Annotated in this window: 45 protein-coding genes and 1 riboswitch (1 of these 46 running past the window's edge); of the genes, 39 read left to right on the top strand and 6 right to left on the bottom strand. The window is 59.7% G+C overall.

Annotated features, from left to right (window positions below; all coding sequences use genetic code 11):
- Positions 1 to 1222: the 3' portion of a cellulase family glycosylhydrolase gene (locus tag GE107_RS21275; protein WP_219642643.1), read on the top strand. It extends 905 nt beyond the left edge of the window; only the last 1222 of its 2127 coding nucleotides appear in the window; its start codon lies beyond the left edge, outside the window; the stop codon is at positions 1220 to 1222.
- A gap of 42 nt (positions 1223 to 1264) precedes the next feature.
- Here the strand turns inward: GE107_RS21275 and GE107_RS21270 are convergent, their stop codons facing one another.
- A complete protein-coding gene (locus GE107_RS21270) occupies positions 1265 to 1600 on the bottom strand; it encodes a LamG domain-containing protein (RefSeq protein WP_219642642.1) in 336 nt (111 codons plus the stop codon).
- Between the two features lie 466 nt (positions 1601 to 2066).
- Positions 2067 to 2209: riboswitch (cyclic di-AMP (ydaO/yuaA leader) on the top strand.
- 106 nt (positions 2210 to 2315) lie between these two features.
- Here GE107_RS21270 and GE107_RS21265 point away from each other — a divergent pair.
- On the top strand, positions 2316 to 3509 hold the full coding sequence (locus GE107_RS21265) for a KamA family radical SAM protein (RefSeq protein ID WP_219642633.1): 1194 nt from the start codon (positions 2316 to 2318) through the stop codon (positions 3507 to 3509).
- An 84-nt stretch (positions 3510 to 3593) separates the two neighbouring features.
- Here the strand turns inward: GE107_RS21265 and GE107_RS21260 are convergent, their stop codons facing one another.
- The gene (locus GE107_RS21260; protein ID WP_219642630.1) at positions 3594 to 4034 is read right to left on the bottom strand and encodes a hypothetical protein; all 441 of its coding nucleotides are present in this window, start codon (positions 4032 to 4034) and stop codon (positions 3594 to 3596) included.
- A 249-nt stretch (positions 4035 to 4283) separates the two neighbouring features.
- Between GE107_RS21260 and GE107_RS21255 the strand changes: the two genes are divergently transcribed.
- The 22 genes from GE107_RS21255 to GE107_RS21150 all read left to right on the top strand — a co-directional run bounded on the left by GE107_RS21255 (position 4284) and on the right by GE107_RS21150 (position 28876).
- Positions 4284 to 5012 carry a class I SAM-dependent methyltransferase gene (locus GE107_RS21255; protein WP_219642628.1) on the top strand — a complete coding sequence of 243 codons (729 nt, stop codon included), beginning with the start codon at positions 4284 to 4286 and terminating at the stop codon, positions 5010 to 5012.
- A 112-nt stretch (positions 5013 to 5124) separates the two neighbouring features.
- Positions 5125 to 5226 carry a sporulation protein YjcZ gene (locus GE107_RS21250; RefSeq protein ID WP_219642625.1) on the top strand — a complete coding sequence of 34 codons (102 nt, stop codon included), beginning with the start codon at positions 5125 to 5127 and terminating at the stop codon, positions 5224 to 5226.
- A 210-nt stretch (positions 5227 to 5436) separates the two neighbouring features.
- On the top strand, positions 5437 to 6825 hold the full coding sequence (gene gabT / locus GE107_RS21245; RefSeq protein ID WP_219642621.1) for a 4-aminobutyrate--2-oxoglutarate transaminase: 1389 nt from the start codon (positions 5437 to 5439) through the stop codon (positions 6823 to 6825).
- Positions 6822 to 8243: an aldehyde dehydrogenase family protein gene (locus GE107_RS21240; RefSeq protein WP_219642618.1), complete on the top strand. Its 1422-nt coding sequence runs from the start codon at positions 6822 to 6824 to the stop codon at positions 8241 to 8243. The genes gabT and GE107_RS21240 overlap by 4 nt, the downstream gene beginning before the upstream one ends.
- 70 nt (positions 8244 to 8313) lie before the next feature.
- On the top strand, positions 8314 to 9111 hold the full coding sequence (locus GE107_RS21235; protein WP_219642615.1) for a hypothetical protein: 798 nt from the start codon (positions 8314 to 8316) through the stop codon (positions 9109 to 9111).
- Between the two features lie 377 nt (positions 9112 to 9488).
- Complete coding sequence (locus GE107_RS21230; RefSeq protein ID WP_219642612.1) at positions 9489 to 11084, top strand: PucR family transcriptional regulator; 1596 nt, start codon at positions 9489 to 9491, stop codon at positions 11082 to 11084.
- Between the two features lie 129 nt (positions 11085 to 11213).
- Entirely contained in the window at positions 11214 to 12380 is a 1167-nt protein-coding gene (locus tag GE107_RS21225) for an XdhC family protein (RefSeq protein WP_255570724.1), read from the top strand.
- Positions 12355 to 12969 carry a nucleotidyltransferase family protein gene (locus GE107_RS21220; RefSeq protein ID WP_219642609.1) on the top strand — a complete coding sequence of 205 codons (615 nt, stop codon included), beginning with the start codon at positions 12355 to 12357 and terminating at the stop codon, positions 12967 to 12969. Before GE107_RS21225 ends, GE107_RS21220 begins: the two co-directional genes overlap by 26 nt.
- A 352-nt stretch (positions 12970 to 13321) precedes the next feature.
- Entirely contained in the window at positions 13322 to 14494 is a 1173-nt protein-coding gene (locus GE107_RS21215; protein WP_255570723.1) for a BMP family ABC transporter substrate-binding protein, read from the top strand.
- A 116-nt stretch (positions 14495 to 14610) separates the two neighbouring features.
- Positions 14611 to 16146, top strand: a complete 1536-nt coding sequence (locus GE107_RS21210; protein ID WP_219642606.1) for an ABC transporter ATP-binding protein — start codon at positions 14611 to 14613, stop codon at positions 16144 to 16146.
- Complete coding sequence (locus GE107_RS21205) at positions 16143 to 17294, top strand: ABC transporter permease (protein ID WP_219642603.1); 1152 nt, start codon at positions 16143 to 16145, stop codon at positions 17292 to 17294. Before GE107_RS21210 ends, GE107_RS21205 begins: the two co-directional genes overlap by 4 nt.
- Positions 17294 to 18223 carry an ABC transporter permease gene (locus GE107_RS21200; RefSeq protein WP_219642601.1) on the top strand — a complete coding sequence of 310 codons (930 nt, stop codon included), beginning with the start codon at positions 17294 to 17296 and terminating at the stop codon, positions 18221 to 18223. Before GE107_RS21205 ends, GE107_RS21200 begins: the two co-directional genes overlap by 1 nt.
- Before the next feature lie 32 nt (positions 18224 to 18255).
- On the top strand, positions 18256 to 19179 hold the full coding sequence (locus GE107_RS21195; protein WP_219642599.1) for an FAD binding domain-containing protein: 924 nt from the start codon (positions 18256 to 18258) through the stop codon (positions 19177 to 19179).
- A 5-nt stretch (positions 19180 to 19184) separates the two neighbouring features.
- The gene (gene pucD, locus GE107_RS21190; protein ID WP_219642595.1) at positions 19185 to 21506 is read left to right on the top strand and encodes a xanthine dehydrogenase subunit D; all 2322 of its coding nucleotides are present in this window, start codon (positions 19185 to 19187) and stop codon (positions 21504 to 21506) included.
- Positions 21496 to 21993, top strand: coding sequence for a (2Fe-2S)-binding protein (locus GE107_RS21185; RefSeq protein ID WP_219642592.1), 498 nt, complete (start codon positions 21496 to 21498; stop codon positions 21991 to 21993). The genes pucD and GE107_RS21185 overlap by 11 nt, the downstream gene beginning before the upstream one ends.
- 4 nt (positions 21994 to 21997) lie before the next feature.
- Positions 21998 to 22489, top strand: a complete 492-nt coding sequence (locus tag GE107_RS21180) for a nucleoside deaminase (protein ID WP_219642589.1) — start codon at positions 21998 to 22000, stop codon at positions 22487 to 22489.
- Positions 22486 to 22995, top strand: coding sequence for a 2-oxo-4-hydroxy-4-carboxy-5-ureidoimidazoline decarboxylase (uraD, locus tag GE107_RS21175; RefSeq protein ID WP_219642586.1), 510 nt, complete (start codon positions 22486 to 22488; stop codon positions 22993 to 22995). The genes GE107_RS21180 and uraD overlap by 4 nt, the downstream gene beginning before the upstream one ends.
- A gap of 58 nt (positions 22996 to 23053) precedes the next feature.
- A complete protein-coding gene (pucL, locus tag GE107_RS21170; protein WP_219642582.1) occupies positions 23054 to 24022 on the top strand; it encodes a factor-independent urate hydroxylase in 969 nt (322 codons plus the stop codon).
- Positions 24019 to 24387 (top strand): hydroxyisourate hydrolase, encoded by a 369-nt coding sequence (gene uraH / locus GE107_RS21165; RefSeq protein WP_219642580.1) that lies wholly within the window; start codon positions 24019 to 24021, stop codon positions 24385 to 24387. The genes pucL and uraH overlap by 4 nt, the downstream gene beginning before the upstream one ends.
- A gap of 96 nt (positions 24388 to 24483) precedes the next feature.
- Positions 24484 to 25887: an allantoinase gene (locus GE107_RS21160; protein ID WP_255570721.1), complete on the top strand. Its 1404-nt coding sequence runs from the start codon at positions 24484 to 24486 to the stop codon at positions 25885 to 25887.
- A 23-nt stretch (positions 25888 to 25910) separates the two neighbouring features.
- Complete coding sequence (gene allC / locus GE107_RS21155) at positions 25911 to 27158, top strand: allantoate deiminase (RefSeq protein WP_219642575.1); 1248 nt, start codon at positions 25911 to 25913, stop codon at positions 27156 to 27158.
- 467 nt (positions 27159 to 27625) lie between these two features.
- Positions 27626 to 28876, top strand: coding sequence for an MDR family MFS transporter (locus tag GE107_RS21150; protein WP_219642826.1), 1251 nt, complete (start codon positions 27626 to 27628; stop codon positions 28874 to 28876).
- Here GE107_RS21150 and GE107_RS21145 read toward each other — a convergent pair.
- From GE107_RS21145 to GE107_RS21130, 4 genes are read right to left on the bottom strand one after another with little or no spacing between them, the layout of a single operon-like run.
- Entirely contained in the window at positions 28868 to 29872 is a 1005-nt protein-coding gene (locus GE107_RS21145; protein WP_219642572.1) for an ROK family protein, read from the bottom strand. The two genes, GE107_RS21150 and GE107_RS21145, sit on opposite strands and share 9 nt — an antisense overlap.
- Positions 29873 to 29904: 32 nt before the next feature.
- On the bottom strand, positions 29905 to 30588 hold the full coding sequence (locus GE107_RS21140) for a copper homeostasis protein CutC (RefSeq protein ID WP_219642570.1): 684 nt from the start codon (positions 30586 to 30588) through the stop codon (positions 29905 to 29907).
- Between the two features lie 35 nt (positions 30589 to 30623).
- Complete coding sequence (locus tag GE107_RS21135) at positions 30624 to 31631, bottom strand: asparaginase (protein WP_219642567.1); 1008 nt, start codon at positions 31629 to 31631, stop codon at positions 30624 to 30626.
- Between the two features lie 19 nt (positions 31632 to 31650).
- Positions 31651 to 32838, bottom strand: coding sequence for an ROK family transcriptional regulator (locus GE107_RS21130; protein WP_219642564.1), 1188 nt, complete (start codon positions 32836 to 32838; stop codon positions 31651 to 31653).
- Positions 32839 to 33022: 184 nt separating this feature from the next.
- Between GE107_RS21130 and GE107_RS21125 the strand changes: the two genes are divergently transcribed.
- The 15 genes from GE107_RS21125 (at position 33023) to GE107_RS21055 (ending at position 57023) form a co-directional block, all read left to right on the top strand.
- Positions 33023 to 34795: a glycoside hydrolase family 35 protein gene (locus GE107_RS21125; protein ID WP_219642562.1), complete on the top strand. Its 1773-nt coding sequence runs from the start codon at positions 33023 to 33025 to the stop codon at positions 34793 to 34795.
- Positions 34792 to 35655 carry a sugar phosphate isomerase/epimerase family protein gene (locus tag GE107_RS21120; RefSeq protein ID WP_219642559.1) on the top strand — a complete coding sequence of 288 codons (864 nt, stop codon included), beginning with the start codon at positions 34792 to 34794 and terminating at the stop codon, positions 35653 to 35655. Before GE107_RS21125 ends, GE107_RS21120 begins: the two co-directional genes overlap by 4 nt.
- A gap of 44 nt (positions 35656 to 35699) precedes the next feature.
- Positions 35700 to 36761: a Gfo/Idh/MocA family protein gene (locus tag GE107_RS21115; protein WP_219642558.1), complete on the top strand. Its 1062-nt coding sequence runs from the start codon at positions 35700 to 35702 to the stop codon at positions 36759 to 36761.
- The gene (locus GE107_RS21110) at positions 36758 to 37996 is read left to right on the top strand and encodes an alpha-L-fucosidase (protein ID WP_219642555.1); all 1239 of its coding nucleotides are present in this window, start codon (positions 36758 to 36760) and stop codon (positions 37994 to 37996) included. The genes GE107_RS21115 and GE107_RS21110 overlap by 4 nt, the downstream gene beginning before the upstream one ends.
- Positions 37993 to 39321, top strand: coding sequence for a glycoside hydrolase family 125 protein (locus GE107_RS21105; protein WP_219642553.1), 1329 nt, complete (start codon positions 37993 to 37995; stop codon positions 39319 to 39321). Before GE107_RS21110 ends, GE107_RS21105 begins: the two co-directional genes overlap by 4 nt.
- A complete protein-coding gene (locus tag GE107_RS21100) occupies positions 39318 to 40334 on the top strand; it encodes a sialidase family protein (protein ID WP_219642550.1) in 1017 nt (338 codons plus the stop codon). Before GE107_RS21105 ends, GE107_RS21100 begins: the two co-directional genes overlap by 4 nt.
- A 28-nt stretch (positions 40335 to 40362) precedes the next feature.
- The gene (locus tag GE107_RS21095) at positions 40363 to 42975 is read left to right on the top strand and encodes a transglutaminase-like domain-containing protein (RefSeq protein WP_219642547.1); all 2613 of its coding nucleotides are present in this window, start codon (positions 40363 to 40365) and stop codon (positions 42973 to 42975) included.
- A 61-nt stretch (positions 42976 to 43036) separates the two neighbouring features.
- Complete coding sequence (locus GE107_RS21090; RefSeq protein ID WP_219642544.1) at positions 43037 to 44428, top strand: alpha-L-fucosidase; 1392 nt, start codon at positions 43037 to 43039, stop codon at positions 44426 to 44428.
- A gap of 20 nt (positions 44429 to 44448) precedes the next feature.
- Entirely contained in the window at positions 44449 to 45327 is an 879-nt protein-coding gene (locus GE107_RS21085; RefSeq protein WP_219642541.1) for a sugar phosphate isomerase/epimerase family protein, read from the top strand.
- 91 nt (positions 45328 to 45418) lie between these two features.
- Positions 45419 to 47629, top strand: a complete 2211-nt coding sequence (locus tag GE107_RS21080) for a helix-turn-helix domain-containing protein (RefSeq protein ID WP_219642531.1) — start codon at positions 45419 to 45421, stop codon at positions 47627 to 47629.
- 262 nt (positions 47630 to 47891) lie between these two features.
- Positions 47892 to 48800 carry an ABC transporter permease gene (locus GE107_RS21075; protein ID WP_255570720.1) on the top strand — a complete coding sequence of 303 codons (909 nt, stop codon included), beginning with the start codon at positions 47892 to 47894 and terminating at the stop codon, positions 48798 to 48800.
- Positions 48801 to 48814: 14 nt separating this feature from the next.
- Positions 48815 to 49726, top strand: coding sequence for a carbohydrate ABC transporter permease (locus GE107_RS21070; protein ID WP_219642524.1), 912 nt, complete (start codon positions 48815 to 48817; stop codon positions 49724 to 49726).
- Positions 49727 to 49836: 110 nt separating this feature from the next.
- On the top strand, positions 49837 to 51498 hold the full coding sequence (locus GE107_RS21065; protein ID WP_219642521.1) for a type 2 periplasmic-binding domain-containing protein: 1662 nt from the start codon (positions 49837 to 49839) through the stop codon (positions 51496 to 51498).
- Positions 51499 to 51578: 80 nt separating this feature from the next.
- Complete coding sequence (locus GE107_RS21060; protein WP_219642519.1) at positions 51579 to 53885, top strand: glycoside hydrolase family 3 N-terminal domain-containing protein; 2307 nt, start codon at positions 51579 to 51581, stop codon at positions 53883 to 53885.
- Between the two features lie 3 nt (positions 53886 to 53888).
- Positions 53889 to 57023, top strand: coding sequence for an alpha-mannosidase (locus GE107_RS21055; RefSeq protein WP_219642516.1), 3135 nt, complete (start codon positions 53889 to 53891; stop codon positions 57021 to 57023).
- Positions 57024 to 57671 lie beyond the last annotated feature (648 nt).

The raw sequence follows: 57671 nt of genomic DNA, 5'->3' as shown, positions 1-57671 counted from the left end.
GAACAAATACCATGTCCCGATTTACGTCGGCGAATTCAGCGCGATCCGTTGGGCACCCGGCGCGGCGCAGTACACGCGGGATCTGATCGATATTTTCGAGGAGCACGGCTGGAGCTGGACGTACCACGCGTATAAGGAATGGCACGGCTGGGATCCGGAATACAACGAAACGATGACAAGCGATCTCAATCGGGAGTCGGCGAAAGCGTCGGAACCGACGGACCGCGAGCTGATCTTGAAAGCCTATATGGGGCGAAATACGTTCCTCCCTTCCGACGGCTCCCCCGAACTGCCGGTCAACTTGATCAAAAACGGCACGTTCGAGACGGACACGAATGGCGACGGGCTCGCCGACCGGTGGGGCAAAGGGCCGCAGGCGACGGCCTCGCTCGTCGATTTCGACGGTTCGAAGGCGCAGAAGGTTACGGTTTCCGCGAATAACGTCAGGGGAATCGACCAGGGATATTTCGCGGTGTCCGACAAAAACCGGTACAAGCTGAAGCTTCGCATCCGGGTAGACAGCGGCAAAGTGCAGATCATTCACCACGACAGGAACAGCTTGAGCCAGGCGCTGGGGGCGGTTGCCGTCGATTCGGTCGGGAGTACTGAAGGGCGGTTCGTGACCAAGGAGTACGAGTTCGTCCCGGGTCCCAATGTCGCCCAGATGGCTCTCTGGTTCTGGGGACTTCAGCCGGGCGAGTGGTACGTGGACGACGTGGAGATCCTCGATCTCGGCGAGGTCGCGCCCCAGTATCCGCCCGTTACGGCAGCCCGCGCGATCGCCCCGGATCAAGTCCGGTTCGAAGCCGCGGCCCATGAAGGACGTACGGTTGTAGAGACGGTGTATCGGCTCGTCGGGGAGAACGGCGGATGGACCGCCGTCCCGGCGGACGGCGTCCTGAACATCGAGCCCGGTTCGCATGTGATCGCTTTCCGGTCAACGGATTCGGCGGGTATCGTGGAACGCGCGAGAGCGATCGAATGGACGCGGGAGACGCCGAGCGCCGCGCTTCTGCTCCAATGGGTGGACCGATACGAAGAATGGGGCTGGATCGAAGGCGAAGGAATCGCCAGCAGTCTTCGCGCCAAGCTGGAGCAGGGCAACCTCCGGCCTTTCGTTAACGAGGTGGAAGCGCAACGCGGCAAGTCGATCCGAGAGGAGGCCGCGGCTTATTTCCTTCGGGAAGCGGCTGGGCTCTCCGCATCCGAGCAACAGCGATGAAAAAAAGAACCGTCAGGGAGCAGACCCCCCTGACGGTTTTCCTTATGGACGGTTCGCGGCCAAGCCCGCAGCGGCGTCAGGCGAAAGCGCGCCATCATAAACCCGCACGTCATCCATCATGCCCTTGAATGGCGTGTCCCACCAGTTGACGCCCAAGCCGAAGACGGCTCCTCCCGCCGAGAAAATATCGGGGAAGTTCGTTCCCCCAAACTTTTCCGCTCCGTTCACGTAAACGCGGATCGAACCGTTGTCGACGGTGAACGCCAAATGCGTCCATTCACCGGCCGGCATCGTCATTCCCGTCGGCGCATCATACCAATTGACGCCGGACCAGACCATCGTCTGATTGTTCGCCGGGCCTTGCGGCACGAGGAACATGGATAGGCAAGCTGACGGAGGTCACGATCATACGGTTTCAATTGTCAGCAGCCAACAAAGTCGTCGTCGCGGTCGGGAGAACCGACTCTTCAAGCTGGACGCCCGACGTCTCGATCGGAACGATCCGATCGGCACCGCGTTTCGGCGGGACGGCGGGGCGATGGGCGAAATAGTGGCGGAGAGACGCTAATTCGGCGGGACGGCGGGGCGATGGGCGAAATAAAGGAGGAGAGACGCTAATTCGGCGGGATGGCGGGGCGGCGGGGGAAATAAAGGCGGAGAGACGCTAATTCGGCGGGATGGCGGGTCAGCGGGTGAAATAAAGGCGGAGAGACGCTAATTCGGCGGAGAAGTCGCGCTTGCATGTTCCACAAATTAACAAACAACTTTTGGGCAATTGTAAAGTTGTCAGGATGACCACACTCTGTTATAGTGGGAGTACCATGAAATCCTAAAGCGAAATGTCCACAACTCACAGCTTAGTTTCCGGCGGCAGCCGGAAAGCGGGGGAACCAATCTTGTGGGGCGAATCGGTCCGATTCCGGGGCCGTAGGGAACCATCTATCCCGAGCCCGTCAGCTAACCTCGTCAGCTTTGGATGGGTCAGGCATTTGCAGGCGGAGGCTTGCCTTCGTTTGCCTATCGACCCGTGTATGCGGGTCTTTTTTTGTTGCCGGAGACCCTTCAAACTAAAATCATTGAAGGAGGAAGACAGATGGCACAGCCCAAGTACTTGACCGATATCGGGAGAATCGAAGGCATACAGGAACAAGAGAGGGAGAAGCTGAGGCGGATCACGGAGAAGTTCGTATTCCGGGTGAACGACTATTATTTGAAGCTGATCGATTGGAAGGACCCTTCCGACCCGATCCGCAAGCTGGTCATTCCGAACGCCGACGAGTTGGGCGAATACGGCCGCTGGGACGCTTCGGACGAGGATACGAATTACGTGGTGCCCGGCTGCCAGCACAAATACGCATCCACTGCGCTTCTCCTCGTATCCGAAGTGTGCGGGGCGTATTGCCGGTATTGCTTCCGCAAGAGGCTGTTCCGCAACGACGTGAAGGAAGCGGTGACGGACGTCGAGCCCGGACTTCGTTATATCGCCGAACATCCGGAAATCAGTAACGTTCTGCTGACGGGCGGGGACAGCCTCATTCTCGGCACGCCCAAGCTGAGGTCGATTATCGCGCGGTTAAGGGAAATCGAGCACGTCAAAATCATCCGGCTGGGCTCCAAACTGCCGGTATTCAATCCGATGCGGATTTACGAGGATGAAGCGCTGCTGGATACGATCCGGGCGTTCTCCAGGCCGGAGAAACGCATTTATATTATGGCCCACGTGAACCATCCCCGCGAGATCACGTCGGAAGCGGTCCGCGGCTTCGAGGCGCTGCACCGGGCGGGTGCCATTGTGGTGAACCAGACTCCCGTGCTCAGGGGCATCAACGACGATCCGCAAGTGCTGGCCGAGTTGCTCGACCGGCTGTCGTGGGCGGGCGTGACGCCGTATTACTTCTTCGTTAATCGTCCCGTGGCGGGAAACCGGGCGTTCGTACTGCCATTGGCCGAAGTATACGACATCGTGGAGAAGGCCAAGGCACGCACCTCCGGCTTGGGGAAAAGGGTTCGGCTGTCGATGAGCCACGCGTCGGGCAAAATCGAGATTCTGGCGATCGAAAACGGCAAGGCGTACCTGAAATACCACCAATCGCGCGACGGGCATTACGGACGGTTCATGACCCTCGACTGCCCGCCGGGCGCGGCATGGTTCGACGATCTCCCGGGGAACGAGAAGTACTGGAAGAAGCCCGCGAAGAAGACGGACTCGGTCGTATCGGCGAACGACCTGCCGGATGCTCCGAGAGCGCCCGGCCGGCACAGAAACGTCGTCTGGACGGAGATATGACGCTTTCCGGAGGGGAGCCGGAGGAGGAGGGCCGAGCGGATCGCGGCCAGCCCTTTCGCACCGATTCCAGACCGGCGCCTCCGGTCAAATCTTGAATCCCCCGAAAAGCGGCATGACCGCCCTCACGATGCCGAGGCCGATCTGGATGGGAGGCCAAATCTGCTTGACGAAACCCGCGAAGCCGCCCCATCCTCCCCCTGCTCCCGCATTTCCCGTTGCTCCGAAAGGCGGGAAGCCGAACAAACCGCCCCATCCTCCCCCTTGTCCCTGTACAGGGTTAAACGTTGGCGCGGCGGCTCCGAAACCGGCGGCTCCGAAACCGGCGATGACCGCCCGGCCGTTCCGCTTCCCGAAAGTTCGATTCCGCTTCCCCGCGTCCATGGCTTCAACAAGGGTCAACGTGTCCCGGTCCACGGCGGTCACCCATCCGATACGGCAGCTTCCGTCTTTCAGAACCACGCATACGGGTTGATGCATCCATTGCCTGGCTTGATCGCCAGTCTGTCTGCCGGTTGTAGCATGCATGCGGTTGCCTCGCTTCCTTAACAGAATTACTACAGCATATGCAGGTATGATTCCGCCGCTTGTACGAATGCAATGCCCCGGCAACCGTCCCTGATCCTCTCCCGAAAGTGACTCTGCTTCGCCGCGGGGGCCCCCATCCCTGACGATACCCCGCCATTATAAAGTTCGTTCGCCTGGGCGAATGCAAGCACGGGGTCATCTCCTCTTCCATATACCTATTGAAGCATGGACGAATGAGGAGGAACGCGAATGGAGTATATGGATTTGCTGTCCAAGCTGGGGGTGGCTTCCGCCCATCCGGGAGGATTCCGGGCGACGAAAAGGCTGCTCGAGAAAGGGTTGCAATCGGCCGGGCTTCACGTCCTGGAAGTCGGCTGCGGCACAGGCAAAAGCGCCTGCTATTTAGCCCAGCAAGGGTTCCGGGTGACCGCGCTCGACCAGCACCCGCTCATGCTTCACAAAGCGAAGCAGCGCGCGGAGAAAGAAGGGATCGGGGGGATCGAGTGGGTCCTTGGCAGCGTGCACGATTTGCCGTTCGGCGACGCGGCGTTCGACGTCGTCTTCGCGGAGTCGGTGACTTTGTTCGCGGGGCTGGAGCCGTCTTTGCGGGAGTATTATCGGGTGTTGAAGCCGGGCGGCCGACTGCTGGACCGCGAGATGGTGCTTCATGAAGAATTGCCGGAGACCATCTACGAGGAGATCAAATCCTACTTCCGGATCGACAAGATCCATACCGTCGACGAGTGGCTCGAATGCCTTCACCGGACGGGATTCCGGTGCGAGCGTCCGGAATTGGACGCGTTCGTGAGCCACGAGCAGTCCGTGGAGCAGAACGATATCAAGGAGATGGACATCTCCCTGCTGTGGGATCCGGAGGTCGGAGAGGGCATCCTCAAGTATTCCGAGCTGATGCTGGCGCAGCAGCCTTACTTCCGGGCGTGCGACTTCATGGCGACGAAAGAACAATGGGCGCATTGACTGAGGGAACATTCTTGCATCGAGGACAATCGTCCAATCCATGCACCCGCACGGCACATAATATGCAGAGTGATCCGACATCACAAATCGATTCCAAAGGAGGACTGAAACCATGAGCTATCCTGTAGCCGGAGGATTTGCCGGGGCGGCTGCTTTCGTCTTGGTTTTGTTTATTCTTCTCGTCATCGTGCTGGCTGGTTCCGTGTTTATCTAAACCGTGCAGGCTACATCGATTGCCGGACGCGTTTCGCGCCGACCCCCGACCAGAGATGCTCTGGTCGGTTCTTTTTTTTTCTACGCTACATCCCCTTCCTGAGGCAGCGTTACGTTCATTGTACGGTGGCATGAAAATTGCTTGACTTTGGACGCAGGCGCACGGTGCGCTGGCGATGACAGACGTTACGGCAAAGGAGAAGGACGGCGTATGACCAACTCCACTCGAAAGTACGTTTCGGTTTCCGCGGATTTTCCAGGCCCCAGAACCCGGGAGCTGCTGGAGCAAAGACGACGGTATGTCTCCAGCGGGGTGGGGAACACGACCCCGATCTTCGTCCGGCAAGCGCGCGGGGCGCTCCTGACCGACGTAGACGGCAATGCGTTCCTCGACTTCGCAGGCGCGATCGGATCGCTGAATGTCGGCCATTGCCCGCCCGAGGTGGTGGAAGCCGTCCGGCATCAGACGGAGCAGTACATCCACGCGTGTTTTCACGCGGCCATGTACGAGCCTTACGTGGCGCTGGCGGAGAAGCTTGCCGCCATCACGCCCGGCCATTATCCCAAGAAGACGGTTTTGCTGAGCAGCGGCGCCGAAGCGGTGGAGAACGCCGTGAAAATCGCGCGCAAATTTACCGGGAAACCCGGGATCGTTTCGTTCGCGCGGGGATTTCACGGGCGCACCCTCCTGGGGATGTCGTTGACCGGCAAAGTGAAGCCCTATAAGTTCCGGATGGGGCCGTTCGCTCCCGCGACGTACAAAGCTCCTTATCCGTATCCGCTTCACCGTCCCGCCGGCATGACGGAGGAGCAGTACGCGGATTTCTGCGTCGCGTCGTTCGAGGAATTTCTCCTGACCGAAGCGGCGCCGGAGGAGCTGGCCGCGGTCATCCTGGAACCGGTGCAGGGAGAGGGAGGCTTCATCGTCCCCCCGGCGGCGTTCGTGAGGGGCGTTTACGACATTTGCCGGGCATACGGGATCCTGTTCATCGCGGACGAAATCCAGACAGGTTTCGGACGCACCGGCGAGCTGTTCGCCTCCACCCATTTCGGAATCGAACCGGACTTGATCACGTTATCCAAATCGTTGGCTGCCGGGGTTCCGATCAGCGCGGTGACCGGCAGGGCGGAGATCATGGATGCCCCAAGCCCCGGGGAAATCGGCGGGACTTACGGCGGCAGCCCGCTCGGGTGCGCGGCCGCATTGGCCGTCATCGAGAAAATCGAGCGGGAGAATCTGGCCGGAAGGGCCCGGGAAATCGGGGAAGCCATCCGCGGCTTCTTCACGGCGCTGCAGAGGGAGTTTCCGATGATCGCCGAAGTGCGCGGATTGGGCGCGATGTGCGCGTTGGAATTTCTGGAGCCGGAAACGCGCAAGCCGCTTAAAGCTTTCGCAGCGGAGTTGATCCGGACGTGTTATGAATCGGGCGTGGTGCTGATGGGAGCGGGGATACACGCCAACGTCGTGCGGTTCCTCACCCCGCTCGTCATCACGGACGACCAATTGCGCGAAGGTTTGGAGATTATCGCGGAATCGATGGCGAAAGTGGCGGCGAAGGAAATCGCAGCTTCGGGATATCGGGGAGGCGGGACGTCATGAGGAAAAAGCTGTTCATCGCGGGGAAATGGGTGGAGGCCCGGGCGTATGCAACGCTGTTTTCGCCGTACAGCGGCGATCCGATCGCCGAAATTCCTGCGGCGAGCGTGGATGAGGCTGACCGTGCCATCGAAGCGGCTTGCGAGGCGAAGGCCGAGATGGCCGGCATGCCCGCCCACCGGCGATCGGCGATTCTGTATTCGTTGTCCCGGCTGCTGGAGGAGCGGGCGGACGAAGCGGCGCGACTGATCGCGGCGGAGGCGGCCAAACCGGTCAAGATCGCCAGAACCGAGGTCGAACGAACGATCCAGACGTATCGTTTCTCCGCCGAAGAAGCCAAGCGCATCCGCGGGAAAACGGTGCCGATGGACGCGGCTCCCGGCGGGGAAGGCCGGATCGCGTACACCGTACGGGAACCGGTAGGCGTCGTGGGCGCGATCGCTCCGTTCAATTTTCCGATGAACCTGGTCGCGCATAAGGTGGGGCCGGCCATCGCCTCCGGGAACGCCGTCGTGTTGAAGCCGGCGTCTCAGACCCCCCTGTCCGCTTTCTTCCTCGGCGAGCTGCTGGAGGAAGCGGGATTGCCGCCGGGCGCGCTGAACATCGTAACGGGCAGCGGCGCCCGGGTCGGGAACCGGATCGTGCAGGATGATCGGGTCGGCCTCGTCACGTTCACCGGCAGCCCTTCCGTGGGCATGGCGATCCGAAGCCGCGCCGGATGGAAGCGGGTAATCCTGGAGCTCGGTTCGAACGCGGCTCTGATCGTCGATAAAGACGCGGACGTTGCGAAGATCGTTCCCCGCTGCGTGCAAGGCGCCTTCTCCTACCAGGGGCAAATCTGTATTTCCTTGCAGCGCATCTACGTTCACGAAGCGGTGTATGAAACGTTCGTTTCCGAGTTCGTCGAGGCCGTGTCGCGATTGCGCATCGGCGATCCGTTGGATCCGGACGTCGACCTCTCGGCGATGATCTCTTCCGAAGAGGTCGGCCGATCCGTGGAATGGATCGAGGAAGCGGTCACCCGGGGCGCGCGGGTCGCCTGCGGCGGCAAGTCGGAAGGGCGCTGCCTGCAGCCCACCGTCCTGCTGGAAGTCGATCCGGCATGCAAGGTGTCTTGCCAGGAAGCGTTCGCGCCGATCGTGCTGATCAACCGGATCCGCGATGCGCAAGAGGGGGTCGAACGGGTGAACGACTCCCGTTACGGGTTGCAGGCCGGCATCTATACGGAAAATCTCCGTACGGCGCTCGACGCCGCGGAACGCTTGCGCGTCGGCGGCGTCATCGTGAACGACATCCCGACCTTCCGGGTGGACCACATGCCCTACGGCGGGGTCAAGGAAAGCGGACTCGGCCGTGAAGGCGTCGAATACGCGGTGCGGGAGATGACGGAGCTGAAGCTCGTCGTGTTTAACCGGCATTGACCGACGGCGCGGGATGGTGTAGTTTCGAATCATCCCGCAAGCAAAGAAGGGGAATGCCACGGAACGCAATTTGAAAACGGGAACAAAGGGCGCGATGCCCGGCAAATGGATCGTGATGCTGTTCCTCGCGGCCGCATTCGGCATCGCGGTTGTGTGGGTCTCCGGAAGCGACCGGCGACCGCCGCCGGATCCAAACGCGCCGCGCGAATATACATATGGCAAATTTACGGCCGCGAATGGAATGGAGCTTCATTATTTGCGCACGGAGCCGTCCAATGTCACGCCGGCGGTCGTGAATCAGAACGTCGTGCTGACGCCGTATTACGGGATTAACGGGGGTTTCTTCTACCAGTCGGATCTGCTCAGTATCGCGGTCGTGAACGATGTTCCCGTGTATCCGGAGAAAAACGGCTATGGAGACGGCGGAGCCAACGTGAAATACGCGAGAGGAACGCTCGTGTGGGACGGCGCGACCGGCGCGCTCAGCGTCCAGGTCGTGCGCCAGGCGTCCGAGCTGCGCGTCTTCGATCGCTCCCGCTATTGGGCGCAGGGCGGCATCAGCATGCTTCCGGGAGACGAAGAATCGTGGGAAGAGCAAGCGGCCGCCGAGAACGCCCCGTATGCGGAAGACGAACGGCTGCGCTCGGCCGCCGCGTTCGACCGGGATGGCCAGCTCTATCTCATCGTCAGCGCCAACAAGGGCACGCTCCGCGCGTTCCGCGAAGCGATTCTGGAGGGCTTCGGGCAGGACGTGCTGGCGGACGGCATCTTCCTCGACGGCGATGGCTCGTCCCAGCTGCGAAGCCGGCAGAAGGAGCTGAAAGGCGACGGCCGCCCGGTCGTCCAGATGCTGCGTTTGTTAAATTAGGCCGAACCACGGCTCGGCCCCGGTAATCATTCCCGCGTTTTCGGCCAATTACTAAGGGGAATAGGCCGAAAGGAGAATGAACATGGGCGACGAAGCAAGACCGAACGACTCGCAGCACGCCGCGCCGAAGCCGGACGACCCGAAGAAGCAGGGAAGGTCCGCCGCGAAGAAGAAGTCGAAATGATTGATGCCGGAAGCACAAGCCCATGACCTTCCTGTCATGGGTTTTTCAGCTCATTTGGGGATTCGGTTCGGATTCCCGAAGTTTAATGTTATATAAAGTGACATAACTATTGTCTTTGAGTAGATTTTGGGTCTATTATGTTATGTAACATAACATAAAGGCCTGAGCGTTCGGGTCTGAGGGAGGCCCGCCCATGCAACTGACCGTCGAGCAAGCCCTGTCCGTCTATCCGCTTTCCGAAGCGAAGTTGGTGGCCGGGTTCAATGGCATGAAGCGGATCATCCGCGCCGTCAACGTCATGGACGCGCCGGACATTACCGATTGGATCAAGGAAGGCGAAATGGTGCTGACCACCGGTTACCTTGTGAAGGACCGCCCCGACGAAGCGTCCCGGCTGCTGGAAAAGTTGGACAAACGCGGTTCTTCCGGGCTCGGCATCAAGCTCGGCAGGTACTGGGAATCGATTCCGGAACCGATGATCGAACAGGCCGACCGGCTCGGCTTCCCTTTGATCGAACTTCCTTACCGGTTTACGTTCTCCGATCAGATCAACGGACTGTTCCGCGAGGAAATGAAGCGCAGCACGGGAATGCTGCAGGACGCCCTGGAAAAGCAAATCCGGCTGATGAGGTTCGCGCTGCAATCCGATCCGATCCGGCATCTGTTTGAATCTGTGGCCGAAGTGGTCGGTCATCCGATCGCGGTGATCGGTTCGCGCGGGCAATTGGTCTACAACTCGTCGGGCGTTCCGGAAGACTGCCTTCTGGTCCGCTGGCCATGGTCGGTCCATCACGGGTGGATGCGCTCGGACGGCTGGCAGGCTTTCCGAATCCCGCTGATGAAACAATCGCAATGCACGGGTTACGCGCTGTTTTTCAATCCCCGGACGTTTCTCTCTCCGGTCGAGGAGAGTTTGTATTTCCAAGCTGCCGAACTCATCGCCTACCATCTGAACCTCAAATACGAAGATTATTTCGAGCTTTCGGTGCAGCGGGATTTCGGCCAATTGGTGAAACGGTATTTGCAAAACGGCATCTCCACCGAGTCGCTGCTGGGTTACGCGGAGCGCTGGGAGATCGATCTGTTCACCGGTCCGTTCCGTTGTGTGCTGATCGACGTATCGGGCCGTCTTGGGGGCGCGGCGCGGGAGGAAGCGTGCGAGAGGTTGAAGGCGGACTTGCTTAGGCACGGCCGGATCCGGGAGTTGAAAGGCATCCATATCGTCATGGACGAAGGTGTCCTGTCCGTGTTCCCGGAGCCGGAAGGCGGTTGGGAGGAGAGAGGCGATCCCTCCCTTGCGGCCTGCTTGAGCGCCAAGCGTTTGGCAGAAGGGGGGCCGAGGGCGGCGATCAGCAGCCGCAAAACGTCGGCAAGCCAACTGCATGACGCCTTCGGCGAGTGTCTTGAAGTCCGGCGGATGGCTGAGGAGTGGGGCATGGCCGAGAGGATCGTGAAATTCGAAACGATGGACTTGGCTTATGTGTTCGAACGGGTCCCTCTGGAAAGAATGCGCGCCTTCTGCGACAGGTGGCTCGGAAGCCTGTTCCATCGCGACGCCGAGTATGCGCAGGAAATGATGCGAACGCTGGAAACGTACCTGGCATGCGACGGGCAGCTCAATGAAACCGCCAAAAAATTGTTCATCCATCGCAACACCGCCACATACCGTATGGAGAAGCTGGGCGAAATTTTGGACGTCGATTTGAAAAAAGTGAACGATCTGATGCGGCTGCAGCTCGCTTTCCTGTTTAGGCGGATGCTGGCTGCGGCGGAAGAACGCGCGTTGTGACCGGAACGAGTTTAGGCGATCGTCATGATGACAACATGGATCCGTAATGCGTCATCCTGACTTTGAACACTGCGGTTTCGAAAGGAAGAGCGTCTCGCGGATCGAAAGGCTCGGAAAGGGGGGGACGCGATGTGTCGAGTGGGTCGGACGGCGGCGAACGGGGGAATGGAGTCGGGGTGCGAAGATCCTTGGGCTTATGTCTCGCGTCCCGGCGGCATGGTCGTATGGGCGACCGTTATCGCGGTCGAAGGTCATGCTTACCGAAAGGAAGGGGCCGCCATGGTTCTGTCTCCAGAAGGAAAAGGCGCGGGCATCATCAGTCCGGGTTGCCTGGAAGACGACCTGAAGGCACGGGTTCCCGAAGTGTTGGCGTCGGGGCTGCCCGAGCTTGTCGTTTATGACATGCGGCCGGAGGAAGATCCGCTCTGGGGAGAAGCGATCGGCTGCGGCGGCCGAATCACCGTGCTGCTGGAACCGCTGGACGGCGAGATCCTCCGGCTGCTCCGGGAAGTGCGCGATCGCGTGGACCGGGGAGAAACCGCCGTTCTGGAAAGGTGGCGGGACGGCAAGGGAATCTCGTACCGCTTAAGGGTCGATAATGCGGTGGCGGGAGACTTGGGAACGGCAGGCAAGGCGGAGGAAAACGCGGCAGCGGAAGCGGGAGGAAATGAAGGCGGGGTGGAGGGTGCCGAAACGGCAACGGGTGTTTCCGGGATGACGGCAGGCGGCGGGCTGCTTCATGAGGCAGTTTTTCGGCCCAAAACCAGGCTGATCGTATTCGGTGCCGGCCGCGATGCGCCTCCGGTGTGCGAGCTGGGAGCGCGGATCGGCTTCCGCGTCGTCGTAGCGGATTGGCGGCAAGGCCTTCTCGCAGAGGAACGGTTTCCCGGCGCGGCGGAAATGGTGGCGGGAATGCCGAGAGAGCTGGCACGTAAGCTGGCTCTTGGTCCGAAGGACTTCGTCGTCCTCTGCAGCCATCAGCTTCGTTGCGACCGCGAAATGCTGGAGGAGCTTCTGCCCATCCGTCCCGCGTACATCGGGGTGATGGGTTCGCCGAAGCGGATCTCGGTGCTCTTCGAAGGGCTGCCGTGGACGCCGAACGTCCATGCTCCGGTCGGATTGGACATCGGAGCCGAGGGGCCGGATGAAATCGCCGTCAGCATCGCCGCCGAGCTGATCGCAAGGAGAGCCGCCATTGCTGGAGGCAGGAAAGGGGCGGGAACCGATGCGGATCGCAGGATTGTATTTGGCAGCCGGAAAGGGCAGTCGGATGGGAGGCAACAAGCCGTCCGCTGAGTTGGCGGCGGGTAATCCCTTAGGGCGCGCCGCGCTCGAGGAGTTGCTGAAGACGGAACTCGATCCGATTGTCGCGGCGGTTCGGCCGGGGGACGCCTTGGAATGGCTTCCGCCGGACGCCGTTTCGCAAAGCCGGTTCCGCGTCGCCGTATGCCCGGACGCCGACGAAGGGTTGTCGCGTTCGCTGCGCTGCGCGCTCGCTGAGGCGCTCCGTCTGGCTCCGGACATCCGGGCCGCGATCGTGGCTTTGGCCGATCAGCCGATGGTGACTTTGTCCGAGTTCAGGCTCTATCTGGAGGCGTTCGCCGGGAATCCGCTCCTGGATGCGGTGGCCGGTTCGAACGACGGTCAGCCGGTGCCGCCCGTCCTGTGGAACCGTTCGATGTTCGGCGATTTGAGCGCCCTCGAAGGGGACTCGGGAGGCCGTAACTTGCTGCGCCGGGATGGGATCCGCCGGGCGTTGATCCCTCTGGGCCGCTATGCTGTCATGGACGTGGACACGCCCGAAGATTTCGCCAAGGTTCGCGAGAAGTGGGCGGCATTCTCGCGATCCAAGCGTTTCCGCGCTTCCGAAAATCTATCGAATTGACCGGCCGGCGAGGGGGGGCGAAACCGCCAAACCGCCAAACCGCCCCTCGTGAGCAACGAATGGCCCCCAATACTTTATCGGGAACCCGCCTAGGTTGGCGGGTTTCGTTTTTTGTGCATTATGTAATTATATCTAACATAAAATAAAGAAAACATGCATGACGCACAACGAAATCGTAACTTTTCATCCAAATTACCAATATGATGTTATATAAATTGACCAATAAGTTACGCAAAAGTACAGTGAAGGTACTTGGTCGCGCCAACCGGCCGCAAAAGTGAAGACGACAAATGAGGTCGTTTCCGACTGGATGCCGCCAAGAGATCGAGAGAGAGAGCTGGGGAGGAACGGTATGAAACGGAACGCAAAAGGGTGGACTTGGAGTTTGTCTTTGATCGTCGTTCTGACGGTGATACTGACGGCATGCGGCAGCAAGCCGGAGCCGTCCGCGAGTCCCTCTGCTTCGGCCTCGGGTACGGCGCCCGCAAGCGGCAGTTCCGATCCGGCATCGGCCTCCGCTTCGGCGGAGAAGAAAATGCCGAGGGTCGCCTTCGTCTACATAGGACCTCCGGGCGACGGCGGATGGACGTTCGAGCACGACAAAGGACGCAAATACATGGAAGAGAAGCTCGGCATCAAGGCCGATACCGTGGAAAACGTGCCGGAAAGCGCGGACGCGGAGCGCGTGATCACCGAGCTGGCCCGGAACCATGACGTCGTCTTTACGACAAGCTTCGGTTACATGGATCAGACGCTGAACGTGGCGAAGAAGTTTCCGAACGTCAAGTTCCTGCACACCGCCGGCTACAAAACCGACGACAACATGGGCACCTACTTCGGCAAAAACTTCGAAGCCAGCTATCTGACCGGCATCGCGGCAGGCAAAATGACAAAGAAAAACGTGCTGGGATACGTCGGCGCATTCCCGATCCCCGAAGTCATTTATAACCTGAACGCCTTTACGCTCGGCGCCCAGAGCGTCAATCCTAACGTTAAGGTGAAGGTCGTATGGTCGAACACCTGGTTCGATCCGACGGTCGAACGACAGGCGGCGGTCAGCCTGCTCGACCAAGGAGCGGACGTGCTGCTGGCGTACCAGGATTCGCCGGCGACCATCCAGGCGGCCGCCGAACGCGGCGCGATGGCCGGAGGCAACGATTCCGACATGTCCCGTTTCGCGCCGGACGCTTACTTGACCAATCCGGTCTGGAATTGGGGCCCGTATTACGCGAAGACGGTGCAAGCCGTTGCGGACGGAACATGGAAAAGCGAGCAATACCTCGGATCGATGGCGGACGGCATGGTCGATCTGGCGCCGCTCGGCAAAAACGTGCCGGAAGACGTGAAGGCGCTCGTGGAAGAGAAGAAGAAGGAAGCCAAGGAAGGCATGCTGAAAGTGTTCGCCGGACCGATCAAGGATCAATCCGGCGAGGTCAAGGTGGAAGCGGGCAAGGAGCTTCCGATCGAGCAGATTTTGGAGATGAACTGGCTCGTGCACGGCGTAGAAGGCACGATTCCGAAATAACCGGAAGCCTCATAGCCAATCCCGACAAATCCCTTGCAAAAGGGATTTGTCATTTATCCGCACCCATAGAAAAAATCATGCAGCCGGCCGGCAAGGCCATGGAGGAGGAGAGCGGCATGACCGTTACGATGTCGGTGGAAATGCGGCAAATCGTCAAGCGGTTCGGAACGGTAACCGCGAACGACCATGTCGATTTCGGCGCCCTTCCGGGCGAAATTCACGCGCTTCTCGGTGAGAACGGAGCAGGCAAGAGCACGATGATGTGCATGCTGTCCGGCGTGTACCGTCCGACAAGCGGCGATATCCTGATCGGGGGCGAGAAGGTCCGGATCCGTTCGCCTAAGGACGCCATGAAACTCGGCGTCGGCATGGTATTCCAGAACTTCCGGCTCGTCCAGACGCTGAGCGCGGCGGAGAACATCGTGCTGGGCGAGCGGTCGTCCTTCTGGCGGGGGCCGAAGTGGATAAAAAGAAAGCAGGAGGAGATCGAGGCGATCTCGCGGAAGTTCGGGCTTTCCTTTCCCGTCGATCGCCCGATCTGGCAGCTGTCGGTCGGGGAGCAGCAGCGCGTGGAAATCGTCAAAACGCTGTACCGGGGCGCGAACCTCATCATTCTGGACGAACCGACGTCGGTGCTCACGCCCGGGGAGGTCGACCGGCTGTTCGAAACGTTGGCGTCGATGAAGGCGGAAGGCAAATCCGTCATTCTGACGACGCATAAGCTCAAGGAAGTCATGGCGGCGAGCGACCGGATCTCCGTCATGCGAAAGGGCCGGATGATCGCGGTCATGGACAAGAAGGAGACGAACGAGCGCGAGCTCGCGCGGCTCATGGTCGGCAAGGATTTCGCAGCCCCGCGTCCTCTCGCCGATCGGCCGAAGGGCAAGCCGGTTCTGATCATGGATCGGGTCGAGGTGCTCGGGGGCCATGGCCGCAAGGCGTTGGACGGCATATCCCTTCAGGTGCACGAAGGGGAAATCGTCGGCGTGGCGGGCGTCGCCGGCAACGGCCAGAAGGAGCTGGCGGAGGTGCTGGCCGGCCTGACGGAATGGAGGAAGGGCACGATCCAATTTGGAGGCCAGACGTTCAAACGGGCTTCGGTGCGGGCGGCCATTGAAGCGGGAATCGCGCACGTGCCGGAAAACCGCATGAAAAGCGGGCTGGCAGGCAGCTTGGGCGCGGTCGACAACCTGCTGTCCAAATCCTACCGGACGCCGGATCGCTCCCGTCTCGGCTTCCTGCTTCACGGACGCAACCGAAGCTGGTCGCAAAGCTTGATCGAGCGGTTCGACGTCAAAACGCCGGGGATCGATACGCCCGTGCGCCAGCTGTCCGGGGGCAACCAGCAGAAGCTGCTGTTCGCCCGCGAAATCGAAATGAACCCGAAGCTGATGCTCGCCGTCCACCCGACGCAGGGGCTGGACGTCGGGGCCGCCGAAGGCGTCCACCGGCTGCTGACGGACCTCCGCGAAGCCGGGAGAAGCGTGCTGCTGATCTCGGAGGACCTGGAGGAAATCATGCAGCTGTCGGACCGGATTCTGGTCATTTACAACGGAGCCATCGCGGGTGAATTCAGCCGGGCCGAGGCGGATCGGGAGCGGATCGGCATGTACATGGCCGGCCTGCGTGACGCGGAGGGGGATGCAGGATGAGCGACAAACCGGCAGGAAGCGCGATCGCGGCGAACACGGCGGCGGCGCCCGCTGCGGCGGAGCCGGCCAACGAGGGACGGCTTCGGCTGCGGATCGAGTTCGACCCCCAGCGGCAGGGCAGTCCCTGGTGGATCCCGATCGTTTCGGTCGTGCTCGCTTTGGCGGTGTGCGCGGTGTTCATCGCCGCCAGCGGCATGAATCCGCTCGCCGTTTACCGCAAGATGTTCATGGGGGCTTTCGGTACCGAGTTCGGCTTCACGGAAACCCTCGTCAAAACGATTCCCTTGCTTCTGTGCGGACTGGGCGTGGCGATCGCCTACCGGATCTCGGTGTGGAACATCGGCGCGGAAGGGCAATTCGCGGCTGGCGCGATCGCGGCGACCGCGGTCACGATTTATTTTCCGGGATTGCCGGCTTACGCCGCCATTCCGCTCATGATCGCGTTCAGCCTGGCGGCAGGCGGCCTCTGGGGCCTGCTCACCGCCATCCCGCGCACGTATTTCCGGGTCAACGAGCTGATCTCGTCCCTCATGCTGAACTACGTGGCGCTTCTTGCGCTGGACTACTTCGTTTTCGGACCGTGGAAAGACCCGAAAGGGATGAACTTCCCCGGAACGCCCATGTTTACCGAAGCTCAGTCGCTGCCCGTCCTTGGCGCCACGCGTCTCCATCTCGGCCTCGTTTTCGGGCTGGCGGCCGTTCTGCTCTACGCGCTGCTCATCCGTTACACGCGCTGGGGATACGAGCTGAAGCTGATCGGCGCGAATCCGGATGCGGCCAAAAACGCGGGCATCCCGCTGAACCGGCATATCCTGATCGTCATGCTCCTCAGCGGGGGACTGGCGGGTCTCGCCGGCATGAGCGAAGTTTCCGGGGTCGCGCATAGACTCATGTACGGGATATCCCCGGGTTACGGGTATACCGCGATCATCGTGGCGTGGCTCGCGAAGCTGAATCCGTTCGGCATCATCCTGTCCTCGTTCCTGTTCGGCGGCTTGATCGTCGGGGGCTACAGCGTGCAGACGATCGGCCTTCCTTCTTCCGTCTCGCTGATGCTGCAGGGAGCCATCCTGTTCTTCCTGATCGCGGGCGATACGTTGTTCAAATTACGGCTGCGGCGCAGCGGCGGAAAGGGGCGGGAAGCGTAATGGATCTCTTCACGCAACTGGTCATGGCGGCCGTTTCGTCGGGAACGCCTCTGCTTATCGCTACCTTGGGCGGCATCCTCATCGAGCGCAGCGGCATCATCCAGCTGGGCGCGGAAGGCTTGATGCTCATGGGGGCGGTCACCGCTTGCCTGACGTATCTGCACACCGGCAGCCTTGCTCTCGCGCTGCTTGCCGTATTCGGCGTCAGCGCCCTTCTCGGCTTGATCCACGGCGTCATGACCGTATCGCTGAGGGCCAACCAGATCGTCAGCGGCCTGGCGATGACGCTGTTCGGCACCGGGTTCAGCGCCTATCTCGGAAAACCGGTCAGCGGCATGCCCATTCCCGGCTCCGTCCCGAAGCTGGAGCTGACGTTCCTGCAGGACGTTCCCGTGCTCGGACCGATCTTCGGCAGGCTCGATCTGCTCACCTGGTTCAGCTTCTTCCTCGTGATCGCGATGCACCTGTTCATCCACCGGACTTCCGCCGGCCTGCACCTGCGGGCGATCGGCGATAATCCGGCGACGGCGGACGTCATGGGCATCCGGGTACAGTGGACCCGCTATGCCTGCATCGTGATCGGCTCCATGCTGATCGGGCTTGCCGGGGCGGACCTGCTGCTCGTGTTCTCGCCCACTTGGATCGAAGGGATGACGGCCGGCCGGGGATGGATCGCGGTCGCGCTCATCATTTTCGCCCGCTGGAATCCGGTCCGCGCTCTTCTGTGCGCTTACTTCTTCGGGGTGCTGGACACGCTCGGCTTCCGCATCCAGCTCGTCGGCAGCGAGGTTCCGTCCTATTTCCTGAAAATGATTCCGTACGTGGTGACGATCCTCGTGCTGATGTTCCTGGGCTGGCGCAACCGGAATCAGCCGTCCGGCGCGCCCGAATCGCTCGGCGTTCCGTATTTGAGGGAGCAAAGGTTCTGAAACGAAAAACAATCCTAGGAGGGGGAGCGCGAATGGCGATGGAACGTCACGAAAGGTTCTCGCTTCCGAAGGTATGGAAGCCCCGGAACGTCGGGGAAGCCTGGTCGCTGAAACGGAGCTTCGGTTCAGACGCCGAGTACGTCGCGGGCGGCACGCTGCTGAGGACGTGGTGGGAAGGGGAGGTTGCCGAACGTCCGGCCCACCTCATCGATATCCGTTCCCTTCCTCTACTGGCGGGGATCCGGATCGCCGAGGAAGGCGGCACAGGCATCGGCGCTTGCACCACGCTTGCGGAGATACGCCGCAGCTGCGGGCTGGCCGCCGAATATCCGGCGCTGCCGGAAGCCGTGCTGCAAATCGGCGCGTATTCCATCCGGAACGTCGGCACGATCGGGGGGAACGTCGCCTCGGGCATCGGTGACGCCTTGCCTGCGTTGCTCGTATACGATGCGGAACTGCTCTGGTTCGACGGATCGGAAGAACGGATTGCGATAAGCGAATGGCTGGAACGGCCGGAGGACTGCCGGCGGGATCGCGGGAAGCTGTTGATGCAGGTCCGCCTTCCGGATCGTGCGAATGCGGTGGAAACGCCGACGGGCGGCGGGAATGCGCCGTTCTCCGTCTACCGGAAAGTTGGCCGCCGGGAGGCGTTTACCCCTTCGGTCGCGACGGTAGCGATATCCGCCGGAAGGACGGAGGACGGGCGGCTGGAACGCGTCCGGATCGCGGCCGGCGGCGGTGCGGCGGTGCCGCATCGGCTGTATGCCGCAGAAAGCCTGTTGGAAGGCAAGACGCCGGATCCGGACCTCCTTCCGTTGATCCATGAGGCCGTCGAAGAAACGTTCCGCCCCAAGGGCGACGTATTCGCCGGCGAGGAATACCGCAAGCGTACCGCAGCGAACCTGGTCGCGGCGGAGCTGTGGAAGCTGTCGGCCGGCCGGCAAGGAAAGGAGTGAGCGGCATGCTGCTGGACAGACAAGGAAGCGGACGGCGGTGGCGGATCCGCCCCGACGGTCCGGGCAAAGTGACGGGCGGACTCGCCTATCTGACCGATATGGCCGCGCCTGGCATGCTGATCGGACTCGTGCTGCGCAGCCCGCATCCCCACGCGCTGATTCTGGACATCCGCACCGAGAACGCGAAGCGGGTACCCGGGGTGCGGGCCGTGCTGACGCACGAAGACGTCCCGGGGTTAAACGCCTTCGGGATCGCGCGGCAAGACCAGCCGGTCTTCTGTTTCGACCGGGTCCGCTACGTCGGCGACGCAGTGGCGGCCGTGGCGGCGGATACGCTGGAAGCGGCTGAACGGGCTCTGTCGCTCATCGAAGTCGATTACGCGGAGCAGCCGGTGCTGGACAGCCCGGAGAAGGCGCTGGCCGAAGGCGCGCCTCTCCTGCATCCCTGCGGCAACGAGCTGCATCGGACCGATTACCGGCTGGGCGATCCGGAACAGTGGTTCAAGGCGTGCACCGTCATCGTCGAAGAGACGTACGTGACGCCGCGCCAGATGCACACTTACATGGAAACCGAAGGCGGGCTGTTCGTGCCGGAGCCGGACGGGCGCCTTACCGTCTATTCGCCGACGCAGCACGGTTTCATGGACCGGTTGCAGCTTTCCCGCGTTCTGGGCCGGCCGCAGTCCGACATCCGCGTCGTCTCGAGCCCGATCGGCGGGTCGTTCGGAGGCAAGGACGAGCTGAACGTTCAACCTTATGGAGCTTTGCTCGCGCTGGCCGCGGGGAAACCGGTCAAAATCCACAATTCGCGCAAGGAATCGGTGAGGGCGGGGCTGAAACGGCATCCGATGGTCATCTCCATGAAAACCGGGGCCGACGCCGAAGGACGCATTCTCGCCCACCGCGTCAAAATCGTGGCCGATACCGGCCCGTACGCGACGTTAGGAGCGGAGGTGCTGAACTTCGCCACCGAGCACGTCATCGGTCCGTACCGGATCCCGAATGTCGACGTAGATAGCGTCTCCGTATATACGAACAATGGGATGTCCGGCGAATTCCGGGGCTTCGGGGGCAATCAGGCGATCTTCGCCCTGGAGGGTCAGATCGACCGGATTGCCGGACGGCTCGGCATCGATCCGTGGGAGCTGCGCCGCCGCAACATGCGGCAGCCGGACGATCCGGGGCCGCTGGGTCAGCCGATCGCGCCGACGGAAGGAGCGGCCCAAGTATGGCAGGCACTGGCCGAGAGTCCGCTTTGGCGGGAGAGATCGCAAGGCGTACCGGAGGACGACCGGGAGCGCGAGCACTGGATCAAAACCGGCATCGGAGCGGCTTATATCATGCATGGCGCGGGGCTCGGCGTCGGCATTCCCGACCCGGCCGGCGGACGGCTGGTCCTGGCGGAGGACGGCAAAATCGAAGCCGTCTTCGGCTACGAGGAATTCGGCCAGGGGCTGATCGCCACGCTCGAGCTGATGATGATGGAAACGTTCGGCTTCGAGGCGGAAGACGTGCGTATCGTGATCGGAGACACCGACGTCGTGCCCGACAGCGGCTCGAGCACCGCTTCCCGGGCGACCAGCATGCTCTGGAAGTCCGTGCAGAACATGAAAGGACCGTTCACGGAAAGCCTGCTCTCCGCCGCTGCCGATTTGACGGGCAATCCGGCCGATCAACTACGGCTCGGCCCGGGCGGCGTTTACGCGATGCCGGAGCCGGACGCGGCTTCCGGCAACGACGCCGGCTCCATGCTGCTCTCATACGCCGAACTGGCGTCGCGGACCACGGAGCCGATCCGCGCCGAAACCGCCTTCCATTTTCCGACGACCTCGTCAAAACGAATCGGCGCGCATTTCTTGTACACCTACAGCGCCGTTGCCGCGAAGGTGGAGGTCGACACTTTGACCGGCCGCGTCCGCCTGCTCGACCAGTATCACGCCGTAGCCGCCGGTCCGGTGATGAATCCGCAAGGGTATCTCGGGCAGATCGAAGGCGGCAGCAGCATGGCTCTCGGATGGACGCTCACCGAAGAAGCGCTTATGGCCGGCGGCAGGTATTTGACGAACAACCTGGATACGTATTTGATTCCTACGGTCGCCGAACACGCCGGAAACGTCGCCGTAAGGCCGATCGAAGAATTGCCGGAAGGAGACGCTTACGGGCCCCGGGGCATCGGGGAGATTGGCTCGGTCGGGCTCGCTCCCGCCATCGCGGCGGCGGTCCGGGACGCGGTCGGCGTCTGGGTGCGCAAGCTGCCCATCGATCCCCGGGAGCTTCAGGATATTCCCCATTTCGCGAGGAAGGCGGTGCTGCAACATGATCGATAATCGTACGGAACTTGCCCCTGCCCAAAGCCGGCTGACGCTTCGGGTGAACGGCGCGGCATGCGAGATCGCAGCCCCGCCCTCCACGCGTCTTCTCCAAGTGATCCGGGAGTTTATCGGTCTCACCGGGACCAAACGCTCCTGCGAAATCGGAAGGTGCGGCGCTTGCATGGTTCTGGTCGACGGCGAACCGGTGAACGCCTGCCTGGCAATGGCTTATCAAGTTCAGGGGGCGGAAATCACCACGATCGAGGGAATAGCTTCGGGAACGGAACTGCATCCCGTCCAGCGGGCGTTCCTCGAAGAAGGCGGGTTCCAGTGCGGCTATTGCACCCCTGGAATGGTGCTGTCGGTGAAGGCGCTTCTGGACAGAAGCCCGGATCCGTCGGACGAAGAGGTCGAAGAAGCGCTGTCCGGCAACCTGTGCCGATGCACGGGATACGGCGGCATCCGGCGGGCCGTCCGCCGGGCGATCGAATTAGGGAGGTAGTGCCATGGAAGCGCGCAATCACGACAAGCATATCGGCTATCTGCTTCATTGCGTAGAGGTGTCCAAGAGGGCGAGAGCGTCGGGCAATACGCCTTTCGGCTGCATTCTCGTCGACGAGGAAGGAACGGTGCTCCTGGAGCAGGGCAACGTGGAGATGACGGAACACGACTGCACGGGCCACGCCGAGACGACTCTGATGGCGCGGGCTTCCCGGCTGTTTTCCAAGGAGAAGCTGTGGAAATGCACGCTGTATACGACGGCGGAGCCTTGCGCGATGTGCGCCGGGTCGATTTATTGGGGACATGTCGGAAAGGTCGTTTACGGCATTTCGGAAAAAAGGCTGGCGGAGCTTACGGGCGACGACGAACAGAACCTGACGCTCGACCTCTCCTGCCGGACGGTATTCGCGAGCGGCCGCAAGCCCATCGTCGTGATCGGCCCGTTCCCGGAGGTGGAAGCGGAAGTCGTCGCCGTTCACGCGGGGTTCTGGTCATGAGGGTTCGGCTGCAGGAGCTTCTGTCGATGGACCGGACGGAATTCGTTCGGTTGCTGGGCGGCGTGTTCGAACATTCTCCATGGGTGGCCGAACGGGCGTGGGGGAGAAGGCCTTTCGCGTCGGTTCGGGAATTGCTCGCCGCGATGGTAGAAATCGTGCGCGGCGCATCGGACGGGGAGGTGCTGGCGCTCATCCGCGCCCATCCCGATCTGGCGACGCGGCTGGGCATCGCGAGCTTGACGGCCTGCTCGGCCCGGGAACAGCAGGGGGCGGGCCTCGACCGGTTGACCCCGGAGGAATTCGAGGCTTTCTCCTCGCTGAATGCGGCATATAAAGAACGTTTCGGCTTCCCGTTTATTTACGCCGTCCGGGGGAAAAGCAAGGACGACATCCTGACCGCGATGCGGGAACGATTCGGCCACTCCCCGGAGGAGGAGCGACGGGAGGCACTGGAACAGATCGGGCGGATCGCCGGCTTCCGGCTTGCCGATCTGGTCGCCGAGTAGCCCCGGCCGTCGGTGCGCCCAACTACGGAAAAGAAAGTCACAAAAGGGGAGGATTTATATGCAACTGGATAGCGGACGCACGCTTTATTACGGCAAAGGCGACGTACTGACCTACCGGACTTACGCTTCGCCGCTTCGTGCGGCAGCCATCCCGGAATCCGCCTACACCGGGGATCCCAATGTCATTTTCGCCCATAACGTCAAATTTTCCGTCAGCGGCGAGGCGCTTCTCCCCTCATTTACCGAAGGGGACAACTCTCTCGTCGTGGCGACGGATTCGATGAAAAATTTCATTCTGAGAAATGCGGCGGATTTCGAGGGCAGCACGACGGAAGGCTTCTTGCGCTTCGTTGCCGAACGTTTCTTCGCGAGGTACCCGCATATTTCGGAGATTTCGATAGAAGCCGACCGGCTGACGTTTCTGCCTCTGCAGGTCCCGGCCGGCGGCGGGGAGTTCGCGGTCAGCCCGCTCGTGTACCGCAGGTCGCATAATGAACATGCGGGGGCGAGCATTCGAATGAAGCGGGAAAGGGAAACCGTCGCCATTGTCTCGCACCGATCCGTTCTGAAGGACCTGCAGCTCATCAAAGTCAGCGGCAGCTCGTTCTACGGCTTCGTCCGGGACGAATATACGACGCTTCCGGACAGCTACGACCGGCCGCTCTTCATTTTCCTAGACATCTATTGGACTTATACGGACATCGCGCACGCGCTGGACGGCAGCACCGGGAAATACGCCGCCGCGGAACAGATCCGAGATATCGCCCATGCCGTTTTCCATGAACGCAACACGCCTTCGATCCAGCATTTGATTTGGCAAATCGGCCTTCGCGTGCTGGAGCGGTTTCCGCAGCTAGCTGGCGTCGGGTTCGAGTCGAATAACCGGACCTGGGAGACGGTGGTCGAACCCGTCGGCTCATTGCGGGCGGGCGTCTACACGGAGCCGAGGCCGCCTTATGGCTTCCAGGGCTTCACGGTGACGCGCGCGGACCTGGAGTCGGCCGGCCGGCCGGGAGGCGCGTCATGAACGGGCGCCTGACGACGCACGTGCTGGACGTTTCGAAGGGCAAACCCGCTGCGGGGCTTCGTCTGCAGCTGTTCGCGCGGGATGAGGAAGGTGCGGCCGTCTTGCTCCGGGATGCCCGCACGAACGAGGAAGGACGGCTCGTCGAGCCGTTGCTGGACGGTTCGGATTTTCGCGAGGGATTATACGAGATCCTATTCTGGGCGGGCGAATATTTCGCCGGCGGGGATGCGGGGGGAGGCGGGAACGGGAGCGAACGTTTCCTCGATCTGATCCCCGTTCGGTTTCGGGTATGCGATGCGGCGGTCCATTACCATGTACCTCTCCTCGTCGCGCCGGGCGGATACAGTACGTACCGGGGGAGCTAAGAGAGCGGTTATTCTTGAAATACACATGGACATTAGCAGAGTTAAGATGAACGTCGCGGGGCGATGCGGTCGGCACGCTCGCAAGGAGGGATGACCATGCGCTACGACATGATCGTAACGGGCGGCGACGTTGTGCTGCCGGACGGCGTGCGCAAGCTCGATATCGGTATTCGCGGGGGCAAAATCGCGGCCATCGAAGCGCGGATCGCGCCGGAAGAGAGCGCCGAAGTATTCCATGCCGATGGTAAAACCGTGCTCCCCGGCATGATCGACGTGCACGTGCACTTCAATGAACCGAATTTAGGGCATTGGGAAGGCTTCGAGTCCGGCTCCGCGGCACTCGCGGCCGGCGGCTGCACCGCTTATTTGGATATGCCGCTTAACGGCAATCCTCCGACGGTAAGCGTCGAAGCTTTCCGCCAGAAAGCTGAGCTCGCTGCGGGCCGATCGACCATCGATTACGGGTTCTGGGGCGGGCTGGTCCCCGGCAACCTTGAACAGCTCGAACGGTTGGCCCGAGCCGGCGCGGCGGCGTTCAAAGCCTTCCTCTCCGATCCGGGAGGCGAAGGCGAGGGCCGCTTCCGCCAAGTGGACGACTGGACGCTGTATCAAGGGATGAAGCGGATCGCCGCCTTCGGCGGACTGCTCGCGCTGCACGCGGAGAGCGACGCCCTCACGGCCGGGCTGGCTGCGGAGGCCAGGATCGCCGGATGCACGGATGCCCGCGGCTTCGCCGCGTCCCGTCCGGTCGTCGCGGAGACGGAAGCGGTCGCCAAAGCGTTGCTGTACGCCCGGGACACCGGCTGCCGGCTTCATCTGGTCCATATCAGCAGCGCGGATGCCGTGGAAATGATCGCCGAAGCCAAGCTGAAAGGCGTGGATGTGACGCTGGAAACTTGCCCTCATTATTTGATGCTGACCGAGGATGACATGGAGCGGATCGGACCTGCGGCCAAATGCGCACCTCCGCTGCGCAGCGCAGACCAGAGGGAACGACTGTGGCGCCTGCTGGCCGAAGGACATCTCGACATGGTCGCTTCCGACCATTCGCCCAGTCCGCCGGAGCTGAAGCGTACCGGTCCGGATCGGACATTCTTCGACGCCTGGGGAGGCATCTCGGGAGCGCAAAGCAGCCTGGAACTGCTCCTCCACGAAGGCGTGTTGACTCGGAAGCTGCCGCTGTCCCGCCTCGCCGATCTGATCGCGGGCGCGCCGGCCCGGCGTTTCGGGCTGCAAGGCGCGAAAGGCTCGATCGCCGTCGGTTTGGACGCCGATCTTGCCGTCGTAGACCTGAATCGCTCCTATGTACTGGAGAAGGAGCACCTGTTCTACCGCCACCCGGTCAGTCCTTATATCGGCATGACGCTGAACGCCCGGGTGGCAGCCACGATCTGCCGCGGCCGGACCGTATACACGTCCGAGGCCGGAATTACGGCGCCGGGAGGCGGGGAGCCGCTCATGCCGGTTTCGTTATCGTTGACTCCGGGGCTGGCGACCTAGCCTGACGAAAGGAGACGAGCATCATGAACGCGGAAACGGACAGAGCGTCTTACGTGACGCGGCTGCTGGAAGACTTGGGCTCGATCGGCGTCGAGCGCGGCGGGGGGATCACCCGGCTGCTCTACTCGGAATCGTGGAGACAGGCGCAAGCGTTCCTCGCGGACGTGATGGCGGAAGCCGGCCTGGAAGTGCGGTTCGACCGCGTCGGAAACTTGTTCGGCAGGCTGGAGGGAACGTCTCCGGACGCGCCCGTCATCCTGACCGGCTCGCACGTGGATACCGTCCGCTCGGGCGGTAAATACGACGGCGCATACGGAATCGCGGCCTCCCTATCCGCCGTGCTGTCGCTGAAAGAACGGTACGGAAAACCGAAGCGCTCTCTGGAGGTCGTCTCGTTCTGCGAGGAGGAAGGCAGCCGGTTCCCGCTCGCTTATTGGGGATCGGGCAGCGTGAGCGGCATTCTGTCGCCGGAGCTCGCGGATACGGCCGAAGATCCGGATGGCGTGCTGCTCGGAGACGCGATGAAGGAAGCGGGGTTCGGACGCGAGGACCAACCGGACCCCCGTCGCCGCGACATCGGGGCGTTCCTCGAAGTCCACGTAGAACAGGGTGTCATACTCGAAAGGACGGGAGAGCGCGTCGGCATCGTGGAGACGATCGCGGGGCAGCGGCGTTATATCCTGACGGTGGAAGGAGAAGCGAACCACGCCGGGACGACGCCGATGTCCATGAGGCAGGACGCGCTCGCCGCCGCCGCGGAAATGATCCAGATGCTGGAGAAGGCGGCCGTCCGGGCCGGGGAACCGCTTGTGGCGACGGTCGGCAGAATGAAGATCGCGCCGAATATTCCCAACGTCATCCCGGGAACCGTGGAATTCACCCTGGACATCCGCCATCTGTCGGAAACCTTACTGACGGGCTTCTGCGAGGCCGTGCTGGGCAAATGCCGCAGCATTGCCGTTCGCCGCGGCCTAGCGCTCCGCGTGCAGACGGCGCTGCAATCCCGCCCCGTGCCGATGGATCCGTTATTGACGGGACGGCTGGAGCGGATTTGCCGCGAGCGGGGCTTGGCGTACCGTCGGATGATGAGCGGAGCCGGGCATGACGCCCAATCGTTCTCTTCGCTATGTCCCACCGCGATGCTGTTCGTGCCGAGCCGCGCGGGCATCAGCCATTCGCCGGAGGAATACACGGCGCCGGAGCACTTGGAGACGGGTCTTGACATCCTGACCGAAATGCTGCACGAGCTTGCCTACGAAGATCCCCTGTGAGGAACCGATACGACATGATCTTATGCATGGACAGGACACACCTTCGGGGCGATAAGCGTATCGCCGGTTTGGTCCGAGCGTAACACGCCCCGCGCATTGGAATCCTGCTCTCTCATTCAGGAAGCCCGGGACTTGAGCGTCCCGGGCTTCCGTTCATTCCTCGATCTAGACCCCCCTCGGGCTCCCGCCGCCGTTACCCTCACGGCCCTTCCGCCGGGAAGCCGCACGATTCATAAATCGAAACGGGAACGCTTTAGGGTCTAAGGTCTGCGTTCTTCTGGGCCGTCTCGACGGTATTGATCAATAACTGGGAGGTAAGGTACGATGTAGGGGTGCTGACTCCGTCATCCATTCTCATCCTTCTATGGCTCGCGGTCATGGCCTCGATCGTCCAGTCCGCCTGCAAGGCTCATTTCGGTCGGCATCTTTCCGATGAATTGGACATTCTCGTATACACGGAGGCCCGCATGAAAGCGATGAAGAAGAAGTTCGCAGGATTCCACCCGGTCGCTTGGGTGCTGATTTTCGGCACGTTTCTGTCGCGCACCGGTTTCTTTATGACGATTCCGTTCCTCGGGATCTACCTCGGGAAGATCAAAGGCATCGATCCGGGCACGACGGGGGCGATTCTCGGCGTCAGCTTTCTGGTCGGGACGCTCAGCAGCTTCATCGGCGGGGCATTATCCGACCGTTTCGGGAGATACCCGGTCATGGTGCTGTCCATGGCGGCGTGGTGCCTCGTTTTTCTCGGTTTCGCGTTCGCGGATTCGGTTCCGGTCTTTTTCGTGCTGAGCGCCTTGAACGGCTTATTCCGAAACGTATTCGAACCGGCCGCCAGAGCGCTGCTCACCGACGTGACCCCCGCCGAACGGCGAGCCGATGCGTTTGGCGCCCGGCACTTCGCCATCAACATCGGAGGCGCCGTCGGCCCGCTGATCGGACTCAAGCTGGGCGTCGGAGGGTCGTCGTCTCTCGTTCCTTTCCTGACGAGCGCCGGCATTTTCGCTTTGTACGCCCTGGTTCTCGTGGCCATGACGATCCGATTCAAGCAGAAGCCTTCGGAGAAATCGGCCGCAACCCCCATCAAGCAGATGGTGCGAATCGTGTTCACGGACAAGGTGTTCCTCTATTTTCTGCTCGGCAACTTGTTCGTCGCCGGCGCTTACTCCCATTTGGACACCACGCTCTCGCAATACATCGGCCACGACCGGGTCGAGACGTATTCCGTCCTGTTCATGGTCAATTCCTTGTCGGTGCTGGCATTCCAATATCCGCTCGCGAGGCTGATGAAACGCATCCCGTCCCTGCAGTCGTTAAAGCTGGGGTGTCTCCTGTTCGGCCTCGGCTTGTTCGGTTTCGGTTATTTCGATCAGGCGGCGCTCCTGGCCCTCTCGATGGTCGTCTTCACCATCGGCGAAATCCTCTGCTTCGTCGTGGGAGACGTCCTGATCGGGGAAATCGCGCCCGAACATCTGAGAGGGGCCTACTACGGCGCGAGCGGGTTCGCTTTTCTCGGGCAGAGCGTCATGTCCTGGGTCGGCGGTCTCATGCTGCAAACGATCGGGTTCGATCGGGGGCCGCTCATTTTCGCGATTCTCATGCTGCTGTCGTTCGTCGCGTATCCGTTTTTCCAACGGGGCCAATCGTTGCTTCGCAAGCGGGAGACCCGCAAGGCAGGGCATCCGGAACAACAAGATCTTTCGGCAAGTTTATCTTGAAAAACGAGGATGTCGCGCGACGGGCATCCGTTCGTACTTCCACCATAGAGCGGCTCCTGCCGCGCCTGCGTCGCCTTCCAGTTGAGCCCTGTCAAACGCGACTTGGTTCACCATCTCAGGTATGCCGTATTTGCGCAAGGTTTCCATCATCGGGGCCAATAGAAGGTCTCCGATTTCGGTTACGCCGCCCCCCAGAATCACTTTGTTGGGATTGGCCAGATGAATGATTGAGACCAGCCCCATTCCCAAGGCGGAGCCCGCATCGGCCAGCACATTCCTTGCATAGTCATCGCCTTCCTCAGCCGCAGCGGCAACATGCTGCGCGGTTAGCCGCTCCGCTTCAAAGCCGGCCTTCCGGAGGATGGCCGACGTTCTCGGGTCGCCGCCGCGAACGTCCTCCCGAACGCGCCTTGCAATCGCGCTGCCCGATGCATACAGCTCGACGCAGCCCCGGTTGCCGCAAGGGCATGGAGGTCCGTTCCGGTCGATGCTGATATGGCCGAGCTCCCCGGCGCTGCCGGAGGAGCCGAGAATCAACCGCCCGCCGCTGACGATGCCGCCGCCGATTCCGGTCGACACCGTCACGAAGACGACATCCTCCGATCCCGCGCCTGCGCCTGCCAGCCATTCGCCGAGCGCGGCGGCGTTGGCATCGTTCAGGACACGGACGGGGCAGCGGAACCGTTCCTCCAGCAATCGCCCGATCGGAACGTTCTTCCACCCCAAATTGGTGGCAAGGACCACCGTTCCTTGATCCGGATCGAGAACGCCGGCGACGGCAATTCCGATGCCCCGGATCGCCGCTTTACCCGCTTCAGGGGCATGCCGCGAAAGCAAGGAATCCGCCATGGAGATCAACCGGTCGATGACGTCTTCGACGCCCCGTTCCGCCATCGTAGGCTGCAGCGTTCTGGCGACGATCGTTCCGTTCCCGTCTACGAGTGCCGCAAGCATTTTGGTTCCGCCCAAATCGATGCCTAGATAAAGCTCGTTCATGGTGTGTGAAACCTCTTTTCTCAGCTGATTCATCAACCGGCCGATCGCTTGATCGATCGGATCCGTTCCGGGTCGATCCGGCCGCTTGCCAAGCCGTTCTCCCGAACTCCTCTGCCGAAATGCACTTCTTTCACGCCGGTCTGCAGGAGAAAACCGGGAAGGCTCTCCGCCGTCAATCCGCTTCCGGCGAGCAGGCGGATCGGAGCATGTTCCAAACGTCCCGCCAAATGACGAATCGTATCCGCGGCTTCAAGCGCGCTTGCCTGGCCTCCGGAAGTCAGAATGCGGTCGATGGCGGGGAAGGACAGTAGATCGTCCAACGCTTCGTCCAGATTCCTCGTATCGTCGAAGGCTCGGTGAAAGGTGACGGAGAGTCCGCCGGATTCCGCCAATAGCCGTTTGAGCGCTTCTTGATTCACGCGGCCTTCCTCCGTCAGGACGCCAAGCACGATTCCCGCGGCTCCCGCCCGGAGGACCGCCCGAATATCCTTGACCATCACACGCAGGTCGTCCCGGTCGTAGACAAACGTGCGGCTATGCGGCCGGATCATGACGTGTACGGGAACGGGCGAGGAGCTTGCGGCCTCTTCGATCAGTCCGAGGCTCGGAGTCAAGCCGCCCTCCGTCAGCCCGGTCACCAGTTCGATCCGGTCGGCCCCTCCCGCCGCGGCTCTCACGATATCGTCCATGCAGGTTGCAATAACCTCCAGAAGCATATGTTTTTCGACTCCGTTTCGAAGACCTGTAATCTCTAGGGGATGCGCAGCTTGAAGACGGTTTGGTTCTGGCCCACGATCCGGTTGTTGTCGTTGCGGATGCCGACGGGCGCAAGGGTGTACAGCCGATCGATCGTCTCCTGGTTGCCGTATCCGATCTGCTCCAGAATGGACGCCGCGATGAGCGGCCATTCGTCTTCGGAACCGTCCAGCACCTTGAGAGCAAACGCGAGCCGCTCCTTCTTGAGTCCGAAGCAGTAGACCCCTTTGGCCCCTCCTTTGGCCACGATGTTCGAATCCGCGAGCAGAGCGGAACAGATGCGTCCGGTTCCCGCAACCATCTCGGGATGCTTGTTCATCCGGCGAACGATGGTTTGCGCGGCCGCGCGGATTTCGGGGTTCGCGATCAGGTCCGGGCAGGCGAGCTTCAAGCAGGCCGTCGCGAGAGCGCGCAGCGGAAGGGCGAATACCGGAAAGCCGCAGCCGTCGGTTCCGACGACGATGTTCTCCTTCGGAAAATGCGCGAGGTAGGCGAGCGTTTCCAGAATCTCTTGCTGAGCCGGATGCTCCGGATTTCCATACTCTTCAACCGAATACCCCATCGTTTTGCACAAAGCCAGAATGCCAAGATGCTTGCCGGAGCAGTTGTGGTAAATCGATCTTTTGGGCATGCGATCGCGCAGCAGCGCTTCGGTCGCATACGCGCTGAGAGGGTAGGTCGGATGACAAATCAACTGTTCTTCCGTAATCCCGATTTTCAGCATGATCGACTCCAAAGCTTGCACGTGGCAAGGCTCCGCTCTGTGGGAACCGACGAGAATGGCCCCTTCCGCATCCGTCATACCGAAGCGGGTGTCGGCGCCGTGACGGACGACCGGGATCGCCTGAAACGGCTTCGCCGCCGACCTGAGAAAGGAGACGGCTTCCGGATCCCCTGCGGCGTAGCGGATTTCGCCTTTGTCATTGACGCCGCAAATATGCCCGGAATGGACGCATTCTACAATGCCTCCGCGATATTCCTTGACGAGCGTCACAGCTTCCATGCCCGATCCCTCCGCAACGTTATCGGTTTTCATGCAGTCCTCGATCCAGCCGCTGTTGGAGCACGAGCTTGGCGGCTCCGATCATGACCGATTTCCCGCCCAGCTCCGAACGTTTCAATTCAAAGGTTCCGGCGAACGGTTCCCCGATGAAGTCCCGGACTTTGCCGAGCACCGTCTCGAACGCTCCGGGGTTCGTATCGATGAAGTCTCCCGTCAGAATAATGCTGTCCGGGTTGTAGGAGCAGACGACGCTGTTGACCGCGATGGCGGCATAGGTGCAGGCGCGGTCGATGATGTTGAACGCCCACGCTTCGCCGGCGTTCATCAGCTCGAACAGCTCGTTTACGCCGGATACCGGCTTGATTTGGCTGGCCTCCTGGAGCATGGCCACGTCGGTTATATACGTCTGGAGGCAGCCTCTCTTGCCGCACTCGCACAGCTTACCGTTCGGATCGACGGTGGCGTGCCCGATCTCTCCCGCCATGTTGCCTGCGCCCCGATAAATTTTACCTTCCATGATCAAGGCCGATCCGAGGCCGCTCCCGATGCTGATCAGCGCGGTTTTCCCGTGATCCGGCATGGAGCCGGCGCTGCTTTCGCCGAGAGCCTTGACCTTCAAATCGTTGTCCAGTACGACAGGAAGGCCGAGCTTCTCTTCCAGGAGCGATGCGAACCTTTCGTTTCTCCAGCCCAGCTGGGCGGAGAAGACGACGATCCCGCCTTGCGTATCGACGATTCCCGGCATCCCGACGCCGACGCCGATGAGCTTGGAAGGCGGCATTCCTTGCGCTTCCGCGAGCTGCGCGACCATGCCGGCAATCAGGACGGCAACCGCTTCCGGCTGCGCGCTTGGCCGGTCGATCGACTGATGCCGCTCTGCCACGACTTTGCCGTCCAAGTCGATCAGGCCGGCCAGGACGACATTCCGGTCCACCTCCACTCCGACCGAAAGAATCGATTGCGGATCGATATCCAGCAGGGTTGCTTTACGTCCGACGCCCGAGGAAGTTTGATCCGTCTCCTTGACCAATCCGATGTCCATGAGTTCGCCTACGATGCGTCCGGCCGATGTGGCGCTCAATTGGGTCCGTTTGGCGAGTTCCGCCCTCGAAATGGGGCGGTGCTTCCGGATCATCTCCAGGATCAACATCTGATTTTTTTTCTTGATGTACTCCTGATCGCGTTTTTCGGAGGAAATGAGAAACACCAGCCCTTCCAGAATAGTACCAAGGTGTTAATAATCAACATGAAAATATGGCAGATTCACCAATGAATTTGGATTTCGATCGGTTTTTTTTCGATAGGACTAGTCTAATTAGTAACATCATGTTATAAAATATACAATGGTTTGATTTGAGGTGTCAATGATGGCAAAGAGGGGAACGAACGTCGTGAGCCGATTCGGTTATGAAGGGAACCGCTTTGTTTATCGGGATCAGGCGGTACGGATTCTATCCGGCGCGGTGCATTATTTCCGGATCGTGCCCGAGTACTGGATGGATCGGCTTCGGAAATTGAAGGCCTGCGGGTTGAATACGGTGGAAACCTACATCCCCTGGAACTTCCACGAGCCTGAACCGGGGCGATTCCGGTTTGACGGTATGGCGGACGTGGAAAAGTTTATCCAAACAGCGGGTGAGCTCGGGCTTCATGTCATCGTCCGTCCCAGTCCTTATATTTGCGCGGAGTGGGAGTTCGGCGGTTTGCCCGCATGGCTGCTGGCCGATTCGGACATGCAGCTGCGGTGCGCTTATCCGCCGTTCCTGCAAAGAGTGGACGCCTATTACGACGTGCTTATGCCCAAGCTCAACCCGTTGCTCTGCACGAAAGGCGGTCCTATCATCGCGGTACAGATCGAGAACGAATACGGCAGCTACGGCAACGACCCGGCTTATTTGGAGCATCTGAAGCAAGGAATGATCGACCGGGGGATCGACGTATTGCTTTTCACTTCCGACGGTCCCACCGATTCCCTGCTCCAGGGGGGCACGATTCCGGGGGTACTGGCAACGGCCAATTTCGGCTCGAATCCCGGTTCTTCCTTTGCCAAGCTGCGGGAATACCAGCAAGATACGCCTCTCATGTGCACGGAATATTGGAACGGATGGTTCGATCATTGGGGCAAACCGCACCATACCCGGGATGCCGCCGATGCCGCCGCCGTTCTGGATGAGATGCTGAAGGCGGATGCATCGGTCAATTTCTACATGTTCCACGGGGGCACGAATTTCGGGTTTTACAACGGCGCCAACTGCCAGCAGCCCGATTCGTACGAACCGACGGTGACAAGCTACGACTATGACGCGTTGTTGGATGAGAGCGGCGAGCCGACGGCCAAGTTTCATGCCGTACGCGAAGCGATTGCCCGTTATGCGGACATAGGCGAACTGGAGCTGCCGCCTCCCATCGGGCGGAAAGCGTACGGACGGGTCGCATTGGAAGAGCGGGCCGGATTGTTCGGCAACCTGGATGCGCTTTCGTCCCCGGTCCGATCGGTGACCCCGCTTCCGATGGAGAAGGTCGGTCAACATTACGGGTTCATTCTTTATTCGACCCGGATTTCCGGACCCCGGCCGGCGGATGAGCTCTGCATCCAGGACGTGAGAGACCGCGCGCTTGTCTTTCTCGACGGCGAGCTTCTGGGGGTGATCGAACGTTCCCCTGCGGCTCAATCGGTGTCTTTTGCCGTTCCTCCCGGAGGGGCGCGGCTTGACATCCTCGTGGAGAATTTGGGCCGAATCAACTACGGCCCTTTCCTTAAGGACCGGAAAGGCATCACGGAAGGGGTCCGGTTCGGGTTTCAATTTCTGTTCGATTGGACGATCCGTCCGCTTCCGCTCGAGGATGTAGCCGCGTTGACGTTCGAACGGAACGGCACGCAAGCCGGGCCCGCGTTTTACAGGGGGACGTTCCGGGCGGACGAGTGCGTGGACACGTTCCTCGACATGGACGGCTGGACCAAAGGGGTCGTGTATATCAACGGTTTTAACCTGGGGCGGTACTGGAACAAAGGACCGCAGAGAACGCTTTATGTCCCGGCTCCTCTGCTCCGACAGGGCGATAACGAGATCGTCGTGCTGGAATTGCATGGAATGAAGGACGCATCGGTGGCGTTGACGGATAACCCGATTCTGGATTCAATAGGCGGAGGTACAAACGGATGAAACTCGGACTCAGCACTTACAGCCTGCAAGGAGCGCTCGACCGCAAGGAAATGTCCGTCGTCGACGTCATTCATTGGACGGCGGAGCAAGGCGGCGAGCATGTGGAAATCGTGCCGCTCGGTTACGACCTGGTCGGGAATCCCGAACTGGCGGAAGAGATCGTGAAGGCGGCCAAAGCGGCGAAAATCGAAATCTCGGGCTATTCGATCGGGGCTAACTTCGCCAAAGAGGACCCGGCGGAGTTCGAGAAAGAGGTCGCCGCCGTCATGCGCCATGTCGATGTCGCGCACGCGCTCGGCGTGAAGCGGATGAGGCACGACGTTGCATTCCGCAAAACGGAGGAGGCATCGATCGAACAATTCGAGCGGGATTTGCCCGCTCTCGTGGACGCCTGCCGCCGGATTGCCGATTATGCGAGCGCATTCGGAATCACGACGAGCGTGGAAAACCATGGTTATTATGTTCAGGCGAGCGACCGCGTCCGGCGGCTCGTTCATGAAGTGAACCGCCCCAATTTCCGAACGACGCTCGATATCGGCAATTTTATGTGCGTGGACGAAGACCCGTTAAGCGCGGTGAAGAACAATGCGCCTTTGGCATCGATGGTTCACGTGAAAGATTTTTACCGCAGGCCCGCCTCGTACAACCCGGGCGAAGGGTGGTTCCGTTCGGCCTACGGCCATTACTTGCGGGGCGCGATCGCGGGCCAGGGGGATCTGCCCGTGGCCGAGCTGCTCCGGATCGTGAAGCAATCGGGTTACGACGGCTATCTCTCCGTCGAATTCGAAGGCATGGAAGATTGCCGGACCGGTTCCCGGATCGCCTTGAACAACGTCCGCCGATTGTGGGCCGAAGCGTAACAAAACGAATGGCAAAACTGAGGATCAAAAGGGGAGAATACGAAATGTCCAAGCTGAAAATCGGAGTCATCGGAACGGGTTCGATTTCCGACTCGCACCTCCAATCCTATGCGAACCATCCGGAAGCGGAAATCTATGCCGTATGCGATTTGAACGTGGAACGCGCCCGCGAGAAAGCGGCATCGTACGGCGCTTCCAAAGTTTATGCGGACTATCATGAAATGCTTGCCGATCCGCAGCTGCAAGCGGTCAGCATCTGCACGTGGAACAATACGCATGCGCCTGTAAGCATTGCCGCGTTGAAAGCCGGCAAGCATGTGCTGGTGGAGAAACCGTTGTGCAAGACGGTCGAGGAAGCGCTGCGAATCGAGGAAGCGGTCCGCGAGAGCGGATGCGTTCTCCAGGTCGGATTCGTCCGCCGATACAGCAGCACCGCCGCCATTCTGAAGGAGCTTATCGACGCGGGGGAACTTGGCGAAATCTACTATGCGAAAGCGTCGAGCCTGCGCCGGCTGGGCAATCCGGGCGGCTGGTTCGCCGACAAGGAACGCTCCGGAGGCGGGCCGCTCATCGATATCGGCGTGCATATCCTCGATATATGCTGGTATTTGATGGGCAAACCGAAAGTCCGGTCGGTGAGCGCGAATACGTACAAGCGGCTGGGCAACCGCTCGAACGTCAAAGGACTCTCGTTCTACAAAGCGGCCGACTACGATGCTTCGAAGAACGACGTCGAAGATTTGGCGAACGCGCTCATCCGCTTCGAGAACGGGGCAAGCCTCATGGTGGACGTCAGCTTCACGCTTCATGCCAAGAAAGACGAAACGTCCATCAAGCTGTACGGCGACAAAGGCGGTGCGGAGCTGGAACCGGAGCTGCTGCTTGTGTCGGAGAAGAACGATACGATTCTCAACATCACGCCGCAGGTCGATCATTCCACATTCCACTTCGCCGATTCGTTCCAGAACGAAATCAACCATTTCGTAGACAGCGCGCTCGGGCGCAAAGAGACGCTGAGCCCCGTCCGGGACGGCGTGGAAATGATGAAGATGCTCTGCGCGATTTACGAATCGGCGGAGACGGGAACGGAGATCCGGCTGTCATGAATCAGATTCCTTTGGCCAAACCGACGAAACCGCAAGCGGCATGGCAGGATCTGGAGCTCGGCATGTTCTGCCATTTCGGCCTGAACACGTTCCATAATCGAGAGTGGGGAGACGGGCAGGACTCGCCGGCTCTCTTCCGTCCCGAGTCGCTCGATGCGGGGCAATGGGCGCGAACGGCGAAGCTTGCGGGCATGAAGTATTTGATGCTGACCGCCAAGCATCACGACGGCTTCTGCTTATGGCCGACGGAGACGACGGATTATTCCGTGAAGTCGAGCCCGTGGCAAAACGGTCAAGGGGATGTCGTGAGAGAATGCGCGGAAGCTTGCCGGAAAGAGGGAATCCTTTTTGGAGTCTATCTCTCCCCATGGGACAGACATGACCCGCGGTATCCGGACCCGAAAGCGTACGACGACGTATACTGCGCCCAGCTGACGGAGCTGCTGACCGGTTACGGGCCGCTCGTCGAGATTTGGTTCGACGGCGCAGGCTCGGAAGGCAGGCAGTACGACTGGCCGCGGATCATGAATTTGGTCAAGCGGCACCAGCCGGACGCCATGGTATTCAACATGGGCGCCCCGACGGTACGCTGGGTCGGCAACGAGGACGGCTTCGCCCCTTATCCGTGCTGGAATGCGGCGGAAGCGGCACGGGTCAGCATGTTTACGAACGAGATGACGTCGTGGCTTCCGGAAACGCCGGCTTGGGTGCCGGCGGAGTGTCCGGTTCCGATCCGGGGCAACCATTGGTTCTGGCATCCGAACGACGAAACGCCGCTGCGTTCGTTGGACGAGTTGATGGATCTGTACTGCCGGTCCGTCGGTCACGGCGCGACGCTGCTTCTGAACCTGGCGCCGGACCATCGCGGGCTGCTGCCGGACGAAGAGGTCCGGCGGGTGCTCGAATTCGGTGAAGAAATCCGGCGAAGATTCGCGAAGCCGCTGGCGGAAACCGCCGGACAAGGCGACATCCTAACGCTTGAGCTGCCGGAAGAAGGGGAAATCGGACACGTGATTCTGATGGAGCAAATCGAGCATGGCGAAAGAGTTCGGGAATACGCGCTCGAGGCGATGACGGTCGAAGGATGGACCGAGATCAAGTCGGGCAGCGCGATCGGCCATAAGAAGATCGACGTTTTCCCTCCTGTGCGGACCCGTCAAATCCGGCTTCGGATCAAGCGGAGCGCAGATGTGCCGCATATCCGCTCCTTTTCCGTCTATGGGGCCGATCGATGAAATCGGAAGAGGTGAGCGCATTGAATTTGCCGATATCCGTACAGGAGGTGCTCGGCCAGGCCGAGCAACAGCTGGCCCGCCATCCCAAGCTGCTTCGGATGTTCAAGCAATGTTTTCCGAACACGTTGGAGACGACGACACGTCTGATGGACGACGGCACCGCGTTCGTATTTACCGGCGACATTCCGGCGATGTGGCTGCGGGATTCCAGTGCCCAAGTCCGGCCTTATATCCCGCTGGCGGCAAGCGACCCGGAACTGAGCCGGATCATCGAAGGGCTCGTCAAACGCCAGGTCCGCTGCATTCTGATCGATCCGTACGCGAACGCGTTTAACGAAGCGGCGAACAACAACCGGTATGAGGACGACCTGACCGAACTGGAGACGCCAAGCCCTTGGGTCTGGGAGAGGAAGTACGAGATCGATTCTCTATGCTATCCGATTCAGATCAGCTATTTGTACTGGAAGCACACCGGCAGCGTTGCCGTGTTCGACTCGGTCTACCGCGAGGCGATGCACAGGATCGTCCGATTGTGGCGAACGGAGCAGCATCATTTCGAGCAATCGCCGTACCGCTTTACCCGGGCGACGAAGCTGAAGACCGAAACGTTGCGCAACCGAGGACTGGGAATGCCGGTCAACTACACGGGAATGACGTGGTCCGGTTTTCGCCCGAGCGACGACGCCTGCACATTCGGCTATCTGATTCCGGCCAACATGTTCGCCTGCGTCGTTCTCGGCTACATGGCGGAAATCGCGGAGTCGGTGTTCAAGGACTCGGCGCTGCAAGCGGAAGCGCTGGAGCTCCGGGAAGAAATCGACCACGGCATCCGGACGTACGGCATTTACCGTCATCCGGTGTACGGGGAGATCTACGCGTATGAGACCGACGGCTTCGGAAACTACAACCTGATGGACGACGCGAACGTGCCCAGCCTGCTCTCGATCCCGTATTTGGGGTATTCGTCGAAGGACGATCCCGTCTATTTGAACACGAGAAGATTCCTATTCAGCAAGGACAATCCTTATTACTACGAGGGAAGCCATGCCAAGGGGATCGGCAGCCCCCACACCCCTCCGCAATACGTATGGCACATCAGCCTGATTATGCAGGCGCTCACCTCGGCGGACTCCGGGGAAATCGCCGAAGTCGTGCGCACCTTGATCGACACGGACGGGGATACCGGCTTCATGCACGAAGGCTTCGATGTCAACAACCCGGCCGCCTTCACCCGTTCCTGGTTTGCCTGGGCCAACACCTTATTCGGCGAATTGATCCTTACGTTGATGAAAGAAGGGCGTATCGGAGAGGTGCTTCCTTCATGACGCTCAAATGGGCGGCGCAAAAGCAGTATATTTTCGAGGAGGAACGGCCGTTTCCAAGCTGCCACGCTTCGACCCTTGCGCTGATGCCGAACGGGGACGTGCTGGCGGCCTGGTTCGGCGGTTCGTACGAGAAGGCGAGCGATGTCGCGATCTGGATGGCGCGGCGCAGCGGAGACGCGTGGTCGGCGCCGTTCAAAATCGCGGACGAAGAAGGCATTGCGCACTGGAATCCGGTCTTGTTCTCGGAGGGACGGAAGGTTTGGCTGTTCTACAAGGCGGGACATGAGATCCCGGCTTGGTTTACGCGAATCGTCCGTTCGGAAGACGGCGGGGAATCGTGGTCGGAGCCGGAGGAGCTCGTTCCCGGCGACGTCGGGGGCCGGGGGCCCGTCCGCAACAAGCCGATCCGATTGACGGACGGCACGCTGCTCGCTCCCGCCTCGGTGGAAAGGCGTATTCCGGACGAGCCGGGCAAGGAGCTATGGGAGGCGTTCGTCGACATCTCGACGGACAACGGGCGCACTTGGCACCGCAGCGCCTATGTGCCGATGGAAGGCAGCAAGCTGGTCGGAACCGTACACGGCCCCTCCAGGGGGCTGATACAACCCGCGTTATGGCCATCCGGCGGATCTCGCGTTCATATGCTGCTTCGGAGCACGGAAGGTTGCCTATTCCGCAGCGATTCCGAGGATGCCGGAAGAACCTGGTGCACCGCGTATCCGGCCGGACTGCCGAACAACAACAGCGGGATCGACGTTGCGCGTATGGAAGACGGCACGCTGGCGCTCGCGATGAACCCGGTGAGCGGCTATACGACCGACTCGCCGCGAACGCCGCTCGTGATCCTCCTCTCGCCGGACAACGGCATGAGCTGGACCGATGAGCTCGTCCTCGAGGACGGACCGGGAGAATACTCGTATCCCGCCATCGTCTCCAGGGGCAGCGAGCTGTATGTTACCTATACGTGGAAGCGGGAACGCATCGCTTTCTGGAAGCTGAGCAGCAACGTGTGAAAAGCGGGTAGGGAAGGAGTAACCGGCGATGAGGAGAAGACCCCTGGCTTTGGACGAATCCGCGCAACGTCTGATCGAGGAGAAATTCGCATACAAGCGCGCGCTCGCGGCGGCAAGGGAGAACGATCTGTTCGGCATCTTCGGCGAAACGCTGACCGAAGACGAAGCGTTGGCCTTGAAGTATTTGTACGCTTATATGCCCTTAAACGATTTGGCCGACTACGAAGGATCGCTGTTTCTCGCCCATGTCAGGCAGACGTTGCAAATTCGGAACGCCGTGCCCTGGGGAGACCGGATCCCCGATCCCTTGTTCTTTCACTTCGTGCTTCCTTACCGCGTGAACAACGAAAATATCGAGGATCATCGCTTGCGGTTATTCGAAGATATCTATCCCCGGGTGCAGGGCATGTCCATGGCGGAGGCCATTCTGGAAACGAACCACTGGTGCCATGAAAAAGCGAATTATGCGCCGAACGACCGGCGGACGGTGTCCCCGCTGACATTGATGCGAACCGCGCTCGGCCGCTGCGGGGAGCAATCGACGCTAGCCGTCGCGGCGCTCCGCAGCATCGGCATTCCCGCCAGACAGGTGTATACCCCGCGCTGGGCCCACTGCGATTCGAACCATGCCTGGGTGGAGGCATGGGAAGACGGGACCTGGCATTTTCTCGGCGCATGCGAACCGGAACCGCGGCTTGACCGGGGCTGGTTCCGTCGCCCGGCCAGGAGAGCGATGCTCGTCCATACCCGCGTGGCCGCGGATTACTCGGGTCCTGAAACGGTGACGCTGGCGCGGCCTTGGTATTCGGAGTTGAACCTGCTTCATCAATATGCCGATACGAAAGTTTTGAAGATCCGAGCGGTGGATTCGAACGGCCAGCCCGTGCAGGCCAACGTCGATATTCAGCTCTACAATTACGCCGAATTGTCGACGATCGTCCCCCTGGAAACGGATGAGACCGGCGGCGCAAGCGTCACGCTGGGCTTGGGCGATACTTGGATCTCCGCGTACGGAAGCGGCGGTTGGGGCTTTGCCAAATGCAGCGCAGGCGAGACGGGGGAAGTTATCCTTACGTTATCCAGGGAATGGCCGAACGATACGGTCATGGAGCTCGAGATGGTTCCGCCTCCCGAGCAGCCGGATGTCGAAAGCGAACTTGTCACGGAAGAGGAAAGCTCCGTTCACGAACGAAGAGTGAAGCAGGGGGCGCAAATCCGCGCGGATTACGAGGCGACGTTCCTTGGGGAGAAGGATGCCGAAGCGCTTGCCGCCGAGTGTTCCCTTCCGGCGGATCGGGTTTGCAACGCGCTGCGCAAAGCGCGGGGAAACAGCCGCGAGATCGCCGCCTATTTGCGGGAGCAGTCTCCCGTTTACGGGGAATGGTGCTTGCGCCTGCTTGAGGTGCTGAACGAGAAGGACCTTACCGATACGTTCCGCGGGACGCTGGAAGACCATCTGACCTTCTCGATGATGGAGAAAGGCGAGACCGACGACGATACGTTTGCGTTGTATCTGCTCAATCCCCGCGCCGATTTCGAAATGCTGACGCCGTATCGGGCATTTTTCCGCCGGCATTTCGGGGAGGAGCGCTTGGCCGAATATTCGGCTGATCCACACCGGTTGGCGGAGTTCCTCGAGACCGAGTTCGAAATCATCGAGGATTTGACTTTCTACAAGGGTTCGGTTACGCCCGTCGGGAGCTGCCGGCTGAAGAAGGGCGACCAGCTGGCGAGGGATATTCTGTTCGTTGCCGCCTCTCGCAGCGCAGGCATTCCCGCGCGTCTGGAGCCGAGCGACCGAAGACCGCAGTTTTGGCGCGGGGGCGCATGGCACGACGTCCGGTTCGGCAAGTCCGCCGCTGCCGCCGGACCGGGTGCCGGGAAGATTGAAACGGGCAGCGTGGCGTGGGTAAAGGACGAAGAGTCCGAGGAGCAAGCGAAGTATTTCCTTAACTTTACGTTAGCCCGTTTCGAGAACGGCGCTTATCATACCCTCCAATACGAGCGCGGCGAATCCGATGTGTTCGATCGGCCGTTCGATGTGCAAGCCGGCCGTTACCGATTGACGACGGGGGTTCGTTTGGGAGACGGATCGGCATGGGTGTGCCTTCGCTTCTTCGAAGTGAAACCGGGACAACTTGCCTCCATTCCGTTGGCTTTCCGAAAACGGCCGTCGGACTTCCCCGTCATCGGCACCGCGAATCTTCACGCCTGCGCCCAATCGCAGACGGGCGAAACGCAGCCGCTAGCCGGACTCGCCGGTCGCGCAGGGACGCTCCTGGCCTGGATCGAGCCGGACCGCGAGCCGTCGAAGCATTTGCTTCGGGAGCTGCGGGAAATGAAGGCCGAATGGGAATCCTCGGGCGTGAGCATCGTATGCTTGATCGGCGAGGCCAAATGGAACGTTTCTTCGGCTCTCTTCGATGACCGGGAGCTGCCCTCGAACCTCTGGTTCGGCAAAGAAAATCAAGCGTATGATACGCTGGCTTCCGTCGATAACACGGATTCTCCCGAGCGGGCGAAGGAGTTTCCGATCGTGTACGCGATCGATGCCGATCATCGGATACGTTACCGTTCGTCCGGATATAAGCTGGGCATTTCCAAAGAAGCCGCAGCCTTGTTTAAGGCTTTGGCACCCTAATCGCGCTTCCGAAGACGAGACCGAAACAGACGAAGTAAAGTGGAAGGGGAGGCATTCGAACATGAAAGACGAGGAACAGCTGGAAACCCAGGAAGTGGAGAACGGCGTGCATAACTTCAGCAGCGAAGAGGATTGGGTGAGGCCTGACGATCCGGTCCTGCAGGAGCGGCTGGAATGGTTCAAGGATCAGAAGCTGGGGTTCATGATGCATTGGGGGCCCTATTCCCAGCTGGGTCTGGTAGAGTCGTGGGCGCTCAGCGACGAGGACGGCGTCTGGTCGCGCGACGACATTAACTGGACCGACGACATGGAAGAATTCAAGCGGCAATACTTCGGGCTGAACAAGACGTTCAACCCGGTCCGCTTTCAGCCGGAGCTGTGGGCGGAGCTGGCCGCCGAAGGCGGGTTCAAGTATCTGATCTTCACGACCAAGCATCACGACGGGTTCTGCATGTGGGACACGCATACGACGGATTACCGGATCACCGGTCCCGATACTCCCTTCCACGCCCATCCGCGCGCGGATATTTGCAAAAACCTGTTTGACGCTTTCCGGGACAAGGGTCTGGCCATCGCCGCCTACTTCTCCAAAGCGGATTGGCACACCCCGTACTATTGGGCTCCCGGCATGGCGCGAGGCCGGCACATGTGGCGCGGCCCCTCCTACGATCCGAAGGAGTTTCCATGGTTGTGGGAGAAATTCGTGCAATTCACGCATGAGCAGATCATGGAACTGATGACGAAATACGGCCGCATCGATGTGCTGTGGCTGGATGCCGGCTGGGTCAGGGACGGCGGCAAGGTCCCGCAGGACATTCGGCTGGGCGAAGTCGTCGAACGGGCAAGAGAACGGCAGCCGTGGCTGCTGTCGGCTGACCGTACGGTCGGGGGGCCGTACGAAAATTACGTGACGCCGGAGCAGTCGATTCCGGACCGTCCGCTGAGCGTACCGTGGGAGAGCTGCATCACGATGGGCACCTCCTTCTCTTTCCGCTATGAGGATCGTTACAAGCCGACCCGCCAATTGGTGCACATCTTGCTTGAAGTGGTGGCTAAAGGCGGCAACCTGGCTTTGAACGTCGGGCCGCAGCCCGACGGACGGTTGCCGGAAGGGGCCGTCAAACGAATGAAGGAGCTCGGCGCATGGATGAAAACATACGGCGAAGCCGTCTACGGCACGCGAATCTGCGCCCCGTATTTCACCGGCTCCTGGGCATTCGCCCGCAAAGGGGATACGGTTTACGGCTCGTACCTCTACGAAAGCGAAGACGCTCCGGTAACGGAGCATGTCCATATCCCTTATCGAGAACAGGCGGCAAACGTCGAGCTGGTCGGCTTCGAAGGGAAGCTGGACCATTCCCGCACCGACAACGGAATTTCCGTCCGCCTGCCGGAATCGGAACGCAGCGGTAAGGCGCCGATCGCGCACGTGTTCCGGATCTTGACGAAATGAAATCAACAGGGGGGAATCCCATGGTGAAGCTTGCCAACAAAATCGGCGTCATTGTCGACAGCTTTGGAGTCGGGGTGCGCGAAGGGCTGTTGAAGGCCCGAAATGCGGGAGCCGAAGGCGTGCAGATTTACGCCGTGTCGGGGGAGATGGATCCGGAGGTGCTCAAGGGATCCGCTCGCAAAGAGCTGAAGGCTTACATCGAGTCGCTGGGGCTTGAAATCTCGGCGTTATGCGGGGATTTGGGCGGGCACGGCTTTCAGGACAAACGGGCGAACCCGGCAAAAATCGAGAAGTCGAAACGGATTCTGGACCTGGCGGTCGAGCTGGGCACCCGCATCGTCACCACGCATATCGGGATCGTCCCGGAGGATACGTCCGGCGAAGTGTATGCCGCGATGCAGGAAGCTTGCGAGGAGCTTGCGGTATATGCCACAAGCCTCGAAGCCTATTTCGCGATCGAGACGGGACCGGAGAGAGCCGCGCATTTGAAATCGTTTTTGGACACCCTGGGCTCGAAAGGCGTATCGGTCAATTTCGACCCGGCCAACATGGTAATGGTTACCGGCGACGATCCGGTGGAAGGTTTGATCCTCTTGAAGGATTACGTCGTCCACACCCACGTGAAGGACGGCATCCGTTATCGGGAAGTCGATCCCCGCGACGTGTACGGCGCTTTGGGATATAAGCCGATGGACCATGCGGAAATCGCCGAGATGGTCTCCTCCGGAGCTTATTTTGCCGAAGTTCCGCTGGGCGAAGGCCATGTCCAGTTCGATGATTATTTTGCCGCCATCCAGCAAATCGGTTATGCCGGCTATTTGACCATCGAGAGGGAGGTCGGCGCCGAACCGGAGGCCGACATCCGCAAAGCCGTGGAATTTATCAAGAGATACCGGTAACATCCCGTCATGGCGCGGAAAAGGAAACAATTGAAGGCTGACTAACGTCAGCTTTCTTGCTATAAAGGTAATGGGAAAAAGGGGGGTCCGAATGAATAGAAACTGGTTCCGCAAGCTCCTTTTATCATACCTTCCTGTGTTCTTCGTCGTGATCACGCTATTGTTCGTGATCTTTTTTCAAACCTTGAACGAGCAAAACCGCAAGGAAGCGATCAAAACCAACGATTTTCTGGCGCAGCAAGTCGTTCGATATACGGATAATTCGCTCAAGTCGATCGATTATTTCGTCTTGAGGCAAATCTTGACCAGCCCGGTCGTTACCCGCTTCTACAGCGACGAAGGCGTCGATGTCTTTGAGAACATTCAGGTCGGCAAGCTCATCGACGATTTGAAATTCAATTACCCGCTCGTGGATTCCGTCTATTTCGTACGGCAGACGGACAATTACGTATTCGCGGACGGTTCCGTCTGGCTGGACGGTTTTCCGGATCAACCCTTCCTCGATCGGCTCAAGCAAAACAAGGGCGGCGTGAAATGGACGGGAAAAAGGCTCTATAAACCGTATCCCTCCATCGCCGGAACGGAAGTGATTTCACTCGTCCGGGGAGTCCCCTATTTCACCACGCAGAAAAAAGGTTATATTGTCGTGAATGTCAGTCTGGAGAAGCTGACGAAATCGATCGACCAAATGTACAATCCCGGCATCAGCTTCGTCCGGATGACCGACGGGGAAGGCCGGAACCTGCTCGGCGGCGAGGCAAGCCCATCCGATCATCGGAAAGTTTTCGCCCAATACGTCTCTCCTTATACCGGTTGGCAGGTCGAAAGCGGTCTCATCGACAAAGGTTTTCTGCGCATCGCGCTCAGTTCCTATAAAGTATGGTTCGTCTTTGCTTTCTTCGCGGTCGTTCTTGGCGTCTTATGGGTCGTCCAGGTGACGAGACGGAATTACAAGCCGATCGAACAGCTCGTCTCGTTGATTCGGACCAGTTCGCTCCTTCATCCGGAAACCGGCAAGACGAGCGGCAACGAATTCGGATTTATCCGCAGCGCGCTGGAACACATGATGGAGGAGACGAAGAAGATCCGGCAGGAGAACGTGGAAAACAGCATCCTGCAGCGAAAACACCGGTTCCTCGAGGCCATGGAGGGAGAAGTCCCGGTCCCGGAGGCGGAATGGACGTCCGACCTGAACAAATACAATCCGGTTGCCGTCGGCCGGTCCGCCTATGTCCAGGTGCTCGAAATCGACGGGTATCATACGTTCACCGGGTCGTACGACCAGCATGACCTGTCCTTGTTCAAATTCCTGCTGTCAAGCATCCTTCGGGAAACCGCTCAGCTTCGCGAAGCGTCCGTTTGGGCGGAATGGACGACGGACCGCCGGCTGGCGGCGATCGTTTGGGTGCCGGACAAGGAGAGTTTGGAGGATATTCGGGGACAGGTTACCGATATGGTGATCCAGTGGGTGAAGGAGAATTTGAAATTCACGGTTACGCTTGGCTGCGGAGGTTCGGCATCCACGCTTGAAGAATTGCGCAGGTCTTACGAAATCGCCTGCAGCTTGCTTGCCTACAAAGCGGTTCTCGGAACGGGACGGGTCATCCGTCCGGAAGAGGCGGCCCGCCCTCAGGCGAGATCCCACGATTATTTTCACTCGATTTATTCCTTTTCCCATTCGTTCCGGATCCCGGATCAGGATTGGAGAAGGCACCTGGACGAGCTGTTTAAGCAAATCCGCGACTCCGTCTTCTCGCGCAAAGAAGTCGAAAGCCTCTTATTGTTTCTGCATCAGCATTTGGATCGCGTCTTTCTGGATTTGACCCGGGAATATCGGAATGTGTGGAAAGAGACCGAAGCGGAAATGTCGGAGCTGGAACAGCATTGGGAAACGGTTGACGAGCTTCACGACGGCTGCATCCGGATATTTAACGCGGCATCCGAGAAAATGCAATCGCTGAGGGATTCCCACCGGAACCGGGTCATCATCGGCGAGATCCGCAGCTATATCGAAGAGCATTATTCCAACCCCGAGCTTTCCTTGGAGCATCTAAGCGACAAATTCCTGATTCACTCCAAAAACATCAGCAAGCTGTTCAAGGAAGAGTTCGGGGAAAATTTCGTCGATTTCCTGATCGGGCTCCGCATTCGGACCGCCAAGAAGAGATTGCTGGAAACGGAGAAGTCGTTGCAGGAAATCAGCGGGGAAGTCGGTTATTACAACTATAATTCCTTCAACCGCGCCTTCAAGAATATCGTCGGCGTTTCTCCGAGCGATTATCGCAAGCAAGCCAGTTTTTAAGCCAATCCCCCGCATAGATGTCATATAACATGACATCTATGCGGGGGATTTCTGTTTCGCGAAAAAATCAAAGTATAGAAATTTACGAAGTAAGCGCTTAACAACCTGATTTCTGCGCGAAATTCGGCTTCGGGAAAAATGGGATGGCAACGAATCTTACAAATTGATTGAAATGGCAGGGACGGACTAGAATCGACTTATCGACCGGGGCAAACCTGCCGCAACACTTTCCGGCAAATCGAATCGACAAGGAGAAATGCGAATGAGCGCGTCAGCCTGGTTAAAGATGAAAAGGAGTTGGGAATTATACGTTTTACTGCTGATCCCGGTTGCCTACCTCGTGATTTTCAAATATATCCCGATGGTTGGCGTCCAGATCGCCTTCCGGGATTTCAATCCCATCAGCGGAATTTGGGGCAGCCCGTGGGTCGGATTGAAGCATTTCGATAAGTTCTTTTCTTCTCCGAACTTTACGGTGCTTCTCAAAAATACGCTCGTCATCAATGTCTATTCCATATTGGCCGGATTTCCCATTCCGATCATGCTGGCTCTGGCGCTCAATGAAATCCGCACCGGCTTTTTCAAGCGGTCGGTTCAGATGATCACCTACACTCCGCACTTTATTTCGACCGTCGTCATGGTTTCCATCATCATCTTGATGCTGTCGCCCCATGTCGGGATCGTGGAGCGTGTGCTCACGTATTTCGGGATGGAGGACACCAACATCATGGGGGAGCCGGATTACTTCAAACATGTGTATGCCTGGTCCGGCATCTGGCAGCAGATGGGCTACAATTCCATCATCTATATAGCGGCCCTCTCCAGCGTCGATCCTTCTTTGTACGAAGCGGCGCGGATCGACGGAGCTTCGAGATGGCGGAAAATCCTTCATATCGATCTTCCGGCGCTCGTGCCGATCATGGTCGTCATGCTGATCCTGAAAACGGGCGAAGTGATGGGCACCGAATACGAAAAAATCTACCTGATGCAAAACCCGCTCAATTTGTCCGCATCCGAGGTCATTTCCACCTATGTCTACAAAGTCGGTTTGCTTGGCGCGCAGTTCAGCTTTTCCACGGCTGTCGGATTGTTTAATAACATCGTCAATTTCATCTTGCTTCTGGCTGTCAATTATACGGCCCGCAAATATTCCGAAACGAGTCTGTGGTAGAAAGGGGGGTGAATATGGCCGCAACGATCCAACCCAGGAACAAAATCAGAGAGCCGCTCGGCGACCGAATTCTGCTTGCCGTCATTCTCCTGGTGCTGACCGTCGTCACGCTCAGCGTTCTGTATCCGCTTATCTTTATCTTCAGTTCATCGCTCAGTGCGCCAAGCGCCGTCGTATCCGGTGCGGTGTGGCTGTGGCCGGTTAAGCTGTCGTTCAGGGCTTACGAATCGATCTTCCACAGCTCCCAGCTCATGCTCGGCTATGCGAATTCGCTGTTCTATACCGTCGTCGGGACGATGATCAATATCGCGGTTACGGTGCTCATGGCGTTTCCGCTGGCGCAAAAAAACTTGTACGGGCGGAAGTTCTTCATGATTCTCCTGTTGATCACCATGTTCTTCAGCGGCGGCATGATCCCGACCTATTTGCTGGTCAAGAGCCTTCATATGGTCGATACCCGCTGGGCGCTGCTGCTTCCCGGAGCGATGGCCGCCATGCAGGTCGTCGTCGCAAGGACGTTCTTCCAAACTTCCATTCCGCAGGAGTTGCAGGAAGCCGCCCAAATCGACGGGTGCAGTGATACAAGGTATTTGCTCCGGGTCGTTCTTCCGTTATCCAAACCGGTTCTTGCCGTCATGACGCTGTTGTACGCGGTAGACCATTGGAATGCTTATTTCGACGCTTTGATCTATCTGAGGTCGGAACACCTGTTCCCGCTTCAATATGTGCTCCGCAACATGCTGATTTTGAACGCAACCGACCCGGAAATGTTGGCGGGTACGTCACAGCGGCTTCGAGACCAAGGCTTCGAGCAAGTGCTCAAGTACGCGTTGATCGTGGTGGCATGCGTCCCTGTCCTGATCATGTATCCCTTCGTGCAGAAGCACTTCGTCAAGGGTGTCATGATCGGTTCCTTAAAAGGTTAATTTACAGGGGGGGTTGACTTTGGATGGGGGTGAGGCCGAAGAGGGTGGCGTTCGAAGTTCCTTGCGTGTAAGCGTTTCATTCCGGAGTACAAAATTAGGGAGGGTTCCGTTTGAAAAAGACTTTGTGGGTTTCCTTGATGGTTCTGTTGATCGGCAGCATCGTGCTTTCCGCTTGCGGCCAGAGCAAAAAAGAAGATACCGGCAGCGCAAGTCCATCGTCCAGCAGCGCCGCCAGCGCCTCCGCAAGCCCTTCGCAGGCAGGACCGGTCGAAGTCACGTTCTTTGCTCCTCAGGGCAAAGCTCCTTTGGAAGACAACGCTTATACGAAGCTGGTCGAACAAAAATTCAACGCCAAAATCAAGTGGGACCTGGCTCCCCAGGACGCCCTGGTTGACCGCAGACAGCTTCTGCTCGCAAGCGGCGACTATCCGGAAGTGTTCCTGGAAGGCAAATTCACGAATGCGGATTTGATGACCTACGGCAAGCAGGGCGTATTGATTCCGCTGAACGATCTGATCGACAAATACGCTCCGAACATCAAGGCGCTGTGGGAGAAGAAGCCGTTCCTCAAAGCGGCCATGACGGCTCCGGACGGCAACATTTACGGAATTCCGCGTTTCAATGAATGCTATCATTGCACGTACTCGCAGAAATACTGGATGAACAAAGAATGGCTGGACAAACTCGGCCTCAAGGTTCCGACGACGACGGATGAGCTGTACACCGTGCTCAAAGCGTTCAAGACGCAAGATCCGAACGGAAACCACAAAGCGGACGAAATTCCGCTGACCGGCGCTCCGAACAAATTCGTATGGAACGGGAACATCGATGCGTTCTTGATGAATGCGTTCATCTATAACGATAACGACAAATACTTGACCGTGAGCAACGGCAAAGTCGATTTTGCGGCCAACAAGCCGGAGTGGAAGGAAGGCCTTGCGTACATGCACAAGCTGTACAAAGAAGGTCTGATCGACAAGGCCGCGTTTACGCAAAACGATCAAGCGATCGGCCAACTCGGCAACCGCGAGGGCGACGAAATCGTAGGCTCCATTACGACCGCGCTTGTCAGTTACCTGCTCAATGTCGGAGACGATAAGATTACCCGTCACAAGCACTGGGTCATCGTGCCCCCGCTGAAGGGGCCGCACGGGGTGCAACTGGCGGGCGTATGGCAAGGACTCGGCGAATTTGCCTTCGCGATCACGAACAAGGCGAGCGAAGCGCAGCAAATCGCAGCGATCAAAATCGCCGATTATGCCTTCAGCGAAGAAGGCGCCGTGCTTAGCGAGTACGGAACGGAAGGCGTTGGCTGGAAAAAGGCGGAAGCCGGCGAGAAGAACATCTGGGGCGAACCGGCGAAGTACAGCTTCGACAACCTGCCGCCGCAGGATCCGAACGTCGTCCGCAACGATAGTTGGTCGCTGCTCGGCCCGAAGGACATGTCCAAGGAATTTCGCGACTCGTTCGCTTCGGCTCAGGACCCGCTCAGCTCGAAAGGCTACGAAACGCGTCTGGCGCAAGCGACGAAGCAATATGAGCCATACGCTCCGAAAGAATTCTATCCGGCAAGCGCCTGGATCAAACCGGAAGATACGGACACCGCAGCCCAGCTGACCACGGCCATTAAGGATTACGTTACGACGAGCATGGCCCAGTTCATTCTCGGCAACAAAGACCTCGACAAGGATTGGGACGCTTACGTGAAAGGCTTTGACGGCTTGAACCTGACGAAGTATATCGAAATTTACCAGAACGCACTGCAAAAATAATCGGGAAACGGCGGAACGGAAGTAACCTTCGGGGTTGCTTCCTTCCGCTATGTCTGGGGCCTAAGAAAAGGGGTAGGATGATGGGATACAAGGATTCGTCGCTGCCGGCGGCGGAACGGGCGGCAAGCTTGCTGGCCTTGATGACGGCCGAGGAAAAAGTCGGCCAATTGGTTCAACCGTTCGGCTGGAAGACGTACCGTAAGCAATCGGACGGAAGCGTACGATTGGATGAATCCTTCAAGCAGCAGGTGAGAAGCAGCGGAGTCGGATCGCTGTACGGCGTGCTGCGGGCAGACCCCTGGACCGAAGTGACGCTGGAGAACGGACTATCGCCGGAAGAGGGAGCGCGGGCGATCAATGAGATTCAGCGCTTTGCGGTCGAAGAGTCGCGGCTCGGCATCCCGATTCTGTTCGGCGAAGAGTGCTCCCATGGGCATATGGCGATCGGGGGGACGGTATTTCCGGTTCCGCTTCTCGTCGGAAGCGCGTGGAATGTGGACTTGTACCGGGAAATGTGCCGCGCCATCGCTGCCGAAACCCGCTGTCAGGGCGGCTCCGCGACTTATTCGCCGGTGCTCGACGTGGTCCGGGATCCCCGCTGGGGCCGAACCGAGGAATGCTTCGGCGAAGATCCGTACATGATCGGCGAGCTGGCGGCCGCAGCCGTGCAAGGGCTGCAGGGGGAGCGGCTCGACAGCGAACGCAGCGTCATCGCTACGCTGAAGCACTTCGCGGCCTACGGCAGCTCGGAAGGAGGACGGAACGCGGGGCCAGTTCATATGGGATTGCGCGAGCTGCATGAGATCGACCTGCACCCGTTCCGCAAAGGAGTGGAAGCCGGGGCGATGTCGATCATGCCGGCGTATAACGAGATCGACGGAGTTCCGTGTACCGTCAATGACTACTTGCTCCAGCGGGTATTGAGGGAAGAATGGGGCTTCGAAGGGTTCGTCATTACGGACTGCGGCGCGATCAACATGCTGGCTTCGGGCCACGACGTGGCGGAGAACGGGGAGGAAGCGGCGGCGGCGGCCCTGAAGGCGGGCATCGATATGGAAATGTCCGGCGACATGTTCGGCAAGCATCTGCTGTCGGCGCTGAAGAGAGGAACCGTATCGGAAGCGAAGCTGGACGAAGCGGTGCTGCGCGTATTAAAGCTCAAGTTCAAACTCGGTCTGTTCGAGCGCCCTTATGTCGATCCGGAGCAAGCCGCGAAGATCATCGGCAGCAAGGAGCATGTCGAGCTGGCCAGGCAAGTGGCCCGCGAAGGGATCGTTCTGCTGAAAAACGAGGGCGGAACGCTGCCGCTTCGCAAGGAAACCGGCCAAATCGCGGTGATCGGTCCGAACGCGAACCATATTTATAACCAGCTTGGAGACTACACTTCTCCGCAGCCCCGCCATCAAGTGGTCACTTTGTTGGACGGCATTCGCAACAAATTCGGCGCGGACGGCGAAGAACGCGTCCTGTACGCTCCGGGGTGCCGAATCCGAGGGGATTCCAGGGAAGGCTTCGAAACGGCGCTCGCTTGCGCCGGGCAGGCGGACGTTGTCGTTCTCGCGCTCGGAGGTTCCAGCGCCCGCGATTTCGGAGAAGGGACGATCGATCTGAGGACAGGCGCTTCCGTCGTCACGGAGCATTCGTGGAGCGATATGGAATGCGGCGAAGGGATCGACCGGACCGGCCTGCATTTGCTCGGCGTGCAGCTGGAGCTGGCGCAAGAAATCCATAGGCTGGGGAAACCTGTCATTGTGGTCTATATCAACGGCCGTCCGATCGTGGAGCCCTGGATCGACGAGAACGCGCACGCGATTCTCGAGGCGTGGTATCCGGGACAGGAAGGCGGCAATGCCTTGGCCGACATCCTGTTCGGCGAGGTCAATCCGTCCGGGCGGCTGACGGTATCGATCCCGAAAAACGTCGGCCAGCTTCCGGTTTATTACAACGGCAAAAGAAGCAGGGGCAAGCGGTATTTGGAGATGGATGCGAAGCCGCGTTATCCGTTCGGATTCGGTCTCAGCTACACCTCGTACGCATACGACGGGCTCCGGGTGTCTCCCGACCGCATATCGCCGGATGGGGAAGCCACCGTCACGGTCAACGTAACCAACACGGGAACCGTCGCGGGATCGGAAGTGGTGCAGCTTTATGTGTCCGATAAAGTGAGCTCCTTGACCCGACCCGAGAAAGAACTGAAAGATTTTCGGAAAATCGCGTTGGAGCCGGGGGAAACCCGCACGGTCGAGTTTCGGGTCGGGAAGGAACAGCTGCAAATGCTGAACCGGCAGCTCACGCCCGTCGTCGAACCCGGCGAATTCCTCATCATGGTCGGAAGGAACGCCGAGGACGGCATCAGCGCGTCTTTATTCGTGGAGAACGAGGTGTAGGCGATGTATCGAATCCTTCGCTACTTGAAATTTTTATCGGGCAAACAATGGAAGGATAGCCTCCCGCTGCGCCAATGGGAGATGAGGAAAGCCCGTTATATGAAGCCCGGAGTGTATGAATTCGAACCGGAGCCGGACGGCTTGCTTCAGCCGGACCGGCTGGACGGCCAACACGGCATCACTTACTTCATGACAAAGAAGATCTCGATTCCTCCGGAATGGGTTGCCGATCGGGTCGGCTTGCTCGTGGAAGGCGGAGGAGAAGGGCTGCTGCGGGTGAACGGCGACTCTTACCAGGGATTGGACCGGAACCATCCGTTCGTTCCGCTTTATCCGGGAGGAGTCGGCCATGATCCGCTGCTCGAAATCGAGATGTACGATCCGATTCCCGAGCCGGTCGATCCGCTGAACGCTCAATCCACGATCAACCCGCCGGTCTTCGGCCTTACGATCCGGCTCGTCCGCGTGAATCAACCGCTGCAAAGCTTGCTCTACAGCGTTCAGGTTGCTTACGAAGCGATGCTGCTGCTTCCCGAACAGGACTTGAAAAGGCACCGAATGATGGACGCCTTGTATGAGACGATGGATGAAACGTACCGGTTTGCGGACACCCGGCTGACCGATGGAGAATGGCTGCGTTCGCTGGAGGATAAGTTGACGGAGCGCATCCGGGGGATCATGCCGGACCGGGGAGGTTCCGGCGTGATCCATATGGTCGGCCAATCGCACATCGATATCGCCTGGCTGTGGCCCGTTCGGGAGACCGTCCGCAAGGTCAGCCGCACCTTCTCCAGCATGACCGCGCTCATGGACGAATACCCGGATTTCGTCTATTCCCAGAGCCAGCCGCTGCTTTATGCTTTCGCCAAGAAGCACGATCCGGACTTGTACGCGAAGATCAAAGCGAGAGTCGCCGAAGGACGGTGGGAACTGGTCGGCGGCATGTGGGTCGAGCCCGACTTGAACATTCCGAGCGGAGAGTCGCTGGTCCGTCAAATGCTGCACGGTCAACTCTTCTTCCGTGAGGAGTTCGGTAAAATGTCGCGAATCGAGTGGCTGCCCGACACGTTCGGCTACTGCGCTTCGCTTCCCCAATTGCTCAAGCTCGCGGGCATCGATTATTTCATGACGACGAAGCTCAATTGGAACGACACGAACAAGTTTCCTTACGAGCTGTTCCATTGGGTCGGCATCGACGGCTCCTCCGTCGTATCGTATTTGAATCACGGCCTCAACGAGCACACGAAGCCGAAGGATGTTCACGAGCATTGGGAGGCGTTCCGGCAAAAAGACAAGCTGGACGAGCTGATGCTGCTCTACGGGCACGGAGACGGCGGCGGCGGTGTGACCCGCGAAATGATCGAATACGTCCGCAGGTCTCCGCTCATGCCGGGGCTTCCGGTCAGCAAGTTCAGTACGGCTGCCGCTTTCTTCGATAAGGTGGGGTCAATCGCGCAGACGCTGCCGAAGTGGCACGGCGATTTGTATTTGGAGCTGCACCGGGGCACCTATACGACGCATGCCCGGAACAAGCGCAGCAATCGCAAGGCGGAAGTGTTGTACCGGGAAGCGGAAATCTGGAGCCGGATGGCTCGGCCATTCCTTGGGGGCGACCCGGGGCGGGAAGCTTTGCGCCAAGGCTGGGAGCTGATGCTGCTCAACCAATTCCACGACATTATCCCGGGAACGGCGATTACGGAAACGTACGAAACGTCTGCAAACGAATACGTGGAAGTGTTCCGGCTGGGGAACGATTGCCTGGCGCGATCGGTGACGGCGCTGGCCGCGAACGTGCAGGCAACTGGTGAAGGAACGCCGTATCTCGTCCTGAACAGTCTCGGCTGGGAACGGGGCGAAGTCGTTACGATCGAAGGGGACGCCGATCTGGCTTCGGCTGCGGCGTTCGACCAGGAGGGCAACCGGCTGGCCGGCGACGTACGCCAAGTTGGGTCCGAATCGGGGCGTTGCGAAATGGCGGTATACGTCCCTTCGATTCCCGCACTCGGTTATAAGACGATATGGCTGAGGACGAGGGCGGATTCGGACGAGACTGCCCCGGCAGCTCTTCCAGGGGTTCCGGCTTCGTTCGGCGACTCGTGGGAAACGGACCGGTACTTGCTCGAATTTAATGCGGCAGGGGAAATCACGCGGTGGCTGGACAAGGCGGCTGGGCGCGAGCTTCTGCCTCCCGGCGCCAAAGCGAACGAGCTGCAATTCTTCCACGACAAGCCGCTGTATTGGGACGCCTGGGACATCGATCCCCGCTTCGAGCAGCAGCGTGCCGGTACGGTCGAACTCGTCAGGAAAGAGCTGGTCCAAGCGGGCCATACGGCCGACGTTCTCCGGTTCGAGTGGCGGTTAAACCGTTCGACGGTCAGCCAAGATGTCATTCTGTACCATCACCAGCGGCGTGTCGATTTCAAAACCCGCGTCCAGTGGCACGAAGACCACAAATTGCTCAAGGTCGCCTTCCCCCTCGACATCGTGACCGCCAAGGCGACCTATGAAATCCCGTTCGGAGCGCTGGAACGACCGACCCATAGCAACACGAGCTGGGAGCAAGCCCAGTACGAGGTTTGCGGACACCGCTGGGCGGATTTGTCGGAGGGCGGCTACGGCGTCAGTCTGCTGAACGATTGCAAATACGGCTACGACATCAAAGACGGCACGATGCGCTTATCCCTGCTGCGCGCGCCGAAATGGCCGGACGATACGGCGGATCAAGGAGAACACGAATTTACGTACTCCCTGTACCCGCACGAAGGCGATTGGAGGGGTGCGAACGTGGTCCGGAAGGCTGCGGAGCTGAATCACCCCGCGATCGTGGCGAGAATACCGGAAGGAGGCGCAACCGGAGCAGGGGTGCTGCCGGCCTCGCAGTCGATGATCCCGTTTCAAAGCCGGTCCGTCATTCTCGATACCGTCAAACCGGCGGAGCGGGGCGGCGGAACGATCGTCCGTTTCTATGAATCGACGGGGAGTCGGGACATCGTCAGCATCCGGCTGCCGTTCTCGTCCGGCCGGGTATGCGCTGTCAATCTCCTGGAGGAGGAGATCGAACCCTTAAACGTCTCCGACGATGGAATCCTGCATCTGAGCTTCAGGCCGTATGAGGTGAAGACGATCCTATACGAGTAAAGAGAGCGGATACGAGAAAAGGATCATTCGAACCGCACGGTTCTGGGACAGAAACCGGGAATGGAAGCCCTCACGGCTCGCTGAAGCCGCGGGGGCTTTTTTTTCTGCCGCGCGCGTTTGGGGGTGTGGGAGAGCAACATTTCGAAACCGGTTCGTGATAAAAAATGTGCGGCCCGCGAACATGCGATTTGGAGCCATGGAGCCAAGGAGCCAAGGAGCCAAGGAGCCAAGGAGCCAAGGAGCCAAGGAGCCAGGGAGCCAAGGAGCCTTAAAGGACAAGAACGATTTCGTAAATACTAGGATCTACTGCGTTCTTCGGTGCCTTCGATTCCTCGGTGCCTTCGATTCTTCGGTGCATTCGATTCTCCGGTGCCTTCGATTCATCGGTGCCTTTAGCCGTCCCGCGACGCGTGCTAAGGGCAATAATGCAACTATTTCTGCCTAAAACGCCCGGTTTTTGCTGAATAAGAACCAAAATACATTTAGTTGATGCGAAAAATCGAAAAATACCCCGAAACGGGAGTTGAGTCCGTATACTTGTGTAAAAAGCTATGGTGAGAAATAGGAGAGCCATAGTCAAAATCCTCGGTTAGAATGAGGTTGTCGAGACAACATTCTAGGGGAGGATTTGCTATGGCTCAATATCAG

Source organism: Cohnella sp. CFH 77786, from assembly GCF_019400745.1.
Lineage (GTDB): Bacteria > Bacillota > Bacilli > Paenibacillales > Paenibacillaceae > Cohnella.
Note: the sequence above shows the minus strand (reverse complement) of the source record. Positions and strands in the feature narration are given on the sequence as shown.

Excerpts from the sequence above, each read along its gene's own strand:
- GE107_RS21270 (WP_219642642.1), bottom strand. The coding sequence starts at position 1,600 with ATGTTCCTCGTGCCGCAAGGCCCGGCGAACAATCAGACGATGGTCTGG.
- GE107_RS21265 (WP_219642633.1), top strand. The coding sequence starts at position 2,316 with ATGGCACAGCCCAAGTACTTGACCGATATCGGGAGAATCGAAGGCATA.
- GE107_RS21260 (WP_219642630.1), bottom strand. The coding sequence starts at position 4,034 with ATGCATGCTACAACCGGCAGACAGACTGGCGATCAAGCCAGGCAATGG.
- GE107_RS21255 (WP_219642628.1), top strand. The coding sequence starts at position 4,284 with ATGGAGTATATGGATTTGCTGTCCAAGCTGGGGGTGGCTTCCGCCCAT.
- GE107_RS21250 (WP_219642625.1), top strand. The coding sequence starts at position 5,125 with ATGAGCTATCCTGTAGCCGGAGGATTTGCCGGGGCGGCTGCTTTCGTC.
- gabT (WP_219642621.1), top strand. The coding sequence starts at position 5,437 with ATGACCAACTCCACTCGAAAGTACGTTTCGGTTTCCGCGGATTTTCCA.
- GE107_RS21240 (WP_219642618.1), top strand. The coding sequence starts at position 6,822 with ATGAGGAAAAAGCTGTTCATCGCGGGGAAATGGGTGGAGGCCCGGGCG.
- GE107_RS21230 (WP_219642612.1), top strand. The coding sequence starts at position 9,489 with ATGCAACTGACCGTCGAGCAAGCCCTGTCCGTCTATCCGCTTTCCGAA.
- GE107_RS21225 (WP_255570724.1), top strand. The coding sequence starts at position 11,214 with ATGTGTCGAGTGGGTCGGACGGCGGCGAACGGGGGAATGGAGTCGGGG.
- GE107_RS21220 (WP_219642609.1), top strand. The coding sequence starts at position 12,355 with ATGGGAGGCAACAAGCCGTCCGCTGAGTTGGCGGCGGGTAATCCCTTA.
- GE107_RS21215 (WP_255570723.1), top strand. The coding sequence starts at position 13,322 with ATGAAACGGAACGCAAAAGGGTGGACTTGGAGTTTGTCTTTGATCGTC.
- GE107_RS21210 (WP_219642606.1), top strand. The coding sequence starts at position 14,611 with ATGACCGTTACGATGTCGGTGGAAATGCGGCAAATCGTCAAGCGGTTC.
- GE107_RS21205 (WP_219642603.1), top strand. The coding sequence starts at position 16,143 with ATGAGCGACAAACCGGCAGGAAGCGCGATCGCGGCGAACACGGCGGCG.
- GE107_RS21200 (WP_219642601.1), top strand. The coding sequence starts at position 17,294 with ATGGATCTCTTCACGCAACTGGTCATGGCGGCCGTTTCGTCGGGAACG.
- GE107_RS21195 (WP_219642599.1), top strand. The coding sequence starts at position 18,256 with ATGGCGATGGAACGTCACGAAAGGTTCTCGCTTCCGAAGGTATGGAAG.
- pucD (WP_219642595.1), top strand. The coding sequence starts at position 19,185 with ATGCTGCTGGACAGACAAGGAAGCGGACGGCGGTGGCGGATCCGCCCC.
- GE107_RS21185 (WP_219642592.1), top strand. The coding sequence starts at position 21,496 with ATGATCGATAATCGTACGGAACTTGCCCCTGCCCAAAGCCGGCTGACG.
- GE107_RS21180 (WP_219642589.1), top strand. The coding sequence starts at position 21,998 with ATGGAAGCGCGCAATCACGACAAGCATATCGGCTATCTGCTTCATTGC.
- uraD (WP_219642586.1), top strand. The coding sequence starts at position 22,486 with ATGAGGGTTCGGCTGCAGGAGCTTCTGTCGATGGACCGGACGGAATTC.
- pucL (WP_219642582.1), top strand. The coding sequence starts at position 23,054 with ATGCAACTGGATAGCGGACGCACGCTTTATTACGGCAAAGGCGACGTA.
- uraH (WP_219642580.1), top strand. The coding sequence starts at position 24,019 with ATGAACGGGCGCCTGACGACGCACGTGCTGGACGTTTCGAAGGGCAAA.
- GE107_RS21160 (WP_255570721.1), top strand. The coding sequence starts at position 24,484 with ATGCGCTACGACATGATCGTAACGGGCGGCGACGTTGTGCTGCCGGAC.
- allC (WP_219642575.1), top strand. The coding sequence starts at position 25,911 with ATGAACGCGGAAACGGACAGAGCGTCTTACGTGACGCGGCTGCTGGAA.
- GE107_RS21150 (WP_219642826.1), top strand. The coding sequence starts at position 27,626 with ATGAAAGCGATGAAGAAGAAGTTCGCAGGATTCCACCCGGTCGCTTGG.
- GE107_RS21145 (WP_219642572.1), bottom strand. The coding sequence starts at position 29,872 with ATGAACGAGCTTTATCTAGGCATCGATTTGGGCGGAACCAAAATGCTT.
- GE107_RS21140 (WP_219642570.1), bottom strand. The coding sequence starts at position 30,588 with ATGCTTCTGGAGGTTATTGCAACCTGCATGGACGATATCGTGAGAGCC.
- GE107_RS21135 (WP_219642567.1), bottom strand. The coding sequence starts at position 31,631 with ATGGAAGCTGTGACGCTCGTCAAGGAATATCGCGGAGGCATTGTAGAA.
- GE107_RS21120 (WP_219642559.1), top strand. The coding sequence starts at position 34,792 with ATGAAACTCGGACTCAGCACTTACAGCCTGCAAGGAGCGCTCGACCGC.
- GE107_RS21115 (WP_219642558.1), top strand. The coding sequence starts at position 35,700 with ATGTCCAAGCTGAAAATCGGAGTCATCGGAACGGGTTCGATTTCCGAC.
- GE107_RS21110 (WP_219642555.1), top strand. The coding sequence starts at position 36,758 with ATGAATCAGATTCCTTTGGCCAAACCGACGAAACCGCAAGCGGCATGG.
- GE107_RS21105 (WP_219642553.1), top strand. The coding sequence starts at position 37,993 with ATGAAATCGGAAGAGGTGAGCGCATTGAATTTGCCGATATCCGTACAG.
- GE107_RS21100 (WP_219642550.1), top strand. The coding sequence starts at position 39,318 with ATGACGCTCAAATGGGCGGCGCAAAAGCAGTATATTTTCGAGGAGGAA.
- GE107_RS21095 (WP_219642547.1), top strand. The coding sequence starts at position 40,363 with ATGAGGAGAAGACCCCTGGCTTTGGACGAATCCGCGCAACGTCTGATC.
- GE107_RS21090 (WP_219642544.1), top strand. The coding sequence starts at position 43,037 with ATGAAAGACGAGGAACAGCTGGAAACCCAGGAAGTGGAGAACGGCGTG.
- GE107_RS21085 (WP_219642541.1), top strand. The coding sequence starts at position 44,449 with ATGGTGAAGCTTGCCAACAAAATCGGCGTCATTGTCGACAGCTTTGGA.
- GE107_RS21080 (WP_219642531.1), top strand. The coding sequence starts at position 45,419 with ATGAATAGAAACTGGTTCCGCAAGCTCCTTTTATCATACCTTCCTGTG.
- GE107_RS21075 (WP_255570720.1), top strand. The coding sequence starts at position 47,892 with ATGAGCGCGTCAGCCTGGTTAAAGATGAAAAGGAGTTGGGAATTATAC.
- GE107_RS21070 (WP_219642524.1), top strand. The coding sequence starts at position 48,815 with ATGGCCGCAACGATCCAACCCAGGAACAAAATCAGAGAGCCGCTCGGC.
- GE107_RS21060 (WP_219642519.1), top strand. The coding sequence starts at position 51,579 with ATGGGATACAAGGATTCGTCGCTGCCGGCGGCGGAACGGGCGGCAAGC.
- GE107_RS21055 (WP_219642516.1), top strand. The coding sequence starts at position 53,889 with ATGTATCGAATCCTTCGCTACTTGAAATTTTTATCGGGCAAACAATGG.